Source organism: Pseudoalteromonas sp. S554, assembly GCF_005930865.1.
Taxonomy (GTDB): domain Bacteria; phylum Pseudomonadota; class Gammaproteobacteria; order Enterobacterales; family Alteromonadaceae; genus Pseudoalteromonas; species Pseudoalteromonas marina.
In genome coordinates this window covers 1-57,671 of record NZ_PNDV01000003.1, presented here as the reverse complement: position 1 = coordinate 57,671, position 57,671 = coordinate 1, and the positions used below count along the sequence as shown (strand labels likewise).

51 protein-coding genes (1 of these 51 running past the window's edge) are annotated in these 57,671 nt (G+C 39.4%); 29 read left to right on the top strand and 22 right to left on the bottom strand.

The window, feature by feature from the left end; genetic code table 11:
* The 4 genes from CWB65_RS02230 to CWB65_RS20005 all read left to right on the top strand — a co-directional run.
* On the top strand, positions 1-371 hold the 3' portion of the coding sequence (locus tag CWB65_RS02230; RefSeq protein WP_138739787.1) for a heme NO-binding domain-containing protein. It extends 181 nt beyond the left edge of the window; 371 of the gene's 552 nt are visible here — the last part of the coding sequence; its start codon lies off the left edge, out of view; it ends in the stop codon at positions 369-371.
* Positions 364-1,335 (top strand): sensor histidine kinase, encoded by a 972-nt coding sequence (locus CWB65_RS02225; protein WP_008132344.1) that lies wholly within the window; start codon positions 364-366, stop codon positions 1,333-1,335. Before CWB65_RS02230 ends, CWB65_RS02225 begins: the two co-directional genes overlap by 8 nt.
* A 98-nt stretch (positions 1,336-1,433) precedes the next feature.
* Positions 1,434-1,898 (top strand): CHASE4 domain-containing protein, encoded by a 465-nt coding sequence (locus tag CWB65_RS20010; protein WP_249365008.1) that lies wholly within the window; start codon positions 1,434-1,436, stop codon positions 1,896-1,898.
* 115 nt (positions 1,899-2,013) lie between these two features.
* Positions 2,014-2,982 carry a GGDEF domain-containing protein gene (locus tag CWB65_RS20005; protein WP_008132342.1) on the top strand — a complete coding sequence of 323 codons (969 nt, stop codon included), beginning with the start codon at positions 2,014-2,016 and terminating at the stop codon, positions 2,980-2,982.
* Positions 2,983-3,043: 61 nt separating this feature from the next.
* Here the strand turns inward: CWB65_RS20005 and CWB65_RS02215 are convergent, their stop codons facing one another.
* Positions 3,044-3,259: a hypothetical protein gene (locus CWB65_RS02215; protein ID WP_006791468.1), complete on the bottom strand. Its 216-nt coding sequence runs from the start codon at positions 3,257-3,259 to the stop codon at positions 3,044-3,046.
* Between the two features lie 167 nt (positions 3,260-3,426).
* Here CWB65_RS02215 and CWB65_RS02210 point away from each other — a divergent pair, with 167 nt between their 5' ends.
* From CWB65_RS02210 to CWB65_RS02195, 4 genes are all read left to right on the top strand, one after another.
* Positions 3,427-5,334, top strand: a complete 1,908-nt coding sequence (locus CWB65_RS02210) for a DUF1800 domain-containing protein (RefSeq protein ID WP_008132341.1) — start codon at positions 3,427-3,429, stop codon at positions 5,332-5,334.
* A gap of 10 nt (positions 5,335-5,344) precedes the next feature.
* Positions 5,345-6,685: a DUF1501 domain-containing protein gene (locus CWB65_RS02205; protein ID WP_138739786.1), complete on the top strand. Its 1,341-nt coding sequence runs from the start codon at positions 5,345-5,347 to the stop codon at positions 6,683-6,685.
* 88 nt (positions 6,686-6,773) lie between these two features.
* Positions 6,774-7,487, top strand: a complete 714-nt coding sequence (locus CWB65_RS02200) for a DUF1499 domain-containing protein (protein WP_138739785.1) — start codon at positions 6,774-6,776, stop codon at positions 7,485-7,487.
* Positions 7,488-7,622: 135 nt separating this feature from the next.
* Positions 7,623-8,669, top strand: coding sequence for an NAD(P)-dependent alcohol dehydrogenase (locus CWB65_RS02195; protein WP_008132337.1), 1,047 nt, complete (start codon positions 7,623-7,625; stop codon positions 8,667-8,669).
* A gap of 57 nt (positions 8,670-8,726) precedes the next feature.
* On the opposite strand, the gene CWB65_RS02190 is transcribed toward CWB65_RS02195, so the two are convergent.
* Positions 8,727-9,929 (bottom strand): MFS transporter, encoded by a 1,203-nt coding sequence (locus CWB65_RS02190; protein ID WP_008132335.1) that lies wholly within the window; start codon positions 9,927-9,929, stop codon positions 8,727-8,729.
* Between the two features lie 230 nt (positions 9,930-10,159).
* Here CWB65_RS02190 and CWB65_RS02185 point away from each other — a divergent pair, with 230 nt between their 5' ends.
* Together CWB65_RS02185 and CWB65_RS02180 are read left to right on the top strand one after the other, a co-directional pair.
* Positions 10,160-10,351: a helix-turn-helix transcriptional regulator gene (locus CWB65_RS02185; protein ID WP_008132333.1), complete on the top strand. Its 192-nt coding sequence runs from the start codon at positions 10,160-10,162 to the stop codon at positions 10,349-10,351.
* Between the two features lie 108 nt (positions 10,352-10,459).
* The gene (locus CWB65_RS02180) at positions 10,460-12,589 is read left to right on the top strand and encodes a TonB-dependent receptor plug domain-containing protein (RefSeq protein ID WP_138739784.1); all 2,130 of its coding nucleotides are present in this window, start codon (positions 10,460-10,462) and stop codon (positions 12,587-12,589) included.
* Positions 12,590-12,620: 31 nt separating this feature from the next.
* On the opposite strand, the gene CWB65_RS02175 is transcribed toward CWB65_RS02180, so the two are convergent.
* On the bottom strand, positions 12,621-12,791 hold the full coding sequence (locus tag CWB65_RS02175; protein ID WP_008132329.1) for a DUF2986 domain-containing protein: 171 nt from the start codon (positions 12,789-12,791) through the stop codon (positions 12,621-12,623).
* A gap of 170 nt (positions 12,792-12,961) precedes the next feature.
* Here CWB65_RS02175 and CWB65_RS02170 point away from each other — a divergent pair, with 170 nt between their 5' ends.
* From CWB65_RS02170 to CWB65_RS02150, 4 genes are all read left to right on the top strand, one after another.
* Positions 12,962-14,449, top strand: coding sequence for a dipeptidase (locus CWB65_RS02170; protein WP_008132327.1), 1,488 nt, complete (start codon positions 12,962-12,964; stop codon positions 14,447-14,449).
* A gap of 381 nt (positions 14,450-14,830) precedes the next feature.
* Positions 14,831-15,451: an OB-fold-containig protein gene (locus tag CWB65_RS02160; protein WP_138739783.1), complete on the top strand. Its 621-nt coding sequence runs from the start codon at positions 14,831-14,833 to the stop codon at positions 15,449-15,451.
* A gap of 62 nt (positions 15,452-15,513) precedes the next feature.
* Positions 15,514-17,616 carry a flotillin family protein gene (locus tag CWB65_RS02155; RefSeq protein ID WP_138739782.1) on the top strand — a complete coding sequence of 701 codons (2,103 nt, stop codon included), beginning with the start codon at positions 15,514-15,516 and terminating at the stop codon, positions 17,614-17,616.
* 83 nt (positions 17,617-17,699) lie between these two features.
* Positions 17,700-23,027 carry a DNA repair ATPase gene (locus tag CWB65_RS02150; RefSeq protein ID WP_138739781.1) on the top strand — a complete coding sequence of 1,776 codons (5,328 nt, stop codon included), beginning with the start codon at positions 17,700-17,702 and terminating at the stop codon, positions 23,025-23,027.
* Positions 23,028-23,114: 87 nt separating this feature from the next.
* Here the strand turns inward: CWB65_RS02150 and CWB65_RS02145 are convergent, their stop codons facing one another.
* Positions 23,115-23,879, bottom strand: a complete 765-nt coding sequence (locus CWB65_RS02145; RefSeq protein WP_138739780.1) for an EAL domain-containing protein — start codon at positions 23,877-23,879, stop codon at positions 23,115-23,117.
* A gap of 218 nt (positions 23,880-24,097) precedes the next feature.
* Between CWB65_RS02145 and CWB65_RS02140 the strand changes: the two genes are divergently transcribed.
* The gene (locus tag CWB65_RS02140; protein WP_138739779.1) at positions 24,098-24,277 is read left to right on the top strand and encodes a 2TM domain-containing protein; all 180 of its coding nucleotides are present in this window, start codon (positions 24,098-24,100) and stop codon (positions 24,275-24,277) included.
* Between the two features lie 69 nt (positions 24,278-24,346).
* Here CWB65_RS02140 and CWB65_RS02135 read toward each other — a convergent pair whose 3' ends face one another.
* The 3 genes from CWB65_RS02135 to CWB65_RS02125 form a co-directional block, all read right to left on the bottom strand.
* On the bottom strand, positions 24,347-24,784 hold the full coding sequence (locus CWB65_RS02135; protein ID WP_138739803.1) for an OsmC family protein: 438 nt from the start codon (positions 24,782-24,784) through the stop codon (positions 24,347-24,349).
* Positions 24,785-24,909: 125 nt separating this feature from the next.
* Positions 24,910-25,047: a DUF2256 domain-containing protein gene (locus CWB65_RS02130; RefSeq protein ID WP_006791449.1), complete on the bottom strand. Its 138-nt coding sequence runs from the start codon at positions 25,045-25,047 to the stop codon at positions 24,910-24,912.
* A 2-nt stretch (positions 25,048-25,049) separates the two neighbouring features.
* Positions 25,050-26,579, bottom strand: a complete 1,530-nt coding sequence (locus tag CWB65_RS02125; protein ID WP_138739778.1) for a cryptochrome/deoxyribodipyrimidine photo-lyase family protein — start codon at positions 26,577-26,579, stop codon at positions 25,050-25,052.
* 184 nt (positions 26,580-26,763) lie between these two features.
* Between CWB65_RS02125 and CWB65_RS02120 the strand changes: the two genes are divergently transcribed.
* From CWB65_RS02120 to CWB65_RS02105, 4 genes are all read left to right on the top strand, one after another.
* Entirely contained in the window at positions 26,764-27,372 is a 609-nt protein-coding gene (locus CWB65_RS02120) for a flavin reductase family protein (protein ID WP_138739777.1), read from the top strand.
* 43 nt (positions 27,373-27,415) lie between these two features.
* Positions 27,416-29,341: an alpha/beta hydrolase family protein gene (locus tag CWB65_RS02115; RefSeq protein WP_138739776.1), complete on the top strand. Its 1,926-nt coding sequence runs from the start codon at positions 27,416-27,418 to the stop codon at positions 29,339-29,341.
* Positions 29,342-29,482: 141 nt separating this feature from the next.
* Positions 29,483-30,925 (top strand): ATP-binding protein, encoded by a 1,443-nt coding sequence (locus tag CWB65_RS02110; RefSeq protein WP_138739775.1) that lies wholly within the window; start codon positions 29,483-29,485, stop codon positions 30,923-30,925.
* 74 nt (positions 30,926-30,999) lie between these two features.
* The gene (locus tag CWB65_RS02105; RefSeq protein ID WP_138739774.1) at positions 31,000-31,671 is read left to right on the top strand and encodes a response regulator; all 672 of its coding nucleotides are present in this window, start codon (positions 31,000-31,002) and stop codon (positions 31,669-31,671) included.
* Positions 31,672-31,704: 33 nt separating this feature from the next.
* Here CWB65_RS02105 and CWB65_RS02100 read toward each other — a convergent pair whose 3' ends face one another.
* A complete protein-coding gene (locus tag CWB65_RS02100) occupies positions 31,705-32,559 on the bottom strand; it encodes a PA4780 family RIO1-like protein kinase (RefSeq protein WP_008132303.1) in 855 nt (284 codons plus the stop codon).
* A 292-nt stretch (positions 32,560-32,851) separates the two neighbouring features.
* Here CWB65_RS02100 and CWB65_RS02095 point away from each other — a divergent pair, with 292 nt between their 5' ends.
* Complete coding sequence (locus CWB65_RS02095) at positions 32,852-33,127, top strand: EF-hand domain-containing protein (protein ID WP_008132299.1); 276 nt, start codon at positions 32,852-32,854, stop codon at positions 33,125-33,127.
* Between the two features lie 12 nt (positions 33,128-33,139).
* Positions 33,140-33,595 carry a hypothetical protein gene (locus CWB65_RS02090; RefSeq protein WP_008132298.1) on the top strand — a complete coding sequence of 152 codons (456 nt, stop codon included), beginning with the start codon at positions 33,140-33,142 and terminating at the stop codon, positions 33,593-33,595.
* A 57-nt stretch (positions 33,596-33,652) separates the two neighbouring features.
* Here the strand turns inward: CWB65_RS02090 and CWB65_RS02085 are convergent, their stop codons facing one another.
* The 5 genes from CWB65_RS02085 to CWB65_RS02065 form a co-directional block, all read right to left on the bottom strand.
* The gene (locus CWB65_RS02085; protein WP_138739773.1) at positions 33,653-35,029 is read right to left on the bottom strand and encodes an FG-GAP repeat domain-containing protein; all 1,377 of its coding nucleotides are present in this window, start codon (positions 35,027-35,029) and stop codon (positions 33,653-33,655) included.
* Positions 35,030-35,252: 223 nt separating this feature from the next.
* Complete coding sequence (locus CWB65_RS02080) at positions 35,253-36,554, bottom strand: MFS transporter (RefSeq protein WP_008132293.1); 1,302 nt, start codon at positions 36,552-36,554, stop codon at positions 35,253-35,255.
* Positions 36,555-36,713: 159 nt separating this feature from the next.
* Positions 36,714-37,556, bottom strand: coding sequence for a glutathione-dependent disulfide-bond oxidoreductase (gene yghU, locus CWB65_RS02075; RefSeq protein WP_008132291.1), 843 nt, complete (start codon positions 37,554-37,556; stop codon positions 36,714-36,716).
* Between the two features lie 41 nt (positions 37,557-37,597).
* Positions 37,598-38,179, bottom strand: coding sequence for a rhomboid family intramembrane serine protease (locus CWB65_RS02070; RefSeq protein ID WP_008132289.1), 582 nt, complete (start codon positions 38,177-38,179; stop codon positions 37,598-37,600).
* Positions 38,180-38,309: 130 nt separating this feature from the next.
* Positions 38,310-38,993, bottom strand: coding sequence for a type 1 glutamine amidotransferase domain-containing protein (locus tag CWB65_RS02065; protein ID WP_006791436.1), 684 nt, complete (start codon positions 38,991-38,993; stop codon positions 38,310-38,312).
* Positions 38,994-39,158: 165 nt separating this feature from the next.
* Here CWB65_RS02065 and CWB65_RS02060 point away from each other — a divergent pair, with 165 nt between their 5' ends.
* Positions 39,159-40,082 (top strand): LysR family transcriptional regulator, encoded by a 924-nt coding sequence (locus CWB65_RS02060; RefSeq protein ID WP_008132284.1) that lies wholly within the window; start codon positions 39,159-39,161, stop codon positions 40,080-40,082.
* A gap of 19 nt (positions 40,083-40,101) precedes the next feature.
* Here CWB65_RS02060 and CWB65_RS02055 read toward each other — a convergent pair whose 3' ends face one another.
* The 4 genes from CWB65_RS02055 to CWB65_RS02040 form a co-directional block, all read right to left on the bottom strand.
* The gene (locus CWB65_RS02055) at positions 40,102-40,836 is read right to left on the bottom strand and encodes a dienelactone hydrolase family protein (protein WP_138739772.1); all 735 of its coding nucleotides are present in this window, start codon (positions 40,834-40,836) and stop codon (positions 40,102-40,104) included.
* Between the two features lie 81 nt (positions 40,837-40,917).
* Complete coding sequence (locus CWB65_RS02050) at positions 40,918-42,243, bottom strand: glycerophosphodiester phosphodiesterase family protein (protein ID WP_138739771.1); 1,326 nt, start codon at positions 42,241-42,243, stop codon at positions 40,918-40,920.
* 74 nt (positions 42,244-42,317) lie between these two features.
* Positions 42,318-43,166: a carboxylate/amino acid/amine transporter gene (locus CWB65_RS02045; RefSeq protein ID WP_138739770.1), complete on the bottom strand. Its 849-nt coding sequence runs from the start codon at positions 43,164-43,166 to the stop codon at positions 42,318-42,320.
* A 101-nt stretch (positions 43,167-43,267) separates the two neighbouring features.
* A complete protein-coding gene (locus CWB65_RS02040; protein WP_138739769.1) occupies positions 43,268-45,409 on the bottom strand; it encodes a M3 family metallopeptidase in 2,142 nt (713 codons plus the stop codon).
* A 310-nt stretch (positions 45,410-45,719) separates the two neighbouring features.
* On the opposite strand from CWB65_RS02040, the gene CWB65_RS02035 reads away from it, so the two are divergent.
* The 6 genes from CWB65_RS02035 (at position 45,720) to yegD (ending at position 52,711) form a co-directional block, all read left to right on the top strand.
* Positions 45,720-46,580 (top strand): mechanosensitive ion channel family protein, encoded by an 861-nt coding sequence (locus tag CWB65_RS02035; protein WP_010557052.1) that lies wholly within the window; start codon positions 45,720-45,722, stop codon positions 46,578-46,580.
* Between the two features lie 418 nt (positions 46,581-46,998).
* Positions 46,999-49,281 (top strand): TonB-dependent receptor, encoded by a 2,283-nt coding sequence (locus tag CWB65_RS02030; protein ID WP_138739768.1) that lies wholly within the window; start codon positions 46,999-47,001, stop codon positions 49,279-49,281.
* A gap of 114 nt (positions 49,282-49,395) precedes the next feature.
* Positions 49,396-49,695 carry a hypothetical protein gene (locus CWB65_RS02025; protein ID WP_006791428.1) on the top strand — a complete coding sequence of 100 codons (300 nt, stop codon included), beginning with the start codon at positions 49,396-49,398 and terminating at the stop codon, positions 49,693-49,695.
* Positions 49,696-49,750: 55 nt separating this feature from the next.
* Positions 49,751-50,407, top strand: coding sequence for an HAD family hydrolase (locus CWB65_RS02020; RefSeq protein ID WP_010557054.1), 657 nt, complete (start codon positions 49,751-49,753; stop codon positions 50,405-50,407).
* Positions 50,408-50,440: 33 nt separating this feature from the next.
* Positions 50,441-51,283, top strand: a complete 843-nt coding sequence (locus tag CWB65_RS02015; protein WP_138739767.1) for a DNA ligase — start codon at positions 50,441-50,443, stop codon at positions 51,281-51,283.
* Positions 51,284-51,346: 63 nt separating this feature from the next.
* Positions 51,347-52,711, top strand: a complete 1,365-nt coding sequence (gene yegD / locus CWB65_RS02010; RefSeq protein ID WP_008127536.1) for a molecular chaperone — start codon at positions 51,347-51,349, stop codon at positions 52,709-52,711.
* 10 nt (positions 52,712-52,721) lie between these two features.
* Here yegD and CWB65_RS02005 read toward each other — a convergent pair whose 3' ends face one another.
* The 3 genes from CWB65_RS02005 to CWB65_RS01995 all read right to left on the bottom strand — a co-directional run bounded on the left by CWB65_RS02005 (position 52,722) and on the right by CWB65_RS01995 (position 55,284).
* A complete protein-coding gene (locus CWB65_RS02005; RefSeq protein WP_006791424.1) occupies positions 52,722-53,186 on the bottom strand; it encodes a methylglyoxal synthase in 465 nt (154 codons plus the stop codon).
* Between the two features lie 66 nt (positions 53,187-53,252).
* Complete coding sequence (locus tag CWB65_RS02000; RefSeq protein WP_138739802.1) at positions 53,253-53,897, bottom strand: LysE family translocator; 645 nt, start codon at positions 53,895-53,897, stop codon at positions 53,253-53,255.
* A gap of 211 nt (positions 53,898-54,108) precedes the next feature.
* Entirely contained in the window at positions 54,109-55,284 is a 1,176-nt protein-coding gene (locus CWB65_RS01995) for a multidrug effflux MFS transporter (RefSeq protein WP_138739766.1), read from the bottom strand.
* 182 nt (positions 55,285-55,466) lie between these two features.
* On the opposite strand from CWB65_RS01995, the gene CWB65_RS01990 reads away from it, so the two are divergent.
* Entirely contained in the window at positions 55,467-55,940 is a 474-nt protein-coding gene (locus CWB65_RS01990; protein WP_008127543.1) for a hotdog fold domain-containing protein, read from the top strand.
* Position 55,941: 1 nt separating this feature from the next.
* Here the strand turns inward: CWB65_RS01990 and CWB65_RS01985 are convergent, their stop codons facing one another.
* Positions 55,942-56,418 carry a bactofilin family protein gene (locus tag CWB65_RS01985; protein WP_008127546.1) on the bottom strand — a complete coding sequence of 159 codons (477 nt, stop codon included), beginning with the start codon at positions 56,416-56,418 and terminating at the stop codon, positions 55,942-55,944.
* Entirely contained in the window at positions 56,408-57,568 is a 1,161-nt protein-coding gene (locus tag CWB65_RS01980) for a M23 family metallopeptidase (protein ID WP_008127549.1), read from the bottom strand. The genes CWB65_RS01985 and CWB65_RS01980 overlap by 11 nt, the downstream gene beginning before the upstream one ends.
* Between the last annotated feature and the right edge of the window lie 103 nt (positions 57,569-57,671).

Below are 57,671 nucleotides of genomic sequence, written 5' to 3'. Positions count from 1 at the left end.
CTATGCCCGAAGTATTAAAAGCATTTGGTGAGTATTTGTTTGGCCACTTAAACAGAAGCCACCCAACGGTTGCGAAAGGCTTTAATAGTTTTGCAGAGTTAATAATGGGGATTGATAAGGTCATTCATGTTGAAGTCGCTAAGCTATACCATGAACCAAACCTACCAGAAATAGAGTCTAAACTGATTGAAGATGGATTTATTTTAATGCATTACCGTTCTAAAAGGCAGTTATGTATGTGCGCAGAAGGGCTTATTTATGGTGCGGCTTCGCACTACGGTATTGATGTTTCTTTAAACCATGTTGAATGTATGCACGACGGCTTTGACAAGTGCGTTATTGAAGTGAAGTATGAGGCTTTAAATGGCTGAAGACGACTATAACTACAAAAAAGCGTATTTGCGTGAAAAAGCGGCAAGAGATCAGTTAGAAGTTTTACTTGAAGATAAAACACGTAAGTTATTTTGCGCTAATCAAGAGTTAAAAGAAAAGCTGAGCATGCTAAAAAGCCAGCAGGTAACCATAATGCAAACCGATAAAATGGCAACACTCGGTACGTTATCGGCAGGCGTAGCACATGAAATAAATAACCCGCTTGCTTATGTAATGAGTAATGTAGAAAGCATTAAGTACTTTAAACCAACACTTCATTCATTAATGCAGATATCTAAGCAGTTCATAGATAAGTCTATCTCGGCTTCAGAGCTTGAAGCACAATTGGTTAAGCTCGACCAAGAAACGAATATAGATTTTATTTTAGAAGATTTAGATGAACTGCTCGGCGACACTCATGAGGGACTTCAACGTATCGCTGCCATAGTAAATAATTTGCTTAACTTTGCCAGACCGAAAAATAACTTATTGGCTATGGCTGATATTACTGAGTCATTAAATGGTGCCATTAAGTTACTCGCCAATCAGCTAAAAAGTTGTCAGGTGGAATGTGATTATGAAGAGCTGCCATTGAGTTATTGTAATTTATCGGCAATTAACCAAGTGTTTGTAAATATACTGCTAAATGCAAAATATGCGTGTGATTTAGTTGATGGCAAGCAAGGTAAAATAGTCATCAAGTTATTTTCAGACGAAAAAAATATTTATATTGAAATTGCTGATAATGGCTGTGGAATGGACGAGCAAACTAAAAGCCATATTTTTGAACCATTCTATACAACAAAACCAGTAGGGAAGGGAACGGGGATGGGAATGGCCATCGTTTATAACGTGCTAAAAGAGCATAATGGTTCAATTGAGGTAGAAAGTGAGCTTGGCGAAGGTACGCTAATGCGCTGTACTATGCCAATAACATTAATGCCGGAATCATCGTTAAACTAGGTATGTTGGCGCAGAATAAACCCAAGCACACTTAAAAAACTATATATAAGCGCTATTTATAAAATGAATTAAGCTACTTCACACCCTAGGGCCTAATAATGACATTAAGATTTTTTGTAATAATAGGTACTTTAATTTTAATGTGCTTTGTAACTAGTTTATTGGTTAGCTATCGATACTTTTTTACGTTACCAACTATAAATGAAAACATTAAAGACTACCAAAATAGAGAGCTATTGAGCCTAGAAATTGCTTTAAACAGAGAGTTTGTTTTCTTAAAAACCCTAAATTACGATTATTCGGTGTGGGATGACTCTTACGATTACATGACGAGCTTTGATAAAGACTATATTGAGTCAAATTATGTGGACGATACCTTTAAATCACTCAAAATAGATGGTGTATTTATTTACGACATGAACTTTAAACAAGTTTATGGGCATACTTTTGATTACATTCAGGAGCAATCCTTTGAGCTGCCAGAATTTGATCTAAATACTCATTTACCTAACCGTACTATCCTACCTTATAAAAAAATACGTCAGAACGCTTCGGTTTTTTAAGAACAGAGCATGGCCCTGTTATGTTTGCATCGCACGTAATTCAACGAACAAATAAAACAGGAGAGCCTGTTGGTAGTATTGTTTTTATTAAAAAGTAAGGAAATCACAAGTTGCTATGATGGCAGAAGTAGCACAAGTAAAACTTAGCTACTCAATAATAAATGACGATAGCGCAACACAAAATTTACTTGTTTTAAATGGTGGAATCCAAAATGAGGGAATAGCCACTGAGCGACAAAGAATATTGCTAGACATAAATGGTAACCCATTACTGAAAATGAATATTGAGCATCACCACCAAAGGTTGCCTGTATTATTTGACTTGTATTTAGTTATTATTTTAATAATGTTTTTTGTAGCCTCTATAATAGGTTTTTTTGTTGTTAATCGTTTTTTTATTACACCATTAATTAATGGTGCATCGGCAATCAATTTAATGTTACTTAAAAATGACCTTCAACCGCTTCATTTTAAAAATCAGTTTTTAGAAATGCGTGTACTTATAAATGGTTTTAATTCCTTAATAAAAGAGGTCAAAAAACAAAACGAACAACTTGAAAAAATAAGTAAAGTAGACGAGCTAACGCAAATTTATAACCGACGTGCCTTTGAAGAAATTTACACATTACAATGGCATGATGCCCACAATCAAAAAACAACGTTGGGATTAATGCTAATTGATGTTGATTACTTTAAGTTGTACAACGACTTTTATGGTCATCAAGAGGGGGATTGTGCCTTACAAGCACTATGTCGTGTTTTAAAAGAAACCGCCCAATCAAATAATGGTATAGCGGCACGTTATGGAGGTGAGGAATTTATACTGTTGTTTAACCAGCTTTCGTTTGAGCAATTTGAACTAACATCTCAACAATTACGAAAAAATGTAAATGCGCTTAAATTACCTCACAAAGGCTCTAAAGTAAGTGATGTTTTAACTATAAGTGTAGGCTGTGCTTTTGCAACGGCAAAGGCTATGGATAATGAAAGCATCACAGCCAAATCATTAATTAAAGATGCAGACGTTATGCTGTACGAGGCAAAGAACACCGGAAGAGATAGAGCCTTAATTAAATCAATATAATTAAACCACCATCGCGAATTATTACTATTAATGCTAAAAGTTTAATACATATTACGCTGCGCTAAACTTCTTTTCCTCCATGTTGCTCGGCTAAATCATCAAGCTCGGCAATGGTATAATCGAAGCCTGTTTCGTCGTAATCATAGCTTACTTTTACGCTATCACCTCCATTAAAAAGACGTGTTTTAACATCGTTCACTGGCCAGTTTTTTAACTCATGTAAAAAACGGTTGGCCACTTGCGATGATTCAAAACGATAACTAATTTCTGTTTTCATGTGTGAGTCTCTGGCTGTTTAACCCCCGTAGTTTGTGCAATTTTGAACGTTAGTCAAGTTTCGATTACAAAAAATAAAAGGAAAAAATGTAAATTTTGTGTTTCAATTAATGCATTAAACTAAGTAGGCAATTGCTTACTTAAACCAAAATATCATGGCGATTTAACATGCATTATAAATTAGTTTTGATAGTAAGCTCAGTCTTTTTTCTTAGTGCCTGCGGTGGTTCTGGCTCAGATGATACCCCAACAGTTAATGGTAACAAACTTCCTTCTTTAACCCTGTCGGGCTTACCCAGTGATATCATAAAAAGCCAAACTATTGAGCTAAAAGCAACAGCCAGCGATGCTGACGGCAGCATCGCAAGTGTAATTTGGCAACAAACTTCGGGGCCTACGGTGTTAAGTGAGCCAGTAAACGCAAGCTCAGTTAGCGTTAAATTGGCTGATGCACTAACTTACACGCCTTCAGAGTATGCGTTTAATGTTACCGCGACCGATAACGAAGGGGCCACTACCGTTAAAACGGTCAATTTTTTTGCCCGCAATAGCATGGATGCATTTTCTGCAGCTCGGTTGTTGCATCAAGGAAGCATGGGGCCAACGCTTGTAGAAATACAAAACGCGCAAGGTCAAAGTGAGCTGCAATGGCTTGATGCCCAACTGGCATTACCCATTAACTATCATCGTGACTATATGGTGTTTACTAATGACGATGAAGATTTTAGGTATATAAGCCGAATAGACGCGTGGTGGAAAGCCGTAATGCAAAGCGACGATCAGCTACGCCAGCGCGTGGCCTTTGCGCTGAGTGAAATACTTGTAGTGTCTGATCTCAATAACGATTTACGCTCTCAGCCAGAAGGCATGGTGACCTATTACGATTTACTGCTAACGCATGCATTTGGTAATTTTCGTGATTTACTTGAGGCGGTAACTTTATCGCCAATCATGGGCACTTATCTTAGCCATTTGGGTAACGAAAAGGCCGATGATGCACTTAATATTCGCCCCGATGAAAACTATGCCCGTGAGGTTATGCAGTTATTTACTATCGGGCTTGATGAGCTAAACCAAGATGGTACCGCTAAATTAGACGCTAACGCTAATACTATTGCAACGTATGGCCAAGCAGAAATAGAAGGGTTTGCTCGTGTATTTACAGGGTGGACATTTGCAGGCAGTGAAACATTTAAGCGCAAAAGTCGCGACTATGTTGCGCCTATGCAAGCATTTGAAGAGTACCATTCACAAAAGCAAAAAACGTTATTAAACGGCGATATTATTCCCCAAGGGTATGGTGCGCAAGAGTCGTTACAACTAGCGCTTGATAATTTATTTAACCATCAAAATGTAGCGCCTTTTATCAGTAAGCAGTTAATACAACGACTAATTACATCAAACCCTACATCGCAATATGTAGAGCGAATTGCCAATGTGTTTAATGATAATGGCGAAGGCGCACGAGGTGATCTAGCAGCAGTAGTAAAAGCTATATATTTAGATGATGAAGCTCGTCATTATGGCAGTGTATTAAGCTACCAAGGTAAAATAAAAGAACCGCTTCTTAAAACAGTCCAATTTTGGCGAAACCTAAACGCAAGGTCACCCGAAGGTTATTACAAAACATGGAATTTAGTTGACCGATATGGGCAAGGGCCTATGCAGTCGAGTTCGGTGTTTAACTTTTTTAGACCTGACTACCAGCCTGCCCAGTTGCGAACAAATTCATTAGTGGCTCCTGAGCTACAAATAGCCGGCGATGCAACAATTATAGGCACCATGAACGAACACTTTGCCGATTTAGTGTGGAGCACTGCCGAGGCGCACACTGATTTAAATCCAAATGGCATTTATGTTTACATCATTAACGATATGAATACCTTGCAAAACAATGGGATTAACTACTTACTCGATCAATACAACGTACTGTATTTTGCAGGCTCTATGAGTAGCGACACACGCCAAGCATTATTAGATTTAGATGCTTATTTTGATGACGATCAATATCGCGAACGGGTATCGTATTTACTTTATATGATTGCTATTTCACCTGAATTTAATTTGCAGTATTAGGAGAGACATAATGAGCATTAATAGAAGACAATTTTTGTCGTTATGTTTAAAAGGCGGTGTATCGGCAGCCGCACTGACTAGTTTGCAACTACAAGCGCTTACAGGCTCTGTTAATGCAGTTGAACTAGGCGACTACAAAGCACTAGTATGCATTTTTTTATACGGCGGTAACGATTCACTCAACATGTTGGTACCCCTTGAAGGTGAGCAGCGTAGCTTGTACGAACAAAGCCGACAAAATTTAGCGGTTGCATCGCCAATTACTTTAAATACTGCAACCCAGTTTGCAGGTGGTGTAGGGTTGCACCCATCATTGTCGCCTATTCAACGTGTTTTTAATGAATCTAATTTAGCGTTTGTTGGTGGGGTGGGTACCTTGCTTGCGCCAACAACTTACAACGATTACAAAAATAATGCAGTGGTGTTACCTAAGCACTTATTTTCTCATAATGATCAGCAAGCATCTTGGATGTATGGCCGTGAAAAACAGTCGCTGAACAGTGGTTGGGGAGCACGTTTGTTAGAGCGTTTAAATCAGCAGGATCAGTTTGCTGCCAATGTGTCGTTAGATGGAACTAATCTGTGGCAAACAGGCAGCCAAACAAAAGCGTTTGCACTAAATAAAAGTGGGATTAGTCGTATAAATGCATTTGGCGGTTATCAACCACGGACAGACCATGTAACTAACATTATGAATCGTATAATGGGTAATACTCATCATCCGCTTAGTGATGCTTATGCAAAAAGCTTTAATTCGGCTATTAACAATACTCAAACTATGAACAATGCGTTAGAGACTGCCCCAGAGCTGATAACACCATTTAGCGATTCTAGTGTTTCTCAGCAATTGGCCGCAGTGGCAAAAGCAATTAGTGTGCAGTCTACTTTAGCAACACAGCGCCAAGTGTTTTTTGTTTCAATGGGCGGGTTTGACACCCACGACAACCAATTAGAAACCCACCCGCTTTTGTTAAATTCATTAGCGCAAAGCTTGAGCGAATTTAATAGCGCAATGCAAGAGCTAAATATGGCAGACAAAGTAACGACCTTTACGATGTCGGACTTTGGTAGAACGCTGACCTCAAATGGTGATGGCACCGATCATGGTTGGGCTGGCAATCAACTAGTAATGGGAGGAGCGGTTAAAGGAGGCGATATCTATGGTGAATTTTTAACGCAGCATTTAGACGGCCCGCAAGACGTTGGCAGTGGCAGGCTCATCCCAAGCGTGGCAAATGAGCAATACTTTGCCTCATTGGCGCAATGGTTTGGCGTTCCATCATCTGAATTGAGCGATATCTTTCCTAATCTTACTAACTTTGATCGCACAACATTGGACTTTTTTATGTAATTAGTTGCTAATGGTAAACCATAATCAAGCACGCGCAGTATAAGTGCTGTTTACAAAATAACAATTACACACAAAATGGAGCACAAGAATGAAGATTTTAGTCAGCTTGGTGAGTTTAATCGCCTTTTTACTGGTTGTATTACCAGGCCCTTTATACAAGTTTGGCGTGGTTGATTTAGGCCTTGCTTTTACAGGCTTTAGATACGGCGTGTATGTGGGTGGTGCAGCACTTGTTTTACTGCTAGTACAGTTAATATTTATGCGTAAAACCGCTTCATTTGGTAGTGCTATCGTTGCTGTAGTATTTTCTGTGGTTGCTATTGCTATGCCGCTTAACATGATGAATAAAGCCAAAAATGTGCCGCCAATTCATGATATTTCAACCGACTTGGTTAACCCGCCTAAATTTGTTGCTATAGCACCACTTCGCGCTGACGCACCAAACCCAGTTGAATACGCAGGGGAAGAAACCGCGGTACAACAACGTAAAGCTTACCCAGAACTAACAACACTTAACTTTGCACATTCGCAAAGTGATTTAATTGCAGCAACCGAGCAAGCAATTAAAAATTTAGGCTGGGAATTGGTAAGCGCTAATAAATCACTTGGTTTAATAGAAGCAACAGACACCACAACGTGGTTTGGTTTTAAAGACGATGTTGTTGTTCGTATTGTTGATGAAGGTACTGAGCGCTTTGTTGATATAAGAAGTAAATCTCGTGTTGGTCGCAGCGATTTAGGTAAAAATGCCGAGCGCATTAATACTTTAATTGACGAAATTAACGCAGAGCTTACTAAGTAACACTGCCTTAAATAGTAGTATGTGATTGAGCCCAAATAATATTTGGGCTTTTTTGTGGCTGCTTTTCAGTTTGTATTCACTCCTCAAAGTACATACTCAATGCGTTTTAAATTTTTAAACAACTATGGAGTTATGATGAAAACAGTAGGATATGCAGCAAAAAGCCAAGGGTCTGAGCTTACAGAGTTTGAGTTTGAACGCCGCGATTTACGAAATAACGATGTAGAAATTGAAATTTTATACTGCGGTGTTTGCCATTCAGATTTACACGCCGTTAGAAACGATTGGGGCGGTGTAAAATACCCACTCGTGCCAGGCCATGAAATTGTTGGCAAAGTTAAGTCGGTTGGTAGCGATGTTAAAAAATACAAACAAGGTGATACCGTTGGCGTAGGCTGTATGGTTGATTCGTGTAAAAGCTGCGATCAGTGCGACAATAATGAAGAGCAATTTTGCCGTGAGGGCATGGTTGGCACTTATGCCGGTAAAGACAGAGAAACCGGAGAAATGACCCAAGGCGGGTATTCTAAGCATGTTGTAGTTCGTGAAGAGTTTGTACTTTCAATACCACAGAATTTAGATCTCTCACGCGTAGCACCGTTGTTATGTGCAGGTATTACTACGTATTCTCCACTACATAAATGGGGCGTTAAAAAAGGCAGCCGTGTTGCAGTTGTAGGCCTGGGTGGCTTAGGTCATATGGCGGTAAAAAATGCCGTAGCAATGGGTGCTGAGGTAACTGTTGTTGGCCGAAGCGAATCTAAAAAAGAAGATGCTGTTAAACTTGGTGCCCAGCATTACTTAGTTTCAACAAATGATGACGAAATGAAAGAATCGCAGTCAGCATTTGATGTGATCATTGATACAGTGCCAGTTAAACACGACCTATCAATTTATACACCGCTATTAGACATAGATGGAGCATTAATTATTGTTGGTCAAGTGGGGCCTGTTGAAGAGTTAAATACAGTGCCATTATTAATGGGACGACGTCAGGTTGCAGGTTCACTTATAGGTGGTATAGCAGAAACGCAGCAAATGCTCGATTTTTGTGGTGAAAACAATGTATTACCTGAGTGTGAAATGATTAACATTGACGAAATTAACACTGCATACGAACGTATGGAAAATTCAGATGTACGTTATCGTTTTGTAATTGATATGGCGTCGTTAGATTCGTAAAAATTATTGATATGAAAGTAAAAGAGCGGCTTATCAGTCGCTCTTTTTGTGTTGTGATTAATTAACTGTGTTTAAATTGGGTGACTTATTAAGTTGTAAATAGCTCAGCAACCACATTCCTAAGCCACCTAAAAATAATGCCGCAGCGACATAGCCAGTTTGATTTGGCGCAGCCCCTTTGGCAATCGCGATTCCACCTACCCACGGGCCAATTGCGTTTGCTGTATTAAATGCACATTGAACTAATGCGCCTATCATCGCGTGACCCTCAGGTGCTACATCCATGAGTAGGCTTTGAATTAATGTCGCTAAACCGACACTACATCCGATGAAAAAAATAACCGCATAAAGCACCCAAATATTATAACTTGCCGAAACATAAGCAAATGCAAAAATAATGGTGCATACAAGCGCAAAGCCTGTTGTTTTTATTGCCGACTTGTCTGCAGCTTTTCCTAAAACGTAATTACCCAGTGTACAGCCAATGCCAAACATTACCATTGCCACCGAGATAGTATAAGGCGCTGTATTTGTTACATCTAAAATGGTGTCAGCAATGTAGGTATAAATACAAAAAACACCACCAAAGCCAATAATAACAATGCCTAAAATTGACCATGCGAGCTTGTTTTTGAGCACACCAAACTCGTTTAATAAGTTAGAGGGTTTAGCGTTGTCTATGTTGGGCACGACTTTATAAACTAAAATAAATGCAACAAAAGCAATCGCTGCGGCACCAGCTAAACAGTAACGCCAACTTAAATTTTGGCCTACCAATGTTACAACGGGCACACCAACAATAGTTGCAATGGTTAATCCCATAAATACTTTTGACATAAAGCTGGCTCGTTTACCTTGCGGCGCAATATCAGATGCAAGCAAAATGGCAGCACCAAAATAAGCGCCATGAGGCAATCCACTCAAAAACCTAAATATGATTAACTGCTCTAACGACGTAGCCAATGCACTAAGCCCATTAGATACACACATTAAACTTAAAAAAATCAGCAGTGCTTTTCGTTTTCGCATATTAGCCGTTGTAAGCATTAACACAGGTGCACCAACCACTACGCCTATAGCATACGCGCTTATAGCATAACCACTTTGAGAAGGTGTAGTACCAAATGTTTCGCTTATAAGAGGCAGCATTGGCATCATCGAAAATTCAGATAAACCTAAAATAAAGGTGCCTAACGCCAGCACAATTAAAATAGCCGTTTTATTTAGCTGATTGGGTATAGATGTAACATCAGGTTTCATAAACCCCCTTTGAATTAGATGTTTAAATATAAAAAAGTAACGCCAGAGCAAAAAAGCACTATGGGTTATAAATGCAAAAATTTATGAAATGAATATAGAAAAACTTGAGGCAATTAGTTTAAGTGAAGCGGTAGGCTAAGTCATTAGATAGAGTTAAATAAATACGATTTATATTATTTAATTAGCACCTACATACTTAACAAACGCTACAGCTGTGATGAGGGCGACGAATGAAAAACCGCTTAAAAGTACTCAGAGCTGAGCGAAATCTAACACAGGCTAAACTAGCTGAATTATTAGATGTATCGCGCCAAACCATTAATGCAATTGAAAAAGGTAAGTTTGATCCCAGTTTACCGCTGGCGTTTAAAGCAGCGCGTTTATTTGAATTAAAAATAGAAGATATTTTTGATGATGAATAATGCAGGCATATTTAAAATAAAATGAGCAAAGTGCGACAATTTGTCGCGCTTTTATTCTAGCCTCACGAATTATAATTAGTCCAACTATTACAGTGGCATAATTATAAAATGGCAGATTTAAGCAACACTCCAAACACATATTTATTAACGCCTTTGGCTTTTTTTATAGGCAGCATGTTTTCTTCAGCAACCTTTGCAGACGACACCTCTTTAGAAGTTATTGAGGTTCATGGACATTCGCAAAATACACATCTTGCACTTGGTTCTGCAGAATCATTACTAAATGATTTAGGTGTGGATTTTTCTGCTGCAGGTGGGGTGTCTAACTTGCCTATTTTAAATGGCCTGATGGGCGATAGAGTAAAAGTATTGGTCGATGGGGCTGATGTTACAGCGGCATGTGCTAATCATATGAACCCTCCGCTTTCGTATGTTTCTGCTAATCAAATTACGGCTTATCATGTTATTGCGGGTATATCAGCGGTAAGTGCCGGTGGCGATAATATTGCAGGGGTGATAAGCGTAAATACTATTTCACCACAGTATAGCCAAAGTAATGAGCTTAACTGGCACTCAGGCTATGTATCTGCTCAATATAATAGCGTAAACAATGCGCGAAAAGTGGGGGTAGGAGCACGTATTGCGAGCAATACCCTGAGTTTTAATTACCAAGGTGCGTTTAGTGATGCCAAAAGTTACGACGACGGAAATGGAGACTTGGTATTAGATACCTTATATCGCGTTCAAAACCATGCGCTTTCTGCAGCAATACGAGACGAAAAACAACAGTTTGTAATTAAGCTTACACATCAAAAAATACCTTATCAGGGCTTTGCTAATCAGTATATGGATATGACTGATAACACAAGTTATGGCGCAACGGCCCAGTACAAGCGTGTATTGGAAAACAGTGAATTGGAAGCCCAACTTAATTGGCATGATGTTAAACACGAAATGGGTTTTTTTAGCGCTGAAAAAACCGGCATGATGCCAATGAATACCGATGCGCGCGATGTAAGCTCTCAAATTAAATGGCGTTTAAACCTAGATAGCAATAGCAGCTTATTACTTGGGCAAGCATTTTATGATTACCGAATTGATGATTGGTGGTCTGCTGTTGAAGGTTCCGCCATGATGGGCCCTAACGATTACATTAATATAAATAATGGTCAGCGTAAGCGTATTGCAGCATTTGCAGAATTTGAGAGCCAAATAAATACTAAGTTGTGGTTAAATTCAGGTATACGTGTTGAGCATGTAAATACTCGTGCTGACGATGTTCAGCCATATAACGAAGGTATGGCAATGATGACTATGAGCGCCATGCCAATGCAGCCCAGTAACGCAAGTGCCGCTGCTGCTTTTAATAGCAAAGAGCACGATAAATCAGACACGGTGGTTGATATCAGTGTATTACTTAATTATCAGCTTACTCATACTGACGAGCTACAGCTTGGTCTTGCTCGCAAAAACAGAGCACCTAATTTGTATGAGCGATACAGCTGGGGTGTGAGCAATATGGCAACCACCATGATTGGTTGGTACGGTGATGGCAATGGCTATATAGGCAACCAAAATTTAGAAGTAGAAACCGCGCATACAATAAGCTCTACTTATATTAAATCGGCTCAAAACGACGACTGGCAAGTAAGTGCAAACATTTGGTATACCAATGCATCTGACTACATTGACGCAGACCTCGTCAGGTCTTTCAATCGATTTGGCTTAGAAAACACAGCACGTAACATACTTAAATTTACTAATACGGATGCCGTATTGTATGGGGTTAAGTTAGATTTAGCCGCTAATATTCATCAATCTAAAGCACTCGGTAATTGGCAATTAAATGCCAATATTACTAATACACGTGCAAAGCGAGATGATACCAACCAGCCGCTTTATCAAATAAAACCACTGCATACTAAGCTTGCAATTAACCATCAACTCGGCCGCTTTGAAAATACGCTGTCGTGGCAATGGAATGATGCTAAAACACGCGTCGATAACAACCGATTAGAAAACCAAACCGATAGCTACAGCATTGTAAATTTAGGTTCAAAAGCGTCATGGGGCGACTTAACGTTAAGTGCACAAGTGAGTAATTTATTTGACGAGTACTATCAACTACCGCTTGGTGGGGTGAGCATTGCGCAGCTTAAAAAAGGCGAAAGCACGGGTTTTGAGCAGCTCGCAGGGCAGGGGCGTTCGTTTAATATAGGGATGAGTGTCGCTTTTTAAGGTGATTATATAATCTACAACCAAGAGCAGGTTACGGCTGCTCTTGGTTTTGTTCTATTTGGGTTAATTGTGCTGCTTGTTGTTCTAGCTTCTCGCGCTCTGCTTTTGATATATACGCGGGCTTATTACTTTTATGTAATTTAGCGTTAGCGCGTTTGTCTTTCTTTTGAAACTTAGTGACTATTTTTTTACGACGATTCACACTGATTTACCCCAATTATTTTAAGCCGCTTATTATACCGCTATCCATATTAAAGCTGCCATATAAATATTTACACTTAATAGTTTGTTAAATTACCGCAAAGCGCTATTTGTAATGCTGTGTGGGCGCTATAATTAAAGCCCTTAGTTATTAATTAAATGGAATAAGTTTTGAAAAAGTTAGCTTTAGCCAGTGCTCTCTTGTTCGCGTTTAGCGCGCACGCACAGTTACATAAAAATATTGATAATGTTGCCGATTACGCTGTAAATACCTACCAAAATGCGCAAGTACACACGCTAACTAACTTAGTTGCTTTTCCTACAGTAAATAAAGATTCAATACCCGCACCACAAAACCCAAATTTTATTAACTTTAAATCGGTATTAAAAATGAAAGCTGCAGAGCTTGGGTTCGACTATCAAGACCTTGGTTACACTGTGCTTATTGGCATGGGTAAACAAACAGACAAGGTAACAGTGGTAACACACGGTGATGTGCAGCCAGCTAATGCGAGTAAGTGGAAGCAAAACCCCTTTATTATTGATACCTCAGAGCCGGGTAAATTAGTAGGCCGTGGTACCGAAGATGACAAAGGCGCTATCGCTACTGCGCTTTACGCCATGAAAGCGATTAAAGATAAAGGCATAGAGCTTGATAACCGCATTGAGCTGATGATTTATCTGGCTGAGGAGTCTGATTGGGGCCCACTTACTGAGTTCATGAAAACATACGAGCAACCAAAGTATGCAGTAACCATTGATGCATCATACCCGGTTGTGGTTGCTGAAAAAGGTTGGAGCTTAATTTCTCCTACATTTAATGCCATATCAGATCAAAAAGCAGTGTATGTAAGCGACCTTGCTGGTGGTGCTTTCAAAAGCCAAATACCAGAAGATGCAAGTTTAGTACTGCATAATGCTAATGAGAGCTTAATTGACTCACTAAAAGCGAAAGCTGAAACGCTTAGTGATGTTGAGTTTAATTTTGAAGAGCAAGGTAAAGGCTTAAAAATAAGTATAAAAGGAATGTCTGCGCACTCATCTGAGCCAGAATCGGGCGTTAATGCTATCGCACACTTGAGCGAGTTATTTAAAGACGTAGCGCTTGAAAACAACAGCGATGGACAGCTTATTAAATTTGTAAATCAACTGATAGGGTTAGATCTTCACGGTAAGCAGTTTGGCGATATTGCCTATAAACATGACTTTATGGGCCCAATGACCGTAGCCCCAACCGTCATTGAGCGCAGCGGGAATAAACTAACGTTAGCTGTTAATGCTCGTCGCCCTGTTGGTAAAAGTGAAGATGTATTAAAGCAACAAATAGAGACAGCCGTTAATCAATGGCAAGCTAACAATAACGTTACACTCGAGAGTATAGATACAGTGATAGGTAACCCTATGCTGTTAGACAATGCGCCGCATGCGCAAAAGCTACTAGATATATTTAAGCACTTTACCGGCGACGAAAAAGCCGATTTTGTATCAATTGGCGGAGGCACTAACGCAAAACTATTTGATAATGCAGTATCGTTTGGACCTTCAATGCCTGGTAAACGTTATACAGGCCACTCTGAGCATGAATTTATTACACTTGAGCAATTAGAGCTTAATTTACGCATGTATACCGCAATGATGATTGAGCTTGGTAATATGTAAGTTATCAGTGTTTTAATATGAAAGCCGCCTTGCTTAACTAGTAAGGCGGCTTTTTTGTATCTGTTAAAGTTGGGCCACGAAGCGAATATTGTATTGATCGTCGTCATTATTATCGGTGTAACTTGCAGTGAAATAGTAGCTATCGTTAAAAAATTATACGTGCAGATAGAATACTTCAATCTAAAAGTAAGTGAGCTAAATTGACCGTTGAAAAATGTCTATAAATAATGGGCTTATAATAAGGTAATTAAAATAGATGGTGAGCTATTTACAATTCTTTATAAACCACAGGCTAATTATTATAAAAAACTTAACAAACTCTCTTCAAAATGGTAAAAATCATACTGTGTAAATGTATTAATACAGATGGATAGCAGTAATATGGACTTTTTGAATTTAGCACTTACGTTTCCTACCATAATTTTCACGGCCCTGCTTTTGGTTGTAATCCTTTTTTGGGTGATAACTTTATTAGGCTTTGCTGACATTGATATGTTTGAATCTGATTTAGACATAGAGCCCAGTTCATCTAGCTCAAATAGCGCCCATTCAGCGTCAAACTTTGGTTTTGGCAGTATTCCTATTACGGTATCAATTAGTTTAGTGGTTATGCTTAGCTGGCTAATTAGTATTTATGCACATAAGTTTTTTGCTTACCTACTCGGTGATGGTGTTTTATTTTATGTGTTTGGCTTAGTGATGCTAGTAGTAAGCGCGATTATTGCTTTACCAATTGCAGTAATTATTTCAAAACCATTACAACGCTTTTTCTCAAGTGTAGAAACTTCTCGCAGTAGCGACTTATTGGGTCTTGAATGCACGGTTGTTACTGGAAAGGTGACGCCAACGTTTGGTCAAGGCAGAGTTAATTTTCAAGGCACTGAGCAACTCATTGAAATAAGATCTCATGATGAATACCCCTTCAGCGCAGGTGATACGGTAATATTACTTGAGCATATAAAAAAGCAGCATTGTTATATTGTTACTGCCAAACCTTGGTAACACAACGCCGTTTTTTACTGTAAATAACACATAATAAATCGATAATTACGTTAGGACATAACATGGAATTTTTAGATAACTTACTACCTATATTAACGTTTGTAGGTATAGCGATCGCGGTCATTTTTGCTATTTTGTTAATTGTTGGCAAGTTTTATCGCAAAGTGGAACAAGGCCAAGCTCTCATTATAAATAAAATGAAAAGTGAGCCAGACGTTACCACTACCGGTGGCATTGTGTACCCTGTTATCCATAAAATGGAAGTGATGGATATTTCAACAAAGCGCATGGTACTTGAACGTAAAGACAAAGGCGGCTTGATTTGTAGAGACAATATACGTGCCGATATCGCCATTACGTTTTATATTCGTGTTAATGAAAACAAAGACGATATTTTACGTGTAGCAAAGCAAGTAGGTTGTGCACGTGCATCAGAGCATGAAACGCTGCAAGAATTATTTGAAGCTAAGTTTTCAGAGGCACTTAAAACGGTTGGTAAGCGAATGGATTTTGTTGAGTTATTTACTCACCGAAACGAATTTAGGGACAACATTAAAGAAGTGATAGGGCAGGACTTATCTGGCTATACACTTGAAGATGTTGCCATTGATTACCTAGAACAAACGTCGATTGAAAAGCTTGATTCACAAAATATTCTTGATGCAGAAGGTATTCGTCGTATTACCGAAATGACGGCAGCGCAAAATGTATTAACCAATCAGTTAAAATGTGATGAGCGCGCAAAAGTAGAAATACAAAACCAAGAAGCCACTGAGAAATCACTTGAAATAGAACGCCAAAAGCAAGATGCAATGTCGCGTCAAGTTCGTGAAATTGAAACCGTTAAAGCGCGTGAACACGCCGAAGCTGAAAAAGTACGCCACGAAGAGCGTTTAAAATCAGAGCAGGCTCGAATTCAATCTGAAGAATCAATTGGAATTAGCGAGCAAAATAAGCAGCGTGAACTTGATATTGCAGAGCAAAACCGACTGCGAGTACTGGGTATTGAGGAAGAAAAAGTTTTACGCTCTCGTGAAATAGAAGTGATTGAACGAGAAAGAGAAACTGAAATTTTACGTATTAACAAAGAAAAAGCACTTGAAGTAGAACGCAAAGAAATTGCTGATGTAGTGCGCGATCGCGTAATAGTAGAAAAATCGGTAGCTGAAGAGCAAGAGCGTATTAAAGATGTGCAGGTTTTAGCAGGTGCAGAACGTGAAAAAGACGCCATTATAATCCGAGCTAAAGCAGAAGCAGAAGAAGCATTAGTTAAAGATATTGAAGCTGCTAAAGCGCAAGAACAAGCCGCTGAATTTAAAGCTCGTGAACTTGAAACAATGGCCAATGCAGAACTGCGCATTGCTAACCAGCAAGCAGAGTCTAAAAAGATACTTGCTCAAGCTCATCAAGTTGAAACCGCAGCACAGGGCTTAGCTGAAGCTGACGTTATAACAGCTAAAGCACAAGCAAACGCAATGCAGGGTGAAGTAGACGCCAAAGTACTTCGTCAAAAACTAGAAGCCGAAGCGCAAGGTAACCGTGAAATAGGGCTATCTCAAGCGCAAGTACAAACAGCGATGGCTGATGCGAATGAGAAACAAGGTGAAGTTGAAGCCATTAACCTTGAGCGTAAAATGCTTGCTGAGGCCAAAGGTCTTGAAGAAAAACTACAGGCGCTTAATGCGATGGACCAAGATGCCCGTGACTACGAAAGCTTTACACTCCAACTAAACCAGCAAAAAGAATTAGTGCTGGCTAAAATTGAGGCAGGTAAAGATATAGCAGAGCATCAAGCTCAAGTGATGAGCAAAGCGCTAGGCGATGCCGATATTAATATTATGGGTGGCGATGGCCAGTTCTTTAACCAGTTTATGAGTGCTATAAGCTTAGGTAAATCAATAGATGGTTTAGTAGATGAAAGCAAAACAGTACAAACTGTATTTAAAGATCACTTAAATGGGGATCGCAATTTAATTGAGGATTTGAAAGGAGTATTAGCGGGCGCTAACGGCTCAGCTGAAACCATGAAAAACCTTAATATGAGTAAATTATTAAAGCAATTGAGTAACACTACAGCTGCTGAAAAAAGCCAATTACTAAGTATGCTAGGGAGCAATATGGGCAGCGGCCTTGACGAGAAAATAAAACTCGACCCGCAAGACTAACTCCCTCTCAATCTATAGCCGTAATTTATAATTTACGGCTTTTTTGATCACACATACAAAAGTAATACTGCAGGAAAGGTTTAATGACGGACTCAACACAACATGCTTTAGAGCAGGGATCGTACGATTTAATTAAGCGTCGCTTAAATAATTTTGGCGTAACACTAAAAACGCAAACAGATAAAGTTAATGCCTCGCGCATTAGCGAGTTTGGTAGTACAGAGCTTCAAGTTAAAGGGCGTGTGCGTGCGCGAACCGAGCAAAATTGTACGCCTCGCGATATTGTGATTGTAGGCGACAAGGTTATTTTTGCTTACAACGTGTTTTTGGGTCTGAAAAAAGAAACCTCAATTGATGATGTATTTAGTGTGCACAAATTGGTTCAGCAAGAGGACCACTTTGAGATTGAGCCCTACCCAGAAAAAACCTTATTTTTAACCGATACCCGTTTTATTAGAGATTTTGAAGAGCTTTATACTTACTACAAGCAAACCAAGCTGCAGCACCTATATCAGCAAAACGGTAAGTTATTTGCGTTGTTTCAGATTGGTGAAAAGCTCTCTGACGTGCGAGTGTTTAGATGGGAGATACACCCAGATAACACTATTCATTATATTGATAATCGCGGTGAACGCGATATAAAGCACGCACACGATTATGATTTTGAATGGCAACAAACAGACCGCAGTGACCATGTTGAAGGGCGTCACGGTCATATAAATATTGCCGATACAGTGTTTGTTGAAACCATTGGTGGCACACTCACCATAAAAATAGAAAACAGCACCGAAACCGGCGAAGGCATTCATCAAGAACCTGTTGAAGATAAAAACCAATCGCTTGCTGATAGCGAGGTTGAATACGCGCAAGTGGGTGACTTGATTTTACTTAAAATTTTGCCATACCGAGAAAAGCAGTGGCGCTATTTTATTTTTAACAGCCGCACTTTGCAGGTAATGCGCCAAGATGCCATTGGTAGCGCATGTGTTACGCTGCCTGAGGACCATGGTATTATTTTTCCCGGTGGTTACTATTTGCAGTCGGGACAGGCTCGCTCATTTGAAGAACAAATTGATGATTTAGAATTTCATCGCCAAGTTAAATCGCCCAATGGCGAAGATGTATTGTATGTATTTTATGAGCCAAGCGAAGGACGCTATGCTTTATTTGCTTACAATATTATTGATAAAAACTTACAAAACCCAATCTACTGTCACGGTTATGGTATTTACAACGATGGCATCGCGTTAACCTTCAAAGCCGATAATGAACAAGCTGAACGCGTACACCCAATCCAAATATGGCAAAGCCCATTTGTATCAGCTGAGTTTGCCGCCAATGCACCTGCTTTAACGAGTTTTTTTGGAAAAATTGGTAACCCCGATTTAGTACGCGGTATTTCAGATTTATATAGTGTATGCAAAGCGATTAACGAGCAAAGCCCAAGTTTGTTTCACTACGAAGATATGATATCGCTGAGTCGAAATATATTTGATCGCTATCATTGGCTTAATGAAAATGAGTTTGCTGACATAGCGCAAAGCTTGCACAGTATTTTTGAGACAGCAGAACAAGTACTTGATGAGTTTGAAAAAGTAACTGAAATACAGAACAAAGCTAAGCAAGCACTTGCAGATATAACTAAACAGTACACAGAAGTAACACGAGAGGTTCGCCCCGATAGCTTTAAAGCGGTGTCTGAATTTGTTACGGCAATAGACGCGTTAAAAGTACTAAAAGGGCAAATAATCAGCCTTGAAGATATTAAGTACATAGACACCGATGCGCTTAACCAGTTACAAGCTGATGTAGATGAGCATTTGAGCGGTGTAAGCCAGGCTACTGCAGCTTTTTTGCAGCAATCAACAGCACTCGAACCGTATCATAAAAAGTTAAAAGAGCTCGAAGAGTTAAGTGCTAAGAGTGAAAGCGTAACCGAACTCAAAACCTATGTTGCTGAGCTTGATAAACAAAGTGTGGAACTTGATTTACTTAACCACACAATGCTTGATTTAGACATAGACGATAGCCGTATTCGCACCCAAATTTTAGAAGATATTAGCGGTGTGTATGCGTTAGTTAATAGGGCAAAAGCAGGTATAGAAATACGCCAAAAAAGCTTAGGAAGTGTTGAGGCTAAAGCTGAGTTTGCCGCTCGTTTTAAGTTGTTTTCGCAAAGTATTACTAATGCATTAAATAATGCAAAAACCCCTGAGGCGTGTGACGATCAATTATCGCGTTTGCTAATACAGCTAGAAGAGCTCGAGTCGCAATTTAGCGATTTTGATGAATACCTCAGCGAAATAATAGCCAAGCGCGATGACGTTTATGAAAGCTTTGAAGCACATAAGCAAAGCCTAATTGATGCGCGTCAGCGACGTGCGCTTAATTTAGCAAATGCCGCAGAGCGTATTTTACAGGGCGTTAATCGACGTTCGCAAAGCTTCACTGAGTTAGATGCGTTAAACACCTACTTTGCAGCTGATCCGATGATCAGTAAGTTACGAGCACTTACGCAAGAGTTAAAAGATATTGGCGACGAAATACGTGCCGATGATATTCAGTCAAAACTAAAAGCAAGCAAAGATCAGGGCATTCGCTCATTACGTGATAAACAAGATATATTTACCGATGGCGGTAATACGGTAAGTATAGGTAAACACGCATTTAGTGTTAATAAGCAATTACTTGATTTAACGTTACTGCCTCGCGATGAGCAGCTAATGCTGCATTTAACAGGGACCGATTACTTTGAGCCGATTACCGACGCAAAAAGTGTTGAAACATTAGCGCAAAGCCGTCACTTGTGGCAGCAAGCGCTCGTGTCTGAAAACAGCACTATTTATCGTGGTGAATATTTAGCTGCGCAAATTTTATTAGCCTGCGAAAATGGTGAGCATACACTTACATTTACACAATTACAGCAAGCTAAAGACAACGGTACGCTTTTAAATGTAGTGCAAAAATTTGCAGAGCCCCGTTACCAAGAAGGTTACGAAAAGGGCATTCACGATCATGACGCAAGCGCAATAATAGAGTCTTTACTTAATCAAAAAAGCACCCTTGATTTACTCATTTACCCAGTGAGTTGTAGGGTAGTAGCGCAGCTTTACAGCGCACAATTGTCAGCAGAACAGTTGGCTACTTTTTATCACCAAGCAAAAAATGCATTGTTGATGGAAACGCACTTTGGTGCAATTAACTTTATTAGCGCTTTAACATCTCAACTGAGTGAATATATTAGCGAGTTTTTAAATACGATACCTCGTATGCTTGTGCACTTTAGTAATTTATCAAGTGAGCTCAGCGCAGCATATTTAATTAAGCAATTGGCGCAGCAAAAAAGTGCAGATGAGCCTCTGTTTATAGTATCTCAGCAAGCTAAAAACCTCGCCGAGCAGTTTAATAGTGATGCAAATAGTAAGGGGTTTAGCAAAGAGCTAACCCAAGCTAATACCACACTTAATAGCACAGATGAGCGCGGTCTACTTTATTTAAGTTGGCTAAATGCCTATTGTTTACAACACAGTAATATTAGCGCTGAAGTTCAAGCTGAAGCTGCGAATTACCTTCATTTAACAGCCTCTACTTCTTTCAAATACAGCGTTTTAGATGTAAATGCCGATTACACTGTTAGTGGATTAATGGGGCAGCATAAGCAAATAAGTGAGCAAACACTTCAAGTTGATTATGCGTCGTTTTATGCACGCACGCGAGAGTATATTACTGAACAAGTCCCTGCCTTTGAGCAATACCATTCTCTACGCAGTGAAATTTTAGCTGAGCAAAAAGAGCGCTTACAATTAGATGAATTTAAAGCGCGGCCTTTGAGTTCATTTGTGCGAAACCAGCTTATTAATAAAGTGTACTTTCCAATTATTGGCGATAACTTAGCAAAACAAATTGGCTCAGCGGGTAAAAACAAACGCACCGATTTAATGGGGATGCTATTACTTATATCGCCGCCTGGTTATGGTAAAACTACGTTAGTTGAATACGTGGCTAACCGCCTAGGCTTAACATTTGTAAAAGTAAATTGCCCGTCAATAGGGCACGACCAAGTATCGCTAGATCCATCTCAAGCCATTAACGCAACTGCTGAAAAAGAGATTGCTAAAATCAATCAAAGCTTTGAAATGGGCAATAACGTAATGCTTTATTTAGATGATATTCAGCATACAAACCCTGAATTTTTACAAAAGTTTATTTCACTATGTGATGGCTCGCGCCGAATTGATGGCGTGTGGAATGGCAAAAGTAAAACGTATGATTTACGCGGGAAGAAGTTTGCTGTGGTTATGGCGGGTAACCCCTATACCGAATCGGGTGAGAGCTTTAAAATACCGGATATGCTTGCTAACAGGGCCGATATTTATAACTTAGGTGATACGTTGGCAGGGTGCGAGCAAGAGTTTGCAATGAGCTTTATAGAAAACGCCCTAACGTCTAACTCCGTGCTTGCACCGCTGGCAAACAGAAATATGGACGACTTATACAAATTTGTGCGTATTTGCCAAGGCGAAGATATACCACTTAACGAGCTTGAGTATGGTTACTCACAAGCTGAGGCAAACGAAATTAAAGCGGTAATTAATAAACTGATCACTATTAGAGACACCGTATTAAAAGTAAATGCGCAATATATTGCTTCAGCTGCGCAAGACAACAACTACCGTACAGAACCGCCGTTTAAGCTGCAAGGTAGCTACCGTAATATGAATAAAATGGCTGAAAAAGTTGTTGCAGCTATGAATGACGAAGAGCTCGAGAATTTAATTTGCGATCATTACCGAGGTGAGGCTCAAACACTCAGTAAAGGCTCTGAAGAGAATCTACTTAAGTTAGGTGAACTGCGTGGTACCGCCACAGCGCAAGAACAAGCGCGTTATGAGCAAATTAAAGGTGACTTTGTTAGGTTAAATAAACTTGATGGTGCTGGTAGCCCAGTAATGATGGCGGTTGAGCAAATGGGATATTTGCATGAGGCGTTAGAGGGCATTGCAAGTAAGCTTAGTAAAAGTAATTTAAGTTATGATTACAATGCATCAATTGGCACGATTGGCGAAGGGTTGGCCAATTTAGATAGCTCTCAGGGCTTTAATGTACTTAATGAAACACTTCAAAGCTTATTACACCAAGCGCCAGATAAAAGCAGTGTTGCAGAGCTAATTAGTGTCATTGAAAAAAGTAGCGCACATTCTCAGTTAAGCGAACTCAATAAAACACTCAATGCTAATAATGTTAATCAAACAATTACGATGTTTGGGCAGCAGTTAGGTGAGGTTATTGCACAAAATACTAATCAGGACGAAATTAAAGTGTTAACTGAAACCCTAAGTCAGGCAATTGCTAATAATGATATAAAACAGCAATTAACCCAATTAGTGCAGGCATGGTCAGGTAAGCAGTAGGTTAGACTTAATTGATTAATGCCGCTTTACAATGAGCGGCATTGATCAAGCTTTGTATAAATTTAAGGTGTGCGATTATTCTCTATTTTACAAATCAAGGTCCACATTAGGTAAGCACTCAAAGCCAGGCTTTGCAAATAAGTAGCCCTGCATTAATTCAACCCCCGCGTGTTTAAGCCACACGTATTCTTCTACTGTTTCTATACCTTCAGCCAGAGCTGTAATATTTAAATCTCTAAACATATTTAGGCAGTGGGTTACTATTAATTGGCGTTTTTTATCGCTGTTTATATCTCGTATAAGTGCCATATCTAGCTTAATGATATCTGTTTGAAAGTCAGCAAGTAGATTTAAGCCCGAGTAACCTGCACCAAAGTCGTCTGTAGCGGTTTTAAAGCCTAATGATTGATAATAATCAACTACACGCTTTATATGTGCAGTATCTTCTACTTTTTCTACCTCGGTAAATTCAAACATGATGTTTTTAATAGGAAAATTATACTTTTTTGCCGCCTCTAATGTAGTACGTATGCAGCGCTCAGGCTTATAAATAGCGTTGGGTAAAAAGTTAATGCTTAGCATTGAGGTAATGCCTAGTTTGGCAGCAAGTTCAATTGCTTTAATACGGCAAAGCTGGTCAAACGCATAGCGGTTACTTTCGTTTACCTTAGAAATAATAGAATAAGCAGATTCGCCGTTTAGTCCCCTCACTAATGCCTCGTAGCCAAAAATATTGTTGCTTTGGCAATTTATGATCGGTTGAAACGCCATTGAAAAATCAAACTCAAGTGTGTTTGCATCTTCACAGTTACTGCAGGTAACTTTTGTGCAATTTGTTGATTTTTCATTCATTTAGTTCGGCCTTTTTAATATAAGCATTTAAGGTTAGTTTAAGTTCGATCTTAACACAAACAAGTTAAAGTATGGGTTTTTATACTTTAACTAGTAATAAGTAACTAATAAGTAAGCCCTAATTAATGACACTTGTCATAATATTGAGTGACTTTTAACAGCTGTATTTGTTTTGTTTATGCTTAAAAATAACCCTATACACAAAGAGGAGAGTAAATATGAATACATCAACATTTTTTGAAAATCTAAAGCGCTATTTAGCTGTATTAGCATTGTTAACAGTCATTAATTTAATTACCTCGCCAAATTATTTATGGGCAATATGGCCAGCTTTGGGTATGGGGATTGCACTACTTAACGATTTATCAGATTTAAACAACTCAAAAAGGGTTGGCTAATGAATGCAAAGCCAAGTAAAAAACTTACTTGGCTTAAGTTGCATATTATTGAAAATAACTATGAGTCGGTTATGAGGCGCTATCGAGTGTTGCTTTAAGTGAAATTTCGGTATTAAGCAGCTTTGAGATAGGGCAGCCTTTTTTAGTTTGCTCACATAAGGCCTGAAACTGCTCATTAGCTATGTCACTAATACGTGCTTTTACTTCAAGTGCTATATGCGTCACTGCAAAGCCATCGTCTACTTCATCAAGGCTTACCGTTGCTTTGGTATCAATTTTATCTGCTGTAAAACCAGCATCACCTAATGCAAGCGACAGCGCCATGCTAAAACAGGCACTGTGTGCGGCACCTACTAGCTCCTCAGGGTTTGAGCCTGGCTCATCTTCAAAGCGGGTATTAAAGCCGTACGGCTGTTTATCAAGTGCACCACTTTGCGTTGAAATACTGCCTTTGCCTGTTTTAATATCGCCAGACCAGTTTGAGTTTGCCGTTTTTTTAATCGTCATCATCTTCTCCTTGTTTAAATGTAAGTTTTTCAGATTAGGTAAGCGTTATTTACAAAAAGCTTAAATAAAACCGAAAAAACATTAATTTCAGATGATATTGCAAAATAGACGCCAGTAAATTGTAATCACTTTTTATTTCGTTTACACCGCTCTGAGCAATAAATGACATTGTCCCAATCTCGTTGCCATTTTTTACGCCACGCAAATGGTTTATTACAGATAGGGCAAATTTTTTGCGGTAGGTTTAGTTTTTTATGCGCCATAGTTACTTAACCTGAGTGTTATTTTTAGCGGTGTTTTTATTTTTTACTTTGCTTGTGTTAGGTGTGATTGCAACATGCTTTCTAAGTATTTTTCCTATGGCACGTTTAACTTCAGGACGATCTCGGTATTGCCATAATCGCTCGCGGGCGTCTTTTGAGGCGAGTGTTAAATCAAGCATAGGCTCGGGGTAATCTTCACCCAGTTTAAAATCGTTAAAAAGCGCTTCCATTGGTGTTTGCTCCCACGGTTCGTGTAAGTATTCAATAGGGAGCTTTTCAAGTTCAGGGCACCACTTTTTTATAAAGGCGCCGGTTGGATCCTGATCTTCCGATTGTTTTATCGGGTTGTAATGGCGAATGGTATTAATACCCGTAACTGATGCCTGCATTTGAATTTGCGGATAATGAATACCTGGTTCAAAGTCTAAAAAATAATTAGCTAACGGAAAGCTTGCTTGCTGCCAGCTTATGTTTAAATGGTGTGTTACAAAGCTCACCAACATAGCGCGCATTCTAAAGTTAATATAACCGGTGGTCTTTAAACAGCGCATGCATGCATCTATTATAGGCACGCCTGTTTGCCCCTGCGCCCAGCGCTCAATGTCACGCTTTACATGTTTATCGGTACGATACGGAAATGAATGATAGCCCGGGTTTAATGCTTTAAACTCCATAGTGCATTCGCTTTCAAATTTTTGCATAAAGTGGCAATGCCAATGCAAACGAGATACAAAAGCAGCAAGCGGGCGCTTCCAACCTTTTTTATCAGGATGGTTTGAATGATAAGCGTCTATCGCAGTTTGATAAACTTGCCTAAGGCTTATATTTCCCCATGCTAAATATGGCGATAGTCTAGAGCAATGGGTGCGGCTTAAGCTAGGGCTAGATATTCCTTTTTGATAGCCTTTACCGCGTTGGGTAAAAAAACTTTGCAAAACTTCTCTCGCATGAAGCGGGCCGCCCTGCTGAAAATTGTCATCATCTTGAGTGTAAGTTTCAGGTAATTTTGGATTTTTATAATTTTTAAGTTTGACGGAATTAACTTTCTTCCAATTGGGTATAGCAAGCGGAGCCTGCATTGTTTTTTGCCAGCGTTCATTCCAATTGTCACGGTTTTTTTTACCACGAATAACAGCGCCTGTTGGCGATTCTTGCCAGTTAATATGGTTATGGTGGCACCAAGCTTTAATTGCTAAATCGCGTTCAAAGGTATTATTTAGCCCTATTTCTTGGTGGCTAAAAATATTTGATATTTCAAACTGCTCATTAAGCTTTTGAAGCAGAGTCTGCATGTTCTCTTTAAATATATACACCTTTGCATTAAAGCGCGCTAATTGAGAGTTTAAATCAACAATAGACTGATACACAAAGCGCCAGTGTCGTTCATTATAATGAGCATCCTCCAGCAGAAGTGGTTCAAAGTTGTAAATTAGTAAGGTAGGTAGGCCAGTGTCAAACGCACTTTTTAATGGCTGATGATCGCTTAAGCGTAAATCGCGTTTAAACCACACTATATTTATTTTTTCACGCATTTAATTTACGACTCTTAGCTTAAATTAGTATATTAATGTTCACGTTATTTGGTGTTTTATTGCGTTTGTATTTTCATTAACAGGTACTGTTTGCTACAAAAAACGCAATAAAATAAAAAGTTAAAGTTGTTAGTACGTAAAGGTTTTAAATTGCGATTTAGTTTTAATAAGAATAAGGAAAAATATGTTTTTAGATTTAACTAGTAATGCTGATCACAATGTATATTCATATTTAGTGGGCGGTATAAGCCCGCGCCCCATTGCATGGATCAGCACGTTAAGCGAAAAAGGGATTGCGAACATTGCTCCGTACTCATTTTTTACCGTAGCAAGCTGTAATCCTCCTGTATTAAGTGTTACTCAGGTAAATCCGCGTGATCACACTAACAAAGACACGTTAACTAATTTACTGGCGACTAAAGAGTGTGTGGTCAATATTGTTAGCCATAACTTAGTTAAACAAATGAACCAAAGCTGTGCCAATTACCCCAATAACGTGAGCGAGTTTGATGAGGTAAATATACAACAGACGCCAAGTTTATTAGTGAGTCCGCCAAGTGTAGAGGCTTCTAAAGTTCGCTATGAATGTACCTTGCGTGATGTAATTACGGTTTCAGAAAAAGCCGGTGGCGGAAAAATGATGTTATTGGATATTGTTGGTATATGTGTTGATGATGAAATATTAGTAAACGGTTATATTGATCCTGCTCGATTAGAGGCTGTAGGGAAAATGGGTGGCGATTACTTTAGTACGACAAAAGATAAATTTGTTCTTAAGCGCCCTCAGTTATAGAATACGGACCTGATTTAAAAACATAAAAATAAAAGGACTTTTGATGCGTAAACTTATTGCTGCTGCATTGATCACTCTTATTAGCTTTAATACTCTCGCCGAACAAGATAAAAAATTGCCGATAGAAGCCTTTGCGGGCTTAAAAGACTTTAGCCAAATTAAACTATCTCCCAATGGTGAGAACCTTTCCTTTGTTCGAAACCACAAAGGCACCTTAGTTTTAATGGTTAAAAATCTCAAAACAGGAGATACAAAAGCAATTTTAAATGCAGACAACCGCACTGTATTTTTTGATTGGTATAGCTGGGCTAATGATAACGTTATTTTGCTGGGTGCTAGGTTTATTAAGTACCAATTTGGCGGGGCTAAATATACATCTACACTTTTGTACTCGTACAATCTCACAAATAAAGATGGGATTAAATTAGCGTTTAGAGCTGTCCCTTCTCGAGATGAGCGTCAGCCACAATTTGCAGACCGTATAGTGAGCTTTCTACCAGAACAAGAAGATAAAATTTTGGTACAGGGTGATTTTACAGTGCCAAATAACCCTGCTGTATACGAGCTAGATCTTAATACATTGCGCAAAAGTAAAGTACAAAGACAGCGCAATAACGTAACAGATTGGTTTGCCGACAGGCAAGGTAATGTGCGAATCGCTAAAAAAATGGACGAAACACAATTTACTTATGAATTACTTAATGCTGAGACCGGAGACTGGGACACGTTATTTGATTACGAAGTATTTAGTGAGCAAAGTATTTCTATATTAGGGTTTGATAAAAACCCTAACCTTTTATATATCTCGGCGTTGCACAACGGGCGAGATGCATTGTTTAGACTTAACCTAACTACCAAAGAGCGCGAGTTAATTTACAGCAATGATAAATACGACTTTGATGGTTCTATTTTTTATTCTAGCAAAACAGGTGAGGTTGCAGGGTTTACTGATTCTCACATAGAGGACGGGGTAAACTACTGGGATGCTGATTTAGATAAACTTCACCGCTCTTTAAGAGTATCGCTTCCTAAAGACGACTACGATATTGATATTTTAAGCACCACTAAAGATCAACAAAAATACATACTTTACGTTAGTTCAGCAAAGTCGTCAGGTAGTTATTTATTAGGAGATAGAACAAAAAACCAGGTCAGCGCCATTGCCGATGCCTATCCGCAAATTGATGAAACAGTATACGACGGCAAAGAACGCATTAGTTATAAAGCGCGAGATGGATTAACCATTGAAGGTTATTTAACGTTGCCAGTAGGGTATAAAAAAGGCGACAAATTACCCACTATAATATTTCCGCATGGTGGTCCAATGGCGCGAGATTACGCTAACTTTGATTATTGGACTGCATTATTGGCTTATCATGGTTACGCTGTATTACAGCCAAACTTTAGAGGCTCAAGCGGATATGGTTATGAGTTTTTAATGCAATCGATTCAGGGTTTTGGTTTAGCCATGCAAGACGATTTACAAGATGGCGCCAATTGGCTTATTGAACAAGGTATTGCACAACCTGAAAAAATTTGTATTGGTGGCGCAAGTTATGGTGGTTATGCAGCGTTAATGGCGGTTGTTAAGCACCCTGAAACATTTAAATGTGCTGCTAGTTTTGCAGGCGTAAGTGATTTAGAACACCTTGTTTTTAAAGCGCGTTACTTTACCAATAAAGAAATAGTCAGAAAGCAGTTTGGTACAGACGACGATATGCTAGAAGCTAACTCTCCTGTAACGTATGCAAAGCAGATTAACCGACCTATATTATTGGTTCATGGCAGCGATGACAGTGTAGTGCCTGTTTACCATAGCCGAGAAATGGAAGATGAATTAGACGATGAAAATAAAGACGTTACTTATATTGAGTTAGAAGATGGCGATCATTATTTATCGCATCAGGCACATCGAGTTAAAACGCTGCAGGCTTTTTTAGATTTTTTTGATAAACATTTAAAAAACTAAACAATACAAAGGCGACTTAGGTCGCCTTTTTTGTACAATTTTTTTAAGTAGGTGCACATTGTTTGCACGTTTAGTTGTTAAACTTATTTAAATATGGCCAAGTTATAAGTGGCGGTTTAATTTTAAGGTGAACGCTTCCCCATGAAAATTCACAATAAACTATTTTTAATTTTGTTTAGCTTTACCTTTAGCATTATTGCGGGGCTGGTGGTGCTTATACAATGGAGCATAGGACAAGGTGTTATTGATTATGTGAATGCAAAAGAAATAAAAGCACTTGAGCCGCTTGTAACAAAGCTCGCAAAGCAATATGAAAGCAGTGCCTCGTGGGACGAAGTCATCCGTGACAATAAAAGCTTTAGACGCCTTGTTGAAGCCGAGTTACAAAGCAGCCAATTTTCTGAATTTGCAGAACGCCCAAGTCCTAGAGGCCGGTTAATGAGGCCACCACCACCTGAACGCGGTCGCTTTGATATGAAAGGCCCTCCCAGACCAAACGATATTGCTCATTACGCGTTACTTGATAAAAATAAGCAACCGATAAGAGGGCGTTATCTCGATGAACTCACCTATATCAATACGCCAATTACTGTTAACAATATAGTCATTGGTTATTTAGCTGTTTCAAAAAGAGATAATTTGGTTGATGGCTACGAGCTTGATTTTTTAGAACAGCAAACAGACTACTTATGGTTTATTGCTATAGCTGCTGCTTTATTTACGTTACTGTTAACTTTTTTACTATCACGGCATTTAGTAAGTCCGGTAAAAAAAATAGCAACCGGGATGCATCAGCTTACGCAAGGTCACTTCACTACTAAGCTGACTCTTGATAGAAAAGACGAATTAGGCCAATTAAGTGAAGATTTTAATACACTGGCCTTTACACTAGCTAAAGATGAGCAAGTACGTAAACGCTGGTTAGCTAATATTTCTCACGAATTAAGAACACCAATGAGTATTTTGCTGGGTGAACTTGAAGCAATGTTACTTGGGGTACGTGAGCCTAACACCCAAAATATTAGTTCAGCTAATGATGAGGCGATGCATTTAAAGCGCTTAATAGATGATTTACATATGCTAAATAGTGCCGAATTGGGGGGGATGCACTACACCATGCAGCCAACCGATTTAACAATGCTGTTAAATACAATCGAGCAAAAATATCAGGTTATATTTGAGCAGCATACAATCAAACTTTATCTATTAAATAGTGCTCAATACGCCAATGTTGAGGCTGATAAAACACGGCTACTGCAGTTGTTTGATAATATTTTAATGAATGCAGTTCATTATGCTCAGTGCACGACTATTTCAATAACAGCTAAAAACATAAGTAAAAAAGGGCAGTCATTTATTGAGCTGAGTATTGAGGATAATGGAGTTGGGGTAGAGCCTTCACATTTAGCGCATTTGTTTGAATACCTGTATCGAGTTGACGGTGCGCGTAACCGCCAAGAAGGTGGTTCAGGCCTTGGTTTATCAATCTGTAAACATATAGTTGAAGGTCATAATGGTGAGATAGTCGCAGAAAAAGCGGACCTAGGTGGTTTAGCTATTATTATACGCCTGCCAACCATTTAACAATGTTTAAACCTAATCTTTAAATTGCCTACTTTATTAAGTGGTTTGAATTTACGTTACGAATAGAGGTGCCAATGAGTGAACACATTTTGATAGTTGAAGATGAAGAAAAACTATCTAATCTAATGAGTGATTTTTTAATGAATCATCATTTTAATACTCATCAAATACACCATGGGAATGACGTACTTCCATGGCTTGAAATTAATAGGCCAAGTCTTATTTTGCTAGACGTAATGTTACCAGGTCAAAGCGGAATCGAATTATGTAAAGCGATTAGGCGTTTTTCCAATGTGCCTATTATTATGGTATCGGCCAAAGTGGAAGAAATAGATCGCTTGCTAGGGCTTGAGTTAGGCGCAGATGATTATATTTGTAAGCCGTTTAGTTACGCAGAGTTGGTTGCGCGGGTAAAAGCTATTTTAAGGCGTCTCAACGTTTCAGCAGTACAAACATCGGTAATGCAATTAGATGAAACCACCTATAAAGTAAAATACCAAGATAACGACATCGAGCTAACTAACTTTGAGTTTCAGTTGTTTAAACCTTTGTTTAATAACCCGAGTAGAATTTATTCACGAGATAGCTTAATGGATACCATGTACACCGATCAGCGTATTGTGAGTCATAGAACGATTGACAGGCACATAAAAAAATTGCGTAAAAAGCTGGATGAATTAACTAAAACAGAGAGTGTGATTCAATCTGTTTATGGGGTAGGTTATCGCTTTGTACACCCGCAATAAGGGAACAAAGCGATTAACAAAAACGTTGGCGTTTTATTCTTCGTCTGAAAAGTTAATGCGCGCTAGTCGCTCTTGCTCTTCATCGGCTGCAGCTTGTATCTCGTCTAGTACTGAATCAACGTCTGCTTCTTCGCTGTCATCTTCAAATTCACCGGTGAGTATAGAATTAGGTGTAAGTTTTGCCTCTTCAAATAGCGCCCACATTTCTTTAGCGTATTGGGTATTTAACAACTCAGGTGCAAACTCACTATAGTAACGACGCATGTTGTTTACGTCACGAGCAAACATGGCTTCAGCGCTATTGTTAGCAGACGCATTTACAGCTTGCGGTAAATCAATAATCACAGGGCCTTTATCGTCAACAAGCACGTTAAACTCTGATAAGTCTCCATGAATAATACCCGCGCACAGCATAAGCATAATGTAATGCATCATCAGTGTATGTTGTTTTATAGCTTCCTCTTTACTCATACTTACATGGCCTAGCTGCGGCGCAACATCGCCTTCGCTGTCAGACACAAGCTCCATAAGTAAAACACCATCAACACAAAAATATGTATCGGGTACACGCACACCGGCTCTAGCTAAACGAGAAAGAGCATCAACCTCAGCATTTTGCCAAATCTCTTCTTCTAACTGGCGCCCGTAACTTGAGCGTTTTCCCATTGCGCGAGCTTGGCGACCACCGCGAACTTTTCGGCCTTCTTGGTATTGTGCGGCTTTTTTAAAACTGCGTTTAACAGCATCTTTATAAACCTTTGCACACCGAATGTGTTCACCACAGCGAACTACAAATACATCGGCTTCTTTACCGCTCATTAGTCGGCTAAGTACTTCGTCAATTAAACCGTCATCGATAAGGGGTTGTAAGCGTTTTGGTGTTTTCACAGCTTGCCTGCTAAGTGGAGTTGGTTATTAATCATTATTTAAGAAAGTGCTCTGTAATTAGTTGTTTTATATGCTCAAGCAGTATATCAGCTTTGAGAATTAAGGGCAGTATTACGCGCATTTACACATGCTTGCGTTAGCTTATCTGCTGATTGTAAATTGAGCAACCAGAACGCCCTAGAACACATCAATTTTTTAAATTATTTAATACTTCCTTATTATTTGCACATTTTTTGCGTTTTTAAGGTGTAAGTTTACGGTATCAACACGCCCTAAATATAAGGTTATTACTATGAAGCATTTAACATCAACGGCAATGATTGTATTACTTAGCATTGTTTTTTCGGCCAATATTGCTGCAAAAGGAAGTAATAACAAACCGCCTAAGCCAGACTTTTCAACTCTCGACACCGATGGCAATGGTGCAATTAGTTTTGATGAATTTAATACTAAAAAGCCACCTCACGGTGACGCACAGACTATTTTTGATGAAATTGATGCTGACGGTAATGGGGAAATCAGCGAGCAAGAATTAAGTGAACATAAACCGCCTCGTCGTGAACGTTGAAAGGAAACTAACATGATCAATTCAATAAACAATAACGCTACTAATTTTATGCCGCAGCAAAAAAGCCAAGCAGTATCGCTAACATCAGAACAAAGTGATTTTGTAAAAGAAACGCTAGCGCAATTTGATCCCGAAAACTTAACCTCTGAAGATGCAAAGAGCATTCAAGCTGCGTTTGAAGAGCAGGGTATTTCACCCACTAAAGAGCTGGCAGAATTAATGAGCGAGCTTGAATTTGATGCTAAAAGTATTGGTGATGCTGGCCGACCTGAAGGGCAAAGACCGCCTCCACCGCCACAAAATTCACTAGAGCAAGTTAATACAGAAGATGTAGTAAGTTACCTTGATGAATTACTCGAGCAGTATTCAAGCCAAATAAACGATGAAGATAAAGACGCTATACTATCGGCTGTTCAAGAAAAGTTTGGCTTGTCTGAATCTGATTCGTTACTCAGTATTAAAGCGTAAGTATGTGTAAAAGCTGACATTAAAAGCCCAGTAATACTGGGCTTTTTGTGTAGGTGGTTAGTTTAAGCGGGTTTTAATTTTACTGGTGCCATCTTCTTCGGTAAATTTAAATACAAAGTCTTTTTTACCGTCTTGGTTAATGTCAACTAACAAAATATCTTTACTTTTTTTAGGTAGGGTTAATTTTATTTTTTTACGCTTTTTGTTAAGCAAATTGTCCTCTTCGCCGTAGTAAACATAGAGCGTTTTTTTGCTGTATTTATATACCGCATCAGTTTTGTCATCCCCGTTTATATCGCCTATGTATAAGGGTGGGGTTGCATCGCCATTGCTCATATTTATTTCCATCTCAAGGTCAATTTCTATACTTGATTTACTAGCAAATGAGCCATCGGTTTGTTGCTTATAAATATTCATTTCTACATCTACGTCAGTTTTACCACCGCCCATAGCCATAGAGGCAATAGTGCCAAGGCCAATGTCTAAGTCCATTGTTTGCAGGTCTATTAAGCCATCGTTATTAAAGTCTGTTTCAAATACAAGCTGACTAGGGCCGCTGGTATTTAACAATTTAATAGGTGTTTGACTAAACCCTGTTTTATTACCCAAATAAAGGTTATGCGCTATGTCAATATCGAGCGAATCCATACCTTCCACTGGCTTATATTGCTTGGTAATAAAGTCTAAATAGCCATCGTTATTTATATCAAGAAGCTGCTTTATTTTGCGTTTTTCACCGTTACTAAGCTCGCCCAACTCAATATTAAAATTAACGTCAGCCATGGCTTTGTTGTAACCATTAGTATTTGCGTAAAGCACATTGGCGCCTTTTTTATTTAAAAACACTAAGTCATTTAGGCCGTCGTGATTAAAATCCGTAATTGTAGGTTGGTTATTAATATCAACTTCAAGGGTGAGACCATCTTTTGAAAAATCACCAGTAAACTGCGTCTTTTTTTCAAAAGTATGAGGGGTAAATTGGCCGTTGTTAGTTTGAATATAAAGGGTTGTTTGGTTTAAGTCTGGGAGCAAAATATCACTCAGGCCATCTTTGTTGGCATCAATGATAAAGTTTATTTTTTCAAACTCTGTTACTTCTAACTGGTTTATTACTGATGTATATGCAAATAAAAGTGAAGGTTTTTCTTTATCCGCTTTGTAAATGCCATCGCTAGCTACCACAAGCGCTTGCTTATCATTTGTATTAGCAAGTGTTGCCACGTCAAAACCAATTGCATTGTCAGGCAGAACGAGCTGAGAGTTTTGCGCTGATAGTAAATCAATGCGTTCTAGCTGCTTAAGCTCTTTGTTAAAAGCAAATAACGTTGTCGAGTCGGTTGTTACTAACCCTTCAGTGGTTTTAATCGACATGGTTTGCGCTAATAAAGTACTAGGTGCAAGCAATATAAGTAATGCACTAAACGGTTTTAACATGGTAAATCCCTTTGTATAATTTTAAGTAGGCGAATATTTAACTCTTTTCAGCCTACGGCAAAAACTAACGTTAGGGTGTAAGTAATTGTAATAAAATGTTTATGCTAGTTAGCTTAATTAATCTAAGCGCTGAGCATATCTGCTAGAGATAGGTTTATTGTCCACAGTGCAGTTTAATCAAGTAAGCTGTTTTAGGTATTAGTGCAAGTTGATATGGTTAGGGTTACTCTATTTTAGGTAAAAATAATGCACTAATGGCGCCACAAAAACCAAGCAGGCTGTAGAGCAAAATAAGTTCAGCGGTAGATAAAAAGCTCTCAAGTAATCCAATGCTGCCTAACAGGAGTAAAAGCACGCCAATAACCGTGTTACTTACTGCAACATAGTCGGTGCGCTTGTTTCCTTGTGCCATATCGACTAAATACGTTTTGCGGCCAAGGCGAACACCTTGGTGAGCAACAGAGAGTAAAAAGTAAAGCGTAGGCAGCAGCCACCAAGCACTCAATAAATGGTTAAACCACGTTGCAATAACAAATACCGTTAAGCCATTAAGAGTTACAAGCATGGCACTAAGCACTAAAACTCGTTGGCTTGATAGGTCGCTTAATCGCCCCCAAATTGGCGCGGACACTAAACTGGCTAACCCCGATACAGCAATAAATGTTGCAAGTAACGAAAACTCAAACGATTGGCGACTCGCTAAAATAATATAAAATGGCGCGCTTAAAGCTGAGCACAATAAAAAAGCACGTGTGACAACAAAGTGGGCAAATTGCTTATCTTGGTAAAGGAGTTTAAGTTTTGTAAATGCATGCAGTAGCCCGTTTTTCCCACCGTCGGTAGCCCCTTTGTATTCATTTATGCGGCTATAAAAAAAGGCCGCCACAATCCACATTATTGCGCCCAATACCAAGGCAATTAATACTGTGTTTTGTTCTTTCTGCTGTGAAAAAAACCACATCAGTAGTCCAAAGGTTAGGGTTGCCAAACCTGCAATACTTGCCGCTAAGCCGCTAATATTGCCTCGCTGTTTTTTGGGGATCACTTTACCCAGTACATCTTTTGCTGCTACTGAATTAAAGCCTCGTGCTAAACTAAATAATATTAACAAACCTAAAATAGCGAAGCCTGCTTGTTTTCCCTCTAATACAAAAGCAACGCCTACCATGGCTAATATACATATCGATTGCGCAATAGCGCCAATTACCCACACCCATTTACGAACAGATAATTTGCGGATCACATCGGCAATAGCCAACTGCGGAAGTAAAGAGCCAGACTCCCTTATTGGCACAAGCCACGCTATAAAGCTGCCAGGTACGTTTAAGCTATGCATTAACCAGGGAAGCGTAACTTTGGGATTGAGTAGTGCGTCTGCAAACTTACTAAACAGCTGGCTTAGTAATAAAGTAATGAAGTTACCGGGCACCTCTTTACATGCAGACTCATCAATTTCCTTGCAAGCTTTAGCATCTTCTTCATTGTTAAGGCGCTTATAAATTTGCTCTTTTGTTAGTTTGACCACGGCTTTACACTGCTTTTAGGTAAGTAAATTTATACTAGGTTGATATGTTTAAATATTCTACTTTCAGGCAGGGTAATGTGATCATTTTAGTAGCGCCATATTTATAGCGGACATAAAAAACCAGCATTTAAGCTGGCTTTTTTGATGCATTCTAGTACTTTATTTAAAGTCGTCTGCGCTATGTCGCTCGGCTAACTGTTCTTCCTCGGGCCCCCATGTGCGATTAACACGACGACCTCTTTTAACCGCTGGACGCTCAGCAATTTGTTTGGCCCATCTAACAACATGCGTATAAGAGGCAACGTCTAAAAACTCAGCAGCATCGTACAAGTCGCCTAAAACAAGTGAGCCATACCAAGGCCAAATAGCAATGTCGGCAATTGAATATTCATCACCTGCCATATAGTCGTTATTGCTTAAATGCTGATTAAGTACATCGAGTTGGCGTTTGGTTTCCATAGTAAAGCGGTCAATGGGGTATTGCATTTTACTTGGCGCATAGCTATAAAAGTGGCCAAAACCGCCACCTAAGTAGGGTGCAGAGCCCATTTGCCAAAATAACCAGTTACGGCACTCGGTTTTTGCTACAAGGCTTTTGGGTATAAGTGCGTCAAACTTTTCACCTAAATATTGTAAAATAGAGCCAGACTCAAATACACGAGTTGGCGGTGTTGTTGAGTGATCGAGTAACGCAGGAATTTTTGAGTTTGGATTAATATCAACAAAGTCAGAACCAAACTGATCTCCCTCGCCAATATTAATTAGATAAGCATCGTATTGCGCATCATTAAGGCCAAGCTCTAAAAGTTCTTCAAACATAATAGCGGCTTTTTGGCCATTAGGCGTTGCCAGCGAGTACAGTTGAAATGAATGCTCGCCAATAGGCAAGGTTTTGTCATGAGTTGCCCCAGCTATGGGTCTATTAATACTGGCAAACTTACCGCCACTTTCACTTTCCCACGTCCACACTTTGGCTGGTGTGTAATTGTTTGTATCGCTCATAAATAACCTCACTGTTAGATTGATTCACTTAAAATAGTTTTTTATAAACCTTTTTGTCTATCTGCTTTTGCTAATTTATAACCTAAAAACAACCCGCTTAGGGCTCCGAATAAGTGGCTTTCAAACGAAATATGAAAGCGTTGCGGCAATACGCCCCAAATAAATCCGCTATAAAGTATGGCAACAACGATAGCGATTACGATTGATTTTAGCGAACGCCTGACCACGCCATAGCAGAGAATAAAACCCCACAACCCGTATATTACGCCGCTCAAACCAACATGAAGGCTACTACGGCCAAATGCCCAAACTAATAACCCGCCCAAAAGTGCGGTGAAAATAAATACAGAGTAGAACCGTTTAACACTGTATTGACAAATGAGCCAGCTGAGCACCGCAAAAGGCAGCATGTTACTGGCAAAGTGCCACCAGCTACCGTGTAAAAAGGGAGCGCAAAGTATGCCTATTAAACCTTGTATGCTGCGCGGGTAAATACCTAAACCATTAAGGTTTATACCAGGAAGGCTATTAATAACTTGAAGTACAAAGCAAGCAGCGACAATGCTAAATATAGCAAAGCGAGTCGTTGTTAGTAATGACAGAGACGTAGGCTTGGTTGTCATAAATTTCCCTAATTGACCTTAAACAGTTGCCAGTATAGGAATTGTATTTGGTAATGAAAAGCAAATAAAAAGCACAGCTCAAATGCTGTGCTTAATTAAGGCCGCGTTGGCCTTTAGTATTTAAATGCTATTAACCCAATTTAGTTAATAGTTTTTTAGCAGCAAGCTCTGAGCTTGCAGGGTTTTGACCCGTAATCAGCAAACCGTCTTCTAGGGCAAGTACACCCCAATCTTCAGTTTTTTGGTAATCGCCACCTTTTTTGATTAGCTCGTCTTCCACTAAAAAAGGAACTACGTCGGTCAGTTGTACAGCTTCTTCTTCACTGTTGGTGAAACCAGTTACTTTTTTACCTGCTACCAATGCGTTGCCGTCTGCATCTTTAACATTTAAAAACACAGCACTTGCGTGACAAACGCCAGCAACTGGTTTTTCTTCTTTAACAAAACTTTCAATTAGTGATACAGAATCGGTGTTATCTACTAAATCCCATAATGGGCCGTGGCCGCCAGGGTAAAATACTGCGTCGTAATCACTTGAGTTTACTTCGCTTAGTGCATGTGTGTTGGCCATTAGCGCTTGTGCTGCGCTGTCTGCATCGTAACGTTTAGTTGCATCGGTTTGAAAATCAGCAAGTGTGCTTGTAGGGTCAATTGGCGGTTGGCCACCAGCAGGAGATGCAAGTGTCACTTCAGCGCCAGCATCAACAAATGCATAGTAAGGTGCTGCAAATTCTTCAACCCAAAAACCGGTTTTTTCACCTGTGTTACCAAGATCCGCATGTGAAGTAAGTACCATAAGTATTTTTTTAGCCATAACTATATTCCTTCGATAATTGAGTTAATTAGTATTTGGTATTCACCAAACTCGTATTATTACTATATGCATTTAAATTACTTTAAACAACGATGATAAATTTGACTTTATTGGTTTAATAATTGATACAATGAATGGGTTGAATTTTAACTAGGCGGAAAAGCCATGAAAGTGTCATTCGAGCAATTAAAAAGTATGGTGGTGTTTGCACAAATTGTAGAGCAGGGAAGTTTAACAGCCGCCGCTAAGCAATTAGGTTTAACACGCGCTGTGGCAAGCTATCACTTAAAAAAATTAGAAACCCAGCTTGAAGTTACACTTTTAAACCGCTCTACTCGCACAATGACACTTACAGAGGCCGGTATAGCGTACTACGAGCGTTGTCGCGTTATTACTGAGCAAGCCAATGCCGCTAATCAACAAATAGAGAATATAAAAAGCGAGCCGCAAGGTTTACTTAAAGTGAGTTGCCCCGTTAATGTGGGTATGCAATTGATTGTACCCGCTATAAATACGTTTAAGCGCCAATATCCAAAAATTGAAATCGACCTACAGCTAACCGACGACGTAGTAGATATAATAAAAAATGGTTTTGATATTGCCATTCGTGGTGTTGCGTTAAGTGACTCAAACTTACAAGCGACAAAACTGACCACAATGAGTACCTGTATTTGTGGCTCTTCAGATTACTTTAACTATTTTGGTAAACCTAAAACGCCAGCTGATTTAAAAGCGCATAAATGGGTTGTGTATCAGTTGGGGAGTAAAACTTTAACGCTACAAAAAGATGGTAAAAAGCACGACATTACAATGCAAGGTGGTTTAAGCACAAATAATGCGGCAGCACGCACGGCATTTGTAGAGGCAGGGCATGGTCTTGGCCGTATTCCCTTATATGATGCCTGGCCAAAGGTGCAAGCTGGGCTACTAGAGATCATATTAGACGATTACAAAACTAAAGATATTGAGCTTTACGGGGTGTTTCCGCCAGGTGCTACAGGCTCTAAAAAACTTAGGTTATTTATTGATTATTTAAAAGCGTACTTTGTAAAGCAGCATACCGCGCTGGGTATGCTGAAAAGTACTTAGTAAGACGTTTTTTAAGTGTTTATAAAGTGCGATTAAATAGCGTCACGGCTTGTTGGTACATTGCGATTGCCAATGCACCGTCGTATCGCTCACCTTCATCACGTATAAAGGCATGTTGCGCGTTAACTTCTTGCCACTGGTAGTTAATGCCTGTCGTTACACATTGCTGATAAATTTTACTGCGTCCTTCTTGTGGTACATGAGGGTCTTGTTTACCCCAAATAAAATGTATTTCACCTTGTATATCGGCCATGCGCTCAAATGAATTGTTTCCTTCTTGAGCTGGTAATGTATTGCTGTGAATATCCGTTGCGTATAAGCAAAACGCTGCTTTAATTTGGGGATTAAGTGCAGCTCTATAAGCTAAATGTCCGCCAATACATACACCCATCGCCCCCACTGAACCTGAGCAATACTGCTGCGATTTTACAAAATCGATTAATGTTTGTGTGTCGCTATCGTGATGCTCAAGCGGTTTTTTCCACTTATCCGCATTGCCTTTGTCTTTACCTGCATCATCGTAAGCAAGTACAGTTCCGATAGGGTTTAACTCATGAAATACCTCAGGCACGAGTACAACAAAACCATGGCTTGCCAAAAGTGCGGCACTTCGAGCAATAGGAGCCGTTTGCTGAAAAATCTCAGAATAAAAAACAATGGCAGGAAACTGCCCATCGGCTTGTGGACGATACACTGTGGTTCGCATTAGGCCTGTTGGCGTTGTTAAGTCGGTATTATGTTGTTGGATGATCATAAAAGCGCTCAGTTAAAAAGGTTTGGTAATTTCTTTATGGTAACTGAGCGCAGCAGAATAAACGACCGCTGAAATGCGTTTTTAAATGCTAGCTGGCATTTTATTACAACTTGCGTAGTAGCTTACCGTGGCCGGCCAATCAGAAAATATACCCATTACACCCACTTGTTTTGCTAAAACATCAACTACAGTCATCATATCGCCATCGTTATTGATTACATCAGCAATTGACTGATAATAATAACCACCCCCTTCATTTAGCGGCCCTGAGCGCTCAAGGCTCCATGCTATGAGCTTCAAACCTGCCGCTTTTGCTTCGATTGCGTATTGTGAAGGAACAATATTGTTATCGTTATCGATGGTAAGCATCATCCAAATGGGAGGCGCAAGTATTTTAACGTCGTCAGCAACCAGTTCAGCCATGCTTGGTTGCCATGTTGCTGGATTGCTCGGGTCAAAACCAGCTTCACTATCGCGACCATCTAAATAAACACTTTGATCTGCAAATTCAGGGTTGGTGTTAATCCAATATTTAACATCGTCTAAATTAAACGATTGTGGGTATACCTGATTTGCGGGGACATCTAATTGCGTGTATTCATCAAGCATTTTTTGTGCGTATTGTTCTTGGCTCATACCATCAAAAGGCATGCTAACTTGAGGCGACTTAAGCTCTGGGGTCATTTTTACACCCAACTCTTTAAATAACTCAATACTTTGCTTGTGGGTTAATAGCGTTCCTGTTTTTGAGTATAAATCGGTACGCCAATTTGGGGTGCCGTCAAGGTATTCTGCCACTGTGGTGGCTTTAGGATTCGCACCATCCATTTTTCCTTCAAGGGTTAAAAATTCGCTCAGGCTAATATCGCTTGTACAGCACTTTGCTGAGGCCGGAGTCCCAGTATTTGGATCGGCTGGGGTAAATGGCACACTGCATTTGGCGGCAAGTTCTGGGATAGCTAAAATGTTAGTGGTGGTATGTAAGTCACATTGTGAGTGGCGACACACTAGTTCTTTATCGTTTGTAAACGTTACATCGCACTCTACAATACCTGCGCCCATTCGCGCTGCTGCAATATAAGATTCTTTAGTGTGTTCAGGGTATTGCATTGGGGCACCGCGATGCCCAATTGAAAAGTCTGTCTTATAAAATGGGCCATCTTGGCATGATGCTAATTGTGTTTTTAACTCGCTTGGCGCCATGTCGTTAATTAAATAATCAGGGCGTGTGCCAAGTTGAACATTGCTACCTTGGGCCACTTCTACAACGACTGGCGTGGGTACTTCTACAATTTCAACTTCAGTGTTAGTTACTAAAACGTCTTTTTCGACTACTTTAACTTCATCGTCACAACCGGTAAGTGCAACAATTAGAAGGCAACTGGCAGATAAGGTAATACGCTTCATTGTTTATCCTTAAAAAATAAAAGTTGCACTACCTTAGTAACTCTTAATGACAATTAAACGACAGAAAAGTGAACTTATTTTTTCGTCATTATCTGATTAACCACTAACGCTAAAAGCATTATTGCTGCACCAATACTTAGCCTAAAAATATCGGCATCTCTATTCCAAATAACAATATTAACAATAATACCGGCAGGGATGAGTAAGTTATTCATGACCGCCAACGCCCCAACATTGACAAGCGTTGCGCCTTTATTCCATAAAAAATAACCCAAGCCTGAGGCCACTATTCCTAAATAAATTAAAATCCCCCATTGTGTATTTGTGTTTGGCAGCTTGCTCGGGTTACCAAATAATGCGTAACATAAGCCTGCAACAATAAGGGCGCCAATAAAAAACCAGCTAAATGCCGCCTTGTCGTCAAGCTGCTTGCCTTGCATTAACCGTTTGTAAGTAACTTGCCCAGTTGCAAAACTTAAATTGGCTCCTTGTACAAGCAACAGCCCTAGCCAAAAGTCATTGTCGAGATTTTCATAACGAATTGCTACTGCACCCAGCACGGCAATTAAGGCAACAATAAAAAATTGCGGATTAAACTGTTTGTTAAGGGTATCGTTTAATAAAGTAATATAGAGCGGCGTCATAACCGTAAAAAGCAATACTTCAGGGACGCTTAAAAACAAAAATGAGTGGTAGTAAAAACTGTACATAACCCCCAGTTGCACAGCGCCTATTAACATAAGCTTGATTGCGGTGGCGGGAGGAAGGCGTTTGATAAATGGTAAAAATACCAATGTAGCTAGCGCAACACGGATTAATACGCTAAACCATGCATCAACGTGCCCAGCTAAATATACGCCAATTAAACTAAACGAAAATGCCCAAAGTAGGGTCACTGCAAATAAATAGCCCATAACCATCATTGTGTAATAACTAATTGGCTAAGTTTATCTGTTATAAATTAAGGTATAAACAATAAAAGCCCGCAAGCGGGCTTTTATATTAAAAATAATAAGTTAAGTTATTATTCTACCAAACCGCGGCGCTTAAGTAGTGCGTCGGTTGTTGGTTTTTGACCTCTAAACTCAATGTAGCTTTGCATTAAGTCACGGCTATTACCTTTTGATAGGATTTCTTTACGGAAGTTATCGCCGTTTTCACGTGTTAAACCACCGTTGTTTTCCATGTGTGCAAATGCATCGGCTGCAAATACTTCAGTCCAAAGGTATGCGTAGTAACCCGCAGAGTAACCGCCGGCAAATGTATGGCTAAAGTAGTTTGATTTATAACGCGGTGGTACAGGGTAGTAATCAATACCATGAGCTTTTAGCGCTGCGTTTTCAAACTCTTGAACATCATTGATTTTCTTATCTGAACCAAATGAATGCCATTCCATATCCAGTAAAGCAGCCGCTAAATATTCAGTCGTACCAAAACCTTGGTTGAATTTTTGCGATGCTAATACTTTATCAAGTAATGCTTGTGGAATTGGCTCACCTGTTTTGTAGTGCTTAGCGTAATTAGCAAGTACGCTAGGCTCAATCATCCAATCTTCATGTGCTTGAGATGGAAATTCAACAAAGTCACGCGCTGTTGCAGTGCCAGCAAGGCTTGGGTATTTAACATCTGAGAATAAACCGTGAGCCGCATGACCAAATTCATGGAACATAGTCGACACTTCGTCAAAGGTCATAAGCGTTGGCTCGCCTTCAGCAGGCTTTGGAATATTTTGCGCGTTATAAATAACAGGTTTAGTGCCTTTTAAGCCGCTTTGGCTTACGTATGCACTCATCCATGCGCCGCCACGCTTGCCTTCACGTGCGTATGGGTCCATGTAAAATAAACCAATTGCACTGCCGTCAGCGTTAAATACTTCATAAACGGTTACATCTTCGTGGTAAACCGGTAAGTCTTGACGTTCTTTGAACGTAATACCGTATAGTTTATTCATCGCAAAGAATAAACCATCGTTAATTACTGAGCTCATTTCAAAGTAAGGTTTAACTAACGCAGGGTCTAGGTCATATTTTTCAGCACGTACTTTTTCAGCGTAAAATGCCCAATCCCAAGGTTTAAGTTCGAAGCTTTCGCCCGAATCATTAATTACTTTTTGGATAGCTGCTGCTTCAATTTTTGCTTTTTCAACTGCTTTAGGGGCAAGGTCATCTAAAATGCCGTATACATTTTCAGTTGTTTGCGCCATACGCGAGGTCATTACATACGAAGCCCAATCTTTGTAGCCTAAAAGCTCTGCTTTTTGTGCACGTAAGTTTGTTTCTTCAATGATGATAGGACCATTTGTTTGTGCTGCACGGTTTGCTGAGGCAGTAAAAATTTGCTCACGTAACTCGCGGTTTTCAAGGCTTGATAAAATAGGCTGTTGCGTGGTGTTCACAAGCGTGATCATGTAGCCTTCTTTGCCTGCTTTTTTAGCTGCAGCTGCTAGGCCTGCAATTTCACCTTCAGAAAGGCCTGCAAGTTTAGACTTGTCAGTAACAACAATTACATCTTCTTTAAATGATTTTAAAACGTTTTGCGAAAACGCAGTAGATAAGTTAGCAAGTTGTGCGTTAATTTCGCGCATTTTTGCTTTTTCTTCGTCATTTAATTTAGCACCGGCTTTTACAAACTGCTTGTAGTAAAAGTCAACAAGGCGTTGATCTTCAGCGCTTAGTGCTGCTTGGTTATCGTAGATTGTTTGAACGCGCTCAAATAAAGCACCGTTTAAATAAATGTCATCAGAGTGAGCCGATAATACTGGCGCCATTTTTTTACTAATGCGCTGATATTCGTCATCTGAAATTAAGCCCGATAAGTTATAAAATGCCGTTGATACACGGTTCAATAACTCACCAGATAGTTCCATTTCAACTAATGTGTTTTTAAATGTTGCTGGCTCTGGGTTATTAGCAATTGCTTGAATTTGAGCTGTATGCTCTGCAATACCCGCGTTGAATACAGCTTCGTAATCTTTAGTACCAAATTTATCAAACTCAGGTGCCATGTATTGTAAAGGACTTGGTTTGAATAACACATTGCTTGCGTTTACGTCTTGCACTTGTGCTGCGCTTTCTTTTGCCATTGTTTGTGTTTCTGATTTATTTTCTGAACAGGCAGATAGTAATAATGCACTAGCAATTGTAGTGGCGATTAGGGTTTTACGCATAATAACTCCATAGAAAGATTAGCCGGAATAGGCTTTTCGAGTCGAAAAACCCACTTAACTTACCAAATTTTGATTTATATACAATAAAGTTTATCGAGATTATGCAGGATTTAAACGCAAATTAGCTAAAAATAGATGTTTAGGTAGGTAAAAGTAGCTTGTGTTGTTTGTTTTTTGGTGGCACAAGTACTGCAAAATAACAAAGTGTAATTTTTAAAGTCAGTTAAATTGCATTGTGGCGTGCTAATGTTAGTTAATTAAAACACATTCACTCTATAATAATATTAAAGACCCCCTGATTGGAAAATAAATGAATTTAGAACAAATAAACGAAATCCTTTCTTTTGTTGTATTTAGTTACAACGATATACAACTCACAGTGGCAAAAATAATTCAGGTGCCGCTTATTTTATTTGCAATGTGGTTTGTGGTGACACACATTGGTAAGTTAATAAAAAGAACTTTACTCGCCAAAAAAATAAGCCAAGATGCTGTTCATTTATTTACGCGTATTTATTTTATTTTAAGTATCGCCATATTAGTTTTTACCTCGCTAGAAGTATTAAATATTCCATTGACGGCTTTTGCATTTGTATCGGGTGCTATTGCAATAGGTGTGGGGTTTGGTGCGCAAAATATAATTAATAATTTTATAAGCGGTTGGATATTAATGTGGGAGCGTCCTATTCGAATAGGTGACTTTTTAGAAGTAGGCAGTGCCAAGGGTGTCGTCGAAACTATTAATACACGTTCAACGCGGATTCGTCGAAATGATGGCGTACATATGTTGATCCCCAACAGCCAATTACTAGAAAACACCGTAACAAACTGGACGTTAATTGATGGGAATGCACGCTCGTCGGTAAGCGTAGGCGTTGCTTATGGTTCGGATGTAGTTTTAGTTAAAAAACTCATCCAACAGGTGCTTGATGAGCATAAAGCGATTTTAAAAACACCAAAATCGGCAGTGCTATTTGACGACTTTGCCGATAGCTCATTAGTTTTTAACGCTGTTTTTTGGGTATGTGCTGAATCTGAAACCATGCTTAGAACCGTGCGCAGTGATATTCGCTTTAGTCTGTACGATGTATTTGCGCAAAATAATGTAGTGATTGCGTTCCCTCAACGAGACATTCACATAGATGGAGAAATAGCCTTAAAACGAACGTGATAAAGCATTGAGGAAAAAACCGCCTAGTGCGGTTTTTTCTTCGTTAGCAAAAAGCGTACCTAAGTTAGGTTTTTAAGTTAAAACTTTAAAATTGCTACTTTATTTGCAGTTTTATTGATAAGGACATATGTCCTTATAATTGGGTTTTTACATCTAAAAAGTAATAAAAAGTCGCTATCTTGTGGTTAAATGTTGCAAAAAAGTTTCAGAAATTGAAAAGTTTTATGCAGTAAATTTATTACACAGTGGTATAATCTCTTACGTTCGTTCAGCCTTATTATTTCGTTTTTGTACTCTCGATAATGAGGTCCGCGCGCATATAGCCAAGTCGCGAAAAATTGTACGAGCCCGCAATGAATACATTGCGCAACACAAAAAACCGTTGAACAAGAGTGCATACAAAAGGTTAAAACCCGACATGAAAGCAATTAAAAAATCTGCAATAGCGACAATCATTAATGCCGCACTATTATCTGCTGCTGGCACTTCTGTTTCTTCATTTGCTGCTGAAGAAGAAACGGCTAAAAAAAATAACCAATTAGAAGTTATTCAAGTTACTGCGCGTAAACGTGTAGAAAATGCTCAAGAGGTTCCTGTAGCTGTATCTGCACTGCAAGGTGATAACCTTGATGCATACAGCTCGGCAGGCATGGATATTCGTTTTATGAACGCAAAAATTCCAAGCTTGTCTATCGAATCTTCATTTGGCCGTTCTTTCCCACGTTTTTACGTACGTGGTTTAGGTAACACAGATTTCGATTTAAATGCGTCTCAACCTGTATCGTTAGTAGTTGATGAAGTTGTTCAAGAAAATGCGATTTTAAAAGGCTTTCCTGTATTTGATGTTGAACGCGTAGAAGTATTACGTGGTCCGCAAGGTACTTTATTTGGCCGTAATACGCCTGCAGGCCTTGTTAAATTTGACTCAGTTAAACCTAGCCAAGAGTTTGACGGTTACGGTGCGGTTTCATACGGTAGCCGTGGCGCTGTAGATACTGAAGGTGCTGTAGGTGGTGCGTTAACAGATCGTTTATCTGCTCGCGTTTCATTATTATGGCAAGATAAAGATGATTACATTGATAACCAAGCACCTAATTTTGAAGCTAAAGATCAACAGGGCGGTTATACTGAAAAAGCAGCACGTATTCAGTTTTTATATGAAGGCGATGATTTTTCTGCTTTATTAAACTATCACACACGTGATTTAGATGGTTCACCTATCGCGTTCCGTGCAAATGTTATTGAGTCTGGTTCTAACGAATTAGTCGATAACTACGAGCACGATGTTGTATACCAAGATGCCGGTGCTCGTTCTACTCAACAAGTAGAATCTGAGGGTATGAGCCTAAGACTTGAATGGGAACTTAAAAACCACACTATAACGTCTATCTCTGCATGGGAAAGCGCTGAAATATACTCTCGTGGTGATATTGACGGTGGTTACGGTGCTGTTTTCCTTCCTGATTACATGGGCCCTGGCTTTATTCCATTCCCTTCAGAAAGTGCCGATGGTATTCCTGAGCAAGATCAAATTACTCAAGAGCTTCGTTTATCAAGTAACTTTGACGGCGACTTAAACTATCAAGTGGGCGTTTTTTACTTTGACGAAGAACTAACAATTGAAAACTTTAGCTATGACACGTTTTCATCACCGGCCGGCGCCTTAAATGGGTATGTTAAACAGCAACAAGATACAACTGCTTGGGCAGTATTTGGCTCTGTTGATTATGTTGTATCTGATGATTTAAAAATCACAGCGGGCCTTCGTTACTCTGATGATGAAAAAGATTTCTCTGCAGATCGAACACTTAGCCCTGTTGGCGGTGGTGCTTTATTTATCGAGCAAGATGTTAGCGATAGCCATGTAAGCTGGGATTTATCTGCAAACTACAAAGTAAACGAAGATGTAAACTGGTACAGCCGTGTAGCTAACACATTCCGTGCACCAAGCTTACAAGGTCGTATTTTGTTTGGTGATGAAGTAACAACCGCTGATTCTGAAACAGTGACTTCATTCGAAACAGGGATTAAATCAGATGTGCTAGACGGACAAGGTCGCGTAAACGCAACTGTGTTCTACTACACAATGAGCGATCAGCAATTGACTGCTGTAGGTGGTGGTGCAAACTTTAACCGCTTAATTAATGCAGACAAAACGACGGGCTACGGTTTTGAGTTAGACACTGAGTGGGTATTAAGTGATGAGCTTAATGCAACATTTAACTTAAGCTATAACAAAACTGAGCTTAAAGATAATGACCTAGCTGTAGCTGTGTGTGGCCAGTGTACTGTGACAGATCCAACTTTCCAAGTTGCAGGTCCTTTTGGTCCTGAAGCTCGTGCAATTTTAGACGGTAACAGCTTACCGCATGCACCAGAGTGGATTTCTAACTTTACACTTCGTTACACTAAAGAGCTTGAAGATGGTGATTTCTTTGCAAATGGTGACATTTCTTACCGCAGCAAAATCAACATGTTCTTATATGAATCTGTAGAGTTTGAAGGCAAGCCTTTAACTGAAGTTGGTCTTCGTGCAGGTTACAGATGGGCAGAAGGTGACTACGAATATGAAGTTGCTGGTTTTGTTCGTAACTTATTTGATGAGCAACAAGCAATAGGCGCTATCGACTTTAACAATAACACGGGTATTGTTAATGAAGAGCGTTATGTTGGTGCTGAATTTAAAGTTAAATTTTTCTAATTAATTGATTAGAAATTTACATTTAAAAGCCTGCCTTGTGCAGGCTTTTTATTTTGTGATCCCTTTTAGAGCTGTTAAAGTAGCGCATAATTGGTTTATTGATAGAGAAATATAATGGCTGGATTTTGGAATTACCGTGTGATTTTTTGTGAAGCAACAAAAGATGAAGCAGCGCAATATCAAATACACGAAGTAGAATATAACCTAAATGGTAAAGTAACTAACTGGTCAGAAACAGGCGCAGCACCGTTTGGTACAACCCTTGATGAGTTAAAAGATGACTCGGAGCGCTTAAAAACTGCTTTTGAAAAACCTGTACTTAAGGTGGTTCGTAAAGCCCGTGGCTATGAGTTAGTTGATATTGAAACCGGTGAAGAAGCTTTTGGTGAGCCGCCGGCGGGTTTAACCCAGTAATAATGAAAAAGGTGCTCTAGCACCTTTTTTTAGCACTTTAATTTAAGGAGAGATCATGAGCTTACAGGCCGTTTTATTTGATATGGATGGCACGCTAGTCGATTCAGAAGCGATGCATTTTGTATGTTGGAGCACATTGTTAGCGCCATTTGAGGTAAGTTATTTAGAAGATGAATTTTGTCAGCGGTTTTCAGGGCGTCCTACACTAGAAGCGGCAATTGAAATTAAAAGTGAGAATAATTTATCAGTCAGTGCTGAGTTTTTAGCTGCTGAAAAATATCGATTATTTGGTGAATACGTCAAAACGAACTTACCACCGCTTATGCCATATGTAGAACAAACGCTAAAAGCGGTTAAAAATAGTGGCTTAAAAATGGCGCTTGTCACCGGAAGTGCAACAAGCGAAGCTATGCCAATTCTAAAAGGATTAGGGTTTTATGAGCTGTTTGATACTCTTGTTACTAAAGACGATGTAATTAACCCTAAGCCTGCAGGCGACCCGTATCTACTCGCTTTAAAGCAAATAAACGTAAAGTCAGAAAATGCGATAGCCGTAGAAGATACATTTACAGGCGTAAGCGCCGCAAATAATGCAAGTTTAAGGGTGGTTGCTATTGCTAATAGCCACACCAAAGATCATGACTTTAGCAAAGCGACCTATTGCATGGGTGACCTTGATGAGTTTTGGCAATGGGTGCAATCTCAACTATAGTGTAAGTCACTATTACCTAGCTTGGATGCGCTAATGATTGCTATAAAATGGATGTTATTAATTACGATTATTTTGTTAAGCTGCTCGGCTTATACTTCTCAGCCTTCTGTATTATTAGCCAAAGTGTATGATGAAGAAAAGCACAATGATATTAGTGCGTATTTAGTCAGCGAAAAATTTGACGGTGTAAGAGCTATATGGACGGGCACACAGTTTGTTACTCGCAAAGGGAATATAATTAATGCACCACATTGGTTTACTACATCCCTGCCCAATACGTGGTTAGATGGCGAGCTTTGGAGCAAACGAGAACACTTTGCTGCATTAAGCGGTATAGTAAGAACTAAAATCCCAAATAACAAAGACTGGCAAGCCGTCACTTACAAGATATTTGATATGCCAGATAAAACCTTAGCTTTTAGCGAGCGTTATAAAAATTATTCCCAACTTGTTACACATATTAATCAGCCCCATATCCAAGCTGTTAAACAGCGTCGATTTAAAAATAACAAACAGCTTTCAGACTATTTTAATAACATAACTGCGCAGGGTGCTGAAGGCGTTATGTTGCACTTAGCTGATGCAAAACACAAAAGTGGACGAAGTGGTGCTTTGTTAAAGTTAAAGCCTTACCTTGATGCTGAGGCGGTTGTCATTGCTCATTTGCCGGGTAAAGGGAAATACACGGGGATGCTGGGTGCGCTGCGCGTTAAGTCAGCCTCTGGGCAGCTATTTTCAATTGGTACAGGATTTAGCGATGCACAACGTCAAAATCCACCGGCCATTGGTAGCACCGTTACCTATCGTTTTCATGGGGTGACTAAAAATGGCCTTCCTCGCTTTGCTAGCTTTTTAAGAGTGCGAGAAAGCATATAGCAATTTAAAAGTGATCTTAAATATGCTAAATTGCGCGGCCTTTTTGGTAATGTGTGGTGGTATATGTTTGTAGGTTTTGATTACGGTAGTTCAAATTGTGCTATGGGTGTAATGAACAATAATAATGTTCAGTTAGTGCCTTTAGAGCAAGGCAAGCATTACTTACCTTCTACACTTTATACGCATCACAGTGCTTTGGTGGTTGATTTTGTTGCTAAGCATTTGAAAGGAACCGCGCATGAACAAGATTTTAAATCTCAGCGCCAAGCCCTTTTAAACTCACTGCCTCGAATTAAATCAGACCTTGATTTACAACCTTCAGATGAGACCTTATTTATTGGTCGTGAAGCAATTAGTGAATACGTTCAATTTCCTGAAGAAGGATACTTTGTTAAGTCACCCAAATCGTTTTTTGGTGCAACCGGTTTAAAGCAAGGCCAAATTAACTTTTTTGAAGACATTGCAACGGCAATGATCTTAAAAATAAAACAACGCGCAGAGCAGTCTTTAGAAAAAGTACTTACTCAAACTGTTATTGGCCGGCCTGTAAACTTTCAGGCGGTAGGCGGTGAGCAGTCTAACCAGCAAGCTGTGGGTATTTTAGAGCGAGCTGCAAAACGTGCTGGCTTTAAAGACGTTAATTTTTTATACGAACCGCTAGCAGCAGGTATCGATTACGAAAGTGATTTAACACACGATCAGAAAGTGTTGGTTATAGACATTGGTGGAGGCACCAGTGACTGTTCATTTGTGCAAATGGGCCCCAGTTTTAGAGGAAATAGTCAGCGCGATAACGACTTTTTAGCTCACAGTGGTAAGCGTGTTGGCGGAAACGATTTAGATATTGCATTGAGCTTTCATGGTTTAATGCCTTTATTGGGGCTTGGCAGTACATTTAAATCGGGATTACCTTTGCCAAATCAGCCATTTTGGCAGGCATGTAAAATTAACGATGTTAATTTGCAAAGCCAATTTTACAGTGAAAGTCAGGCGCGAGAGCTTAATGCACAGTTGCGGGATGTAAGTGCACCAGATCTTTATAAGCGCTTAATTCACTTACAACAAAATAAGCAAGGGCATCAACTTGTTCAACAAGGTGAAGCCGCAAAAATAGCCCTCTCGTCAACACCTGACTTTAACTGTGACTTGCGCTTTTTAGATACTGAACTTAGTAAAAACTTATCTGTTCATGATTTATCGTTAGCTGTAGAAAGTAGTATTAGCCAAATAGTCACTTTGGCAAAACAAGCAATAAACGATGCACAAACAACACCAGACGTTATTTATTTAACGGGGGGCAGTGCGCAGTCTCCACTAATCAAAGCAGCACTTAGCGAGCACTTAGGTAATATTAATATGGTTAATGGTGACCATTTTGGTAGTGTAACTGCTGGCCTGACGAAATGGGCCAGCATGCTTTACAAGTAACTTAAAAGGCTTAAAGACTTATTTGTCGGGTTGCGAGGTATTTTTCGTAATCTGGCAAGGTACGCTCAAGCTCGTTTTCCATTAAAGGAGAACTTAACAGCATATCAGCACTTACCTCGTTACACGCTACAGGAATATTCCACACTGCCGCTAAGCGCAGTAATGCTTTTACATCAGGGTCATGAGGCTGAGAAGCTAAAGGGTCCCAAAAAAATATTAAAACATGAATTTCATGTTCTGCTATTTTTGCGCCCAATTGTTGGTCGCCACCCATTGGGCCACTTAAAAGCTGAACAACATCAAGCCCTGTACTTTTTTGAATTAAATGCCCCGTTGTACCTGTGCCGTATAAGGTGTGCTTGCTAAGTGTATTTTTATGTTTGTCGCACCACAGCTTTAGCGCGGCTTTTTTGCCATCGTGAGCAACAAGGGCAATATTTTTCTTTGCAGGGAGAGATTGCGTTTTTTGTTCCATATTAATTCTTTTTATTTGTGCCTAAATGCTCATAGTTACATCAACTGTTAGCAAAATTTAGGAAAGTTATAATAGTAGATTAATAGCGAGGGCAATAAATATCATTCCCGTTACTCTATCAATCCAAAGTTGACTGTTTGGATGCTGCCTAAAAAACTGTGCGATTTTGTCGCCAAAATAAATATACGTGCAGTCTATTGGAAAAGCAAAAATAGGGTATAGCAGGCCAAAAAATGCGAGCTGAAAAGTGGCTGATGATAAGCTCGGGTCTACAAACTGTGGAATAAAAGCAATAAAAAATAAAGCGACCTTAGGGTTAAGTACCTCGGTCATCATGGCTTGAAACATCACATTAGATTTTTTAGCGGTGCTTACGTGTGGCTTATCTTCACTTTGAGTTTGAGTGGCAGTAGCTGTGTTTTTTAGCGTGCTCTTTATCATCATAAAGCCCAAATAACACAAATAAGCTGCACCTGTATATTGAACAGCACTATAGGCAGCGGCTGATGCTTTTAAAATAGCACTTAAGCCTATTACGGCAAAAAAGGTATGCACAACACCACCTAATGCAAAACCAAACGCACTTTGCATACCCGCAGTACGGCCATTTGCAAATGTTTGTGCCATTAAAAACGCATTCGATGGGCCTGGGGCAACCGCCATTAAAAAACTAGCAATTAAAAAAGAGAAGAGAAAATCAGGGTTGATCATCATATACATGAATTAATTAAAGATAGTTGATGATACCAATCGTAATGATAAATAAAAAGCAGTCTATGGCTTACTGTATCACCGATATAGAGCTTGATTGACCTCTCACTACACAAGTTTCACTTGCTGCTTTTTAAGCGTCGTTTTTAAAGGGAGCGTGGGGAAAATAAGCCGTATTTTCCCATTAATAGTTTGTGTTTAATAAGGTGAATTATGAAAACTGCGCTTTGCGAAACAATAAATAGCTAAATGGGACCAATAATAAAAAGTGGACGCCAATTAATATAGGGGTCTGCAACTGTAAAAATTGAGTAATAAATACCAGCAAACTTGCCCCACTCATTTGCATTGCACCAAGCAACGCTGAAGCTGTGCCCGCTTGTTTAGGAAACAAGCTTAATGCTCGACCTGCTGCAGAGCCAAGAGTGAGCGCAAAACCAAATGCAGCCACAAACATGGGGATCATTAACGCCAAAGCCGATTTATATTGGCTAAACAGGAGCATAAGTAATCCCGAGCCAACCAATAGCAGTAACCCTATTTTTAAAGCGCGTTTGGGGTGGCGTTTAATGTACAGTGGCATAATAAAACTGGCAATAATGCTTAAAACGGCATTTAGTGAAAACCAAAATGTAAAATTAGCTACGCTTCCGCCAAGCTCAGTAATTATCCAGCCAGGTGCTAGGGTGACAAACACTAAAATAACCGACATAGTAACCATGCAAAGCAAGCTATTAAATAAAAATAGTGGCGTTGAAATAATAGGTATAAAGCGTCTTAAATCGAGAATATGCCCCTGATAAACGCTATCGGCTGGTCGTGTTTCTCTAAAAAAGAACAACGTAACAATAAAGCCTAACAATGCAAACCCAGTTAAAAATAAGAAGTTCATTTCCCAGCCAAACTTAACAGTTAACCAAGCACCTAAAATGGGCGCTAACGCAGGAATAAAGCACACAATGCCATTTAAGTAAGTAATAATTTGGCCGCTACGTTCGCTACCAAATTTGTCTCTTACAATAGCGAAAGCGACAACAAATGTGGCGCATGCACCTAACCCTTGTAATGCTCGAGCAGAAAGTAATACTTCAAACGAAGGGGCACAGTAAGCAAGTAATGCAGAGCCTGCATATAAGCTAATACCCACTAATGCGACAGGCTTTCGGCCAAATCTATCTGCTAATGGCCCTGCAATTAACTGACCTAGTCCAACGGTTAACATAAAAATGGCAACAGTTTGCTGCACTTGTTGCTCAGTCACTAAAAATTGCTCTGCTATGGTAGGAAAAGCGGGCAGATAAATATCAATAGCCATAGGGCAAAAAATAACGAGCAACGCTAAGATAAGTAATAAAGTTAGATTAGGTTTTGCGGGCTGTGTATGCATTGAGTCTCCTTTTTCGCGTATTTTAGGGGGGCACTCGTAAAAAAGAAAGGGCTTTTGGCCTATGCATACGTCGTCATTCGTATTTTTTGTTAAACACATAATAAAAGCAGTAATTAAAACGGCTTTTTTAAACTGGTCTGATGTGTTAGCGTTAATAAAGTAACTGTAACTGGATAATAAAAATGGCAAATCAATCACCACTAGTTAAAACGTGGCATAAATTTAAAAACTTACCCTTTGGCAATTGGCTTTTTACTAAAGCTGTTTGTTTTAAAGCACCTTACTTTGGCTCAATGAAGCCCTACGTATTAGACCTGCGAGAAGGGCACTGTAGTGCTATTGTTAAAAATCGTCGTAGTGTTCATAACCACATTGGAACCATTCATGCAATTGCGCAGTGTAATTTGGCTGAGTTATGTGCAGGGGTGATGGTTGACGCGACTGTACCGGTAAAAACCCATCGTTGGATACCAAAGGGAATGACCGTACAATATTTGGCAAAGGTTGATACAGACGTTACGGCTATTGCTGAAATTGATTTACCACGCCAGTGGATTGATAAAGAAGATTTAGTAGTACCAGTAAAGCTTTATAATACCCGCAACGAGCTCGTGTTCACTGCAGATATTACAATGTATATTACTGAGAAAAAATAGCCTACCGCTCGCTTTTATCCGTGGCTTGTTTATTTACAAACGACAAGCCGCTGTCATCTTCTTCAATCAGTGTTTTAACTTCTTTTTCAATTGGTTCAGCAGTTAACTCTACCGTCTCTTTTTCAGTGCGTTGCTTTAAGTTGCCTTCAATTATAGCGCCAGCATCTATACTCAATGAATCATGAAATACGTCGCCATGGACGTGAGCACCACTTTGTATTTTTACTTCACTTGCATTGATAGAACCAATAACAGTGCCTTTAACAACAATGCCTACTGCTTCAACAATTCCCTCAACTACACCGGAGGAGCCTATAACTAATTGCTCGGCTTTTATGTCGCCATCTATGCGACCATCAAGTTGAACCTCACCTTGGCTTATTAAAGTGCCAGTAAGGCGCACATCTTCAGAAATAATAGAAGGCGTATGATTAACCTTTCTTAGATTAGTACTTGTTGATTTTTTTCTACCGAACACGAGAAAGCGCCTTTGTTATTTTTAGAGGATTGACTTGTTCGCCATTAACCAATACTTCGTAGTGTAAATGAGTGCTAGTACTTCTACCAGTGCTCCCCATTAAACCAATTACATCGTGCTTGGCAATGTGCTGGCCTTTTTTTACTTTTATTTTATTTAAATGGCCAAAGCGAGTTACTAAGCCATTTTTGTGTTCAAGTTCAATAAAGTTACCATATCCGCCATTACGCCCTGCACGAAGAACCACAGCGTCGGCCGGAGCAAAAATTTCGGTTTTGTGCCAACCCGCTAAGTCTACGCCTTTGTGAAATGCTCGGCGATTATTCATTGGGTCTTTGCGTAAGCCAAAGCTACTTGAAATATAATATTTTGCAGCGGGTAAGGGCAGGGTGTTAGGTAATTCAGTTAATAAATTTTCTAGATTATTTAACGCGACTAACTTATCAACTATAGCCAAAAAATGACCGGGTATATTTGTTTCATCGAATACATCAAACGGGCCACCTTGAGCAATATGCAAAGAGTTAATTGCTAGGTGTTCTTCCAAAGCGGCATCAAGGCCTGCGCCTTTAAGCATGGCTAAAATAGCGTTATGTCGTTCGTTTATTTTTTTGTCTAGGTAATTAAAGCTTTGTTCGTATTGCTCATTTAAATGTGCCAAACGTGTTTCAAAACTAATAGGCTTACCTAAATCAACTTGCTTAGCATTTGGGTCTTCATCTACTAAAGGTTCATGAAATTCGCTTTTATTTTCGTTAATAGGTGACTCAAGCTCTTCACCTAACTGAATAACGTCTTGACTGATTGAAGCAGGTAAAGATTCGATCATGCTTTGAAGTAGCGCTTGTTTTTGTTCAAGAGTTACTAGCTGTTTGAGTTGTTGCTCGTGAAGACGTTGTTGCTCGCTAACTTTTTGTTCCCATAGTGCTTGTTTGTTAAGCTGATTTTTTTCTATGTCAGAGATATGGTTAGTTTGTGTGTATACACGAAAGCTAGAAATGCTCACCCAGACAAGTGTTGCTAAAATAAGCACTATTGCAAAAAGTTGTAACCAAGGCGCTAAAACAACATGCTTAACCTCGCCATTTTGACGAATAAGGAGTTGGCGAGCTGGAAAAAGTTTTTTGTAAGACTTTATAAATACTGACATGGCATATAAACACTGGCTACTAACCGGAATAATGTATCAATCTGAGCTTAAAAAGCCAGAAAAAAATTGTAACTGTTCAAAAATTAATAAAAAAGGGCTGCTT

Bases quoted from the DNA above. Each gene is read 5' to 3' on its own strand.
- CWB65_RS02225 (WP_008132344.1), top strand. From the start codon at position 364: ATGGCTGAAGACGACTATAACTACAAAAAAGCGTATTTGCGTGAAAAA.
- CWB65_RS20010 (WP_249365008.1), top strand. From the start codon at position 1,434: ATGACATTAAGATTTTTTGTAATAATAGGTACTTTAATTTTAATGTGC.
- CWB65_RS20005 (WP_008132342.1), top strand. From the start codon at position 2,014: ATGATGGCAGAAGTAGCACAAGTAAAACTTAGCTACTCAATAATAAAT.
- CWB65_RS02215 (WP_006791468.1), bottom strand. From the start codon at position 3,259: ATGAAAACAGAAATTAGTTATCGTTTTGAATCATCGCAAGTGGCCAAC.
- CWB65_RS02210 (WP_008132341.1), top strand. From the start codon at position 3,427: ATGCATTATAAATTAGTTTTGATAGTAAGCTCAGTCTTTTTTCTTAGT.
- CWB65_RS02205 (WP_138739786.1), top strand. From the start codon at position 5,345: ATGAGCATTAATAGAAGACAATTTTTGTCGTTATGTTTAAAAGGCGGT.
- CWB65_RS02200 (WP_138739785.1), top strand. From the start codon at position 6,774: ATGAAGATTTTAGTCAGCTTGGTGAGTTTAATCGCCTTTTTACTGGTT.
- CWB65_RS02195 (WP_008132337.1), top strand. From the start codon at position 7,623: ATGAAAACAGTAGGATATGCAGCAAAAAGCCAAGGGTCTGAGCTTACA.
- CWB65_RS02190 (WP_008132335.1), bottom strand. From the start codon at position 9,929: ATGAAACCTGATGTTACATCTATACCCAATCAGCTAAATAAAACGGCT.
- CWB65_RS02185 (WP_008132333.1), top strand. From the start codon at position 10,160: ATGAAAAACCGCTTAAAAGTACTCAGAGCTGAGCGAAATCTAACACAG.
- CWB65_RS02180 (WP_138739784.1), top strand. From the start codon at position 10,460: ATGGCAGATTTAAGCAACACTCCAAACACATATTTATTAACGCCTTTG.
- CWB65_RS02160 (WP_138739783.1), top strand. From the start codon at position 14,831: ATGGACTTTTTGAATTTAGCACTTACGTTTCCTACCATAATTTTCACG.
- CWB65_RS02155 (WP_138739782.1), top strand. From the start codon at position 15,514: ATGGAATTTTTAGATAACTTACTACCTATATTAACGTTTGTAGGTATA.
- CWB65_RS02150 (WP_138739781.1), top strand. From the start codon at position 17,700: ATGACGGACTCAACACAACATGCTTTAGAGCAGGGATCGTACGATTTA.
- CWB65_RS02145 (WP_138739780.1), bottom strand. From the start codon at position 23,879: ATGAATGAAAAATCAACAAATTGCACAAAAGTTACCTGCAGTAACTGT.
- CWB65_RS02140 (WP_138739779.1), top strand. From the start codon at position 24,098: ATGAATACATCAACATTTTTTGAAAATCTAAAGCGCTATTTAGCTGTA.
- CWB65_RS02135 (WP_138739803.1), bottom strand. From the start codon at position 24,784: ATGACGATTAAAAAAACGGCAAACTCAAACTGGTCTGGCGATATTAAA.
- CWB65_RS02130 (WP_006791449.1), bottom strand. From the start codon at position 25,047: ATGGCGCATAAAAAACTAAACCTACCGCAAAAAATTTGCCCTATCTGT.
- CWB65_RS02125 (WP_138739778.1), bottom strand. From the start codon at position 26,579: ATGCGTGAAAAAATAAATATAGTGTGGTTTAAACGCGATTTACGCTTA.
- CWB65_RS02120 (WP_138739777.1), top strand. From the start codon at position 26,764: ATGTTTTTAGATTTAACTAGTAATGCTGATCACAATGTATATTCATAT.
- CWB65_RS02115 (WP_138739776.1), top strand. From the start codon at position 27,416: ATGCGTAAACTTATTGCTGCTGCATTGATCACTCTTATTAGCTTTAAT.
- CWB65_RS02110 (WP_138739775.1), top strand. From the start codon at position 29,483: ATGAAAATTCACAATAAACTATTTTTAATTTTGTTTAGCTTTACCTTT.
- CWB65_RS02105 (WP_138739774.1), top strand. From the start codon at position 31,000: ATGAGTGAACACATTTTGATAGTTGAAGATGAAGAAAAACTATCTAAT.
- CWB65_RS02095 (WP_008132299.1), top strand. From the start codon at position 32,852: ATGAAGCATTTAACATCAACGGCAATGATTGTATTACTTAGCATTGTT.
- CWB65_RS02090 (WP_008132298.1), top strand. From the start codon at position 33,140: ATGATCAATTCAATAAACAATAACGCTACTAATTTTATGCCGCAGCAA.
- CWB65_RS02085 (WP_138739773.1), bottom strand. From the start codon at position 35,029: ATGTTAAAACCGTTTAGTGCATTACTTATATTGCTTGCACCTAGTACT.
- yghU (WP_008132291.1), bottom strand. From the start codon at position 37,556: ATGAGCGATACAAACAATTACACACCAGCCAAAGTGTGGACGTGGGAA.
- CWB65_RS02070 (WP_008132289.1), bottom strand. From the start codon at position 38,179: ATGACAACCAAGCCTACGTCTCTGTCATTACTAACAACGACTCGCTTT.
- CWB65_RS02065 (WP_006791436.1), bottom strand. From the start codon at position 38,993: ATGGCTAAAAAAATACTTATGGTACTTACTTCACATGCGGATCTTGGT.
- CWB65_RS02060 (WP_008132284.1), top strand. From the start codon at position 39,159: ATGAAAGTGTCATTCGAGCAATTAAAAAGTATGGTGGTGTTTGCACAA.
- CWB65_RS02055 (WP_138739772.1), bottom strand. From the start codon at position 40,836: ATGATCATCCAACAACATAATACCGACTTAACAACGCCAACAGGCCTA.
- CWB65_RS02050 (WP_138739771.1), bottom strand. From the start codon at position 42,243: ATGAAGCGTATTACCTTATCTGCCAGTTGCCTTCTAATTGTTGCACTT.
- CWB65_RS02045 (WP_138739770.1), bottom strand. From the start codon at position 43,166: ATGATGGTTATGGGCTATTTATTTGCAGTGACCCTACTTTGGGCATTT.
- CWB65_RS02040 (WP_138739769.1), bottom strand. From the start codon at position 45,409: ATGCGTAAAACCCTAATCGCCACTACAATTGCTAGTGCATTATTACTA.
- CWB65_RS02035 (WP_010557052.1), top strand. From the start codon at position 45,720: ATGAATTTAGAACAAATAAACGAAATCCTTTCTTTTGTTGTATTTAGT.
- CWB65_RS02030 (WP_138739768.1), top strand. From the start codon at position 46,999: ATGAAAGCAATTAAAAAATCTGCAATAGCGACAATCATTAATGCCGCA.
- CWB65_RS02025 (WP_006791428.1), top strand. From the start codon at position 49,396: ATGGCTGGATTTTGGAATTACCGTGTGATTTTTTGTGAAGCAACAAAA.
- CWB65_RS02020 (WP_010557054.1), top strand. From the start codon at position 49,751: ATGAGCTTACAGGCCGTTTTATTTGATATGGATGGCACGCTAGTCGAT.
- CWB65_RS02015 (WP_138739767.1), top strand. From the start codon at position 50,441: ATGATTGCTATAAAATGGATGTTATTAATTACGATTATTTTGTTAAGC.
- yegD (WP_008127536.1), top strand. From the start codon at position 51,347: ATGTTTGTAGGTTTTGATTACGGTAGTTCAAATTGTGCTATGGGTGTA.
- CWB65_RS02005 (WP_006791424.1), bottom strand. From the start codon at position 53,186: ATGGAACAAAAAACGCAATCTCTCCCTGCAAAGAAAAATATTGCCCTT.
- CWB65_RS02000 (WP_138739802.1), bottom strand. From the start codon at position 53,897: ATGATCAACCCTGATTTTCTCTTCTCTTTTTTAATTGCTAGTTTTTTA.
- CWB65_RS01995 (WP_138739766.1), bottom strand. From the start codon at position 55,284: ATGCATACACAGCCCGCAAAACCTAATCTAACTTTATTACTTATCTTA.
- CWB65_RS01990 (WP_008127543.1), top strand. From the start codon at position 55,467: ATGGCAAATCAATCACCACTAGTTAAAACGTGGCATAAATTTAAAAAC.
- CWB65_RS01980 (WP_008127549.1), bottom strand. From the start codon at position 57,568: ATGTCAGTATTTATAAAGTCTTACAAAAAACTTTTTCCAGCTCGCCAA.